Annotated in this window: 43 protein-coding genes and 1 riboswitch; of the genes, 2 read left to right on the forward strand and 41 right to left on the reverse strand. The window is 33.2% G+C overall.

Annotated elements, in window-relative coordinates; all coding sequences use genetic code 11:
- Positions 1–325 precede the first annotated feature (325 nt).
- The 26 genes from ACTCDL_RS00280 to glnA all read right to left on the reverse strand — a co-directional run bounded on the left by ACTCDL_RS00280 (position 326) and on the right by glnA (position 26,349).
- The gene (locus tag ACTCDL_RS00280; RefSeq protein ID WP_463173195.1) at positions 326–1,339 is read right to left on the reverse strand and encodes a glycosyltransferase family 4 protein; all 1,014 of its coding nucleotides are present in this window, start codon (positions 1,337–1,339) and stop codon (positions 326–328) included.
- A gap of 376 nt (positions 1,340–1,715) precedes the next feature.
- Positions 1,716–2,156 (reverse strand): deoxycytidylate deaminase, encoded by a 441-nt coding sequence (locus tag ACTCDL_RS00285; protein ID WP_463173196.1) that lies wholly within the window; start codon positions 2,154–2,156, stop codon positions 1,716–1,718.
- 249 nt (positions 2,157–2,405) lie between these two features.
- Positions 2,406–3,035, reverse strand: a complete 630-nt coding sequence (upp, locus tag ACTCDL_RS00290) for a uracil phosphoribosyltransferase (protein WP_463173197.1) — start codon at positions 3,033–3,035, stop codon at positions 2,406–2,408.
- A 12-nt stretch (positions 3,036–3,047) separates the two neighbouring features.
- Entirely contained in the window at positions 3,048–4,286 is a 1,239-nt protein-coding gene (locus ACTCDL_RS00295; RefSeq protein ID WP_463173198.1) for a serine hydroxymethyltransferase, read from the reverse strand.
- A 14-nt stretch (positions 4,287–4,300) separates the two neighbouring features.
- Positions 4,301–4,738, reverse strand: coding sequence for a ribose 5-phosphate isomerase B (rpiB, locus tag ACTCDL_RS00300; RefSeq protein WP_463173200.1), 438 nt, complete (start codon positions 4,736–4,738; stop codon positions 4,301–4,303).
- 184 nt (positions 4,739–4,922) lie between these two features.
- Entirely contained in the window at positions 4,923–5,612 is a 690-nt protein-coding gene (locus ACTCDL_RS00305) for a low molecular weight protein arginine phosphatase (RefSeq protein ID WP_463173202.1), read from the reverse strand.
- Between the two features lie 35 nt (positions 5,613–5,647).
- Positions 5,648–6,205: a manganese efflux pump MntP gene (locus ACTCDL_RS00310; protein ID WP_463173253.1), complete on the reverse strand. Its 558-nt coding sequence runs from the start codon at positions 6,203–6,205 to the stop codon at positions 5,648–5,650.
- Between the two features lie 153 nt (positions 6,206–6,358).
- Complete coding sequence (locus ACTCDL_RS00315; protein ID WP_463173203.1) at positions 6,359–7,402, reverse strand: L-threonylcarbamoyladenylate synthase; 1,044 nt, start codon at positions 7,400–7,402, stop codon at positions 6,359–6,361.
- A gap of 291 nt (positions 7,403–7,693) precedes the next feature.
- The gene (gene prmC / locus ACTCDL_RS00320) at positions 7,694–8,551 is read right to left on the reverse strand and encodes a peptide chain release factor N(5)-glutamine methyltransferase (protein WP_463173205.1); all 858 of its coding nucleotides are present in this window, start codon (positions 8,549–8,551) and stop codon (positions 7,694–7,696) included.
- A 1-nt stretch (position 8,552) separates the two neighbouring features.
- Positions 8,553–9,629 carry a peptide chain release factor 1 gene (gene prfA, locus ACTCDL_RS00325; RefSeq protein WP_463173206.1) on the reverse strand — a complete coding sequence of 359 codons (1,077 nt, stop codon included), beginning with the start codon at positions 9,627–9,629 and terminating at the stop codon, positions 8,553–8,555.
- Between the two features lie 234 nt (positions 9,630–9,863).
- Positions 9,864–10,736, reverse strand: coding sequence for a DUF1385 domain-containing protein (locus tag ACTCDL_RS00330; RefSeq protein ID WP_463173208.1), 873 nt, complete (start codon positions 10,734–10,736; stop codon positions 9,864–9,866).
- Between the two features lie 245 nt (positions 10,737–10,981).
- Complete coding sequence (rpmE, locus tag ACTCDL_RS00335; RefSeq protein WP_068719578.1) at positions 10,982–11,185, reverse strand: 50S ribosomal protein L31; 204 nt, start codon at positions 11,183–11,185, stop codon at positions 10,982–10,984.
- Between the two features lie 90 nt (positions 11,186–11,275).
- Entirely contained in the window at positions 11,276–12,121 is an 846-nt protein-coding gene (locus tag ACTCDL_RS00340; protein WP_463173209.1) for a peptidoglycan DD-metalloendopeptidase family protein, read from the reverse strand.
- A gap of 68 nt (positions 12,122–12,189) precedes the next feature.
- Positions 12,190–13,434 (reverse strand): transcription termination factor Rho, encoded by a 1,245-nt coding sequence (gene rho / locus ACTCDL_RS00345; RefSeq protein ID WP_463173210.1) that lies wholly within the window; start codon positions 13,432–13,434, stop codon positions 12,190–12,192.
- Between the two features lie 17 nt (positions 13,435–13,451).
- The gene (locus ACTCDL_RS00350) at positions 13,452–14,462 is read right to left on the reverse strand and encodes a sodium:calcium antiporter (protein WP_463173212.1); all 1,011 of its coding nucleotides are present in this window, start codon (positions 14,460–14,462) and stop codon (positions 13,452–13,454) included.
- Positions 14,463–14,553: 91 nt separating this feature from the next.
- Positions 14,554–15,540, reverse strand: a complete 987-nt coding sequence (glpX, locus tag ACTCDL_RS00355) for a class II fructose-bisphosphatase (RefSeq protein ID WP_463173214.1) — start codon at positions 15,538–15,540, stop codon at positions 14,554–14,556.
- Between the two features lie 174 nt (positions 15,541–15,714).
- The gene (fba, locus tag ACTCDL_RS00360) at positions 15,715–16,569 is read right to left on the reverse strand and encodes a class II fructose-1,6-bisphosphate aldolase (protein ID WP_463173216.1); all 855 of its coding nucleotides are present in this window, start codon (positions 16,567–16,569) and stop codon (positions 15,715–15,717) included.
- A 526-nt stretch (positions 16,570–17,095) separates the two neighbouring features.
- Positions 17,096–17,737: a hypothetical protein gene (locus ACTCDL_RS00365; RefSeq protein ID WP_463173217.1), complete on the reverse strand. Its 642-nt coding sequence runs from the start codon at positions 17,735–17,737 to the stop codon at positions 17,096–17,098.
- Between the two features lie 501 nt (positions 17,738–18,238).
- Positions 18,239–18,976 (reverse strand): hypothetical protein, encoded by a 738-nt coding sequence (locus tag ACTCDL_RS00370; protein WP_463173219.1) that lies wholly within the window; start codon positions 18,974–18,976, stop codon positions 18,239–18,241.
- Between the two features lie 591 nt (positions 18,977–19,567).
- Complete coding sequence (locus ACTCDL_RS00375; RefSeq protein ID WP_463173221.1) at positions 19,568–21,163, reverse strand: CTP synthase; 1,596 nt, start codon at positions 21,161–21,163, stop codon at positions 19,568–19,570.
- A gap of 189 nt (positions 21,164–21,352) precedes the next feature.
- Positions 21,353–21,508 (reverse strand): XapX domain-containing protein, encoded by a 156-nt coding sequence (locus tag ACTCDL_RS00380; protein ID WP_097017356.1) that lies wholly within the window; start codon positions 21,506–21,508, stop codon positions 21,353–21,355.
- Between the two features lie 137 nt (positions 21,509–21,645).
- The gene (argS, locus tag ACTCDL_RS00385; RefSeq protein WP_463173222.1) at positions 21,646–23,313 is read right to left on the reverse strand and encodes an arginine--tRNA ligase; all 1,668 of its coding nucleotides are present in this window, start codon (positions 23,311–23,313) and stop codon (positions 21,646–21,648) included.
- 1 nt (position 23,314) lies between these two features.
- Positions 23,315–23,731 (reverse strand): YwiB family protein, encoded by a 417-nt coding sequence (locus tag ACTCDL_RS00390; protein ID WP_463173223.1) that lies wholly within the window; start codon positions 23,729–23,731, stop codon positions 23,315–23,317.
- Positions 23,732–23,878: 147 nt separating this feature from the next.
- Positions 23,879–24,286: a hypothetical protein gene (locus ACTCDL_RS00395; protein WP_463173224.1), complete on the reverse strand. Its 408-nt coding sequence runs from the start codon at positions 24,284–24,286 to the stop codon at positions 23,879–23,881.
- A 61-nt stretch (positions 24,287–24,347) separates the two neighbouring features.
- Positions 24,348–24,800 (reverse strand): DUF441 domain-containing protein, encoded by a 453-nt coding sequence (locus ACTCDL_RS00400; RefSeq protein ID WP_463173225.1) that lies wholly within the window; start codon positions 24,798–24,800, stop codon positions 24,348–24,350.
- Between the two features lie 217 nt (positions 24,801–25,017).
- Positions 25,018–26,349: a type I glutamate--ammonia ligase gene (gene glnA / locus ACTCDL_RS00405; protein ID WP_463173226.1), complete on the reverse strand. Its 1,332-nt coding sequence runs from the start codon at positions 26,347–26,349 to the stop codon at positions 25,018–25,020.
- 422 nt (positions 26,350–26,771) lie between these two features.
- Between glnA and ACTCDL_RS00410 the strand changes: the two genes are divergently transcribed.
- Together ACTCDL_RS00410 and ACTCDL_RS00415 are read left to right on the forward strand one after the other, a co-directional pair.
- Positions 26,772–28,283: an amino acid permease gene (locus ACTCDL_RS00410; protein WP_463173227.1), complete on the forward strand. Its 1,512-nt coding sequence runs from the start codon at positions 26,772–26,774 to the stop codon at positions 28,281–28,283.
- Between the two features lie 185 nt (positions 28,284–28,468).
- A complete protein-coding gene (locus ACTCDL_RS00415; protein WP_463173229.1) occupies positions 28,469–30,130 on the forward strand; it encodes a methyl-accepting chemotaxis protein in 1,662 nt (553 codons plus the stop codon).
- Positions 30,131–30,156: 26 nt separating this feature from the next.
- Here ACTCDL_RS00415 and ACTCDL_RS00420 read toward each other — a convergent pair whose 3' ends face one another.
- From ACTCDL_RS00420 to tilS, 15 genes are all read right to left on the reverse strand, one after another.
- A complete protein-coding gene (locus tag ACTCDL_RS00420) occupies positions 30,157–30,645 on the reverse strand; it encodes an FxsA family protein (RefSeq protein ID WP_463173230.1) in 489 nt (162 codons plus the stop codon).
- Positions 30,646–30,775: 130 nt separating this feature from the next.
- The gene (ptsP, locus tag ACTCDL_RS00425) at positions 30,776–32,482 is read right to left on the reverse strand and encodes a phosphoenolpyruvate--protein phosphotransferase (RefSeq protein ID WP_463173232.1); all 1,707 of its coding nucleotides are present in this window, start codon (positions 32,480–32,482) and stop codon (positions 30,776–30,778) included.
- A 17-nt stretch (positions 32,483–32,499) separates the two neighbouring features.
- Positions 32,500–32,763: an HPr family phosphocarrier protein gene (locus ACTCDL_RS00430; protein ID WP_463173233.1), complete on the reverse strand. Its 264-nt coding sequence runs from the start codon at positions 32,761–32,763 to the stop codon at positions 32,500–32,502.
- 319 nt (positions 32,764–33,082) lie between these two features.
- On the reverse strand, positions 33,083–35,113 hold the full coding sequence (locus tag ACTCDL_RS00435; RefSeq protein WP_463173235.1) for a sigma 54-interacting transcriptional regulator: 2,031 nt from the start codon (positions 35,111–35,113) through the stop codon (positions 33,083–33,085).
- A gap of 33 nt (positions 35,114–35,146) precedes the next feature.
- A complete protein-coding gene (locus ACTCDL_RS00440; protein WP_463173237.1) occupies positions 35,147–35,920 on the reverse strand; it encodes an IclR family transcriptional regulator in 774 nt (257 codons plus the stop codon).
- Positions 35,921–36,033: 113 nt separating this feature from the next.
- Positions 36,034–36,765: an NAD+ synthase gene (locus ACTCDL_RS00445; RefSeq protein WP_463173238.1), complete on the reverse strand. Its 732-nt coding sequence runs from the start codon at positions 36,763–36,765 to the stop codon at positions 36,034–36,036.
- 287 nt (positions 36,766–37,052) lie between these two features.
- Positions 37,053–37,511 (reverse strand): hypothetical protein, encoded by a 459-nt coding sequence (locus ACTCDL_RS00450; RefSeq protein WP_463173239.1) that lies wholly within the window; start codon positions 37,509–37,511, stop codon positions 37,053–37,055.
- A 133-nt stretch (positions 37,512–37,644) separates the two neighbouring features.
- Positions 37,645–38,163 carry an ECF transporter S component gene (locus tag ACTCDL_RS00455; RefSeq protein ID WP_463173241.1) on the reverse strand — a complete coding sequence of 173 codons (519 nt, stop codon included), beginning with the start codon at positions 38,161–38,163 and terminating at the stop codon, positions 37,645–37,647.
- A gap of 227 nt (positions 38,164–38,390) precedes the next feature.
- Complete coding sequence (gene panD, locus ACTCDL_RS00460) at positions 38,391–38,741, reverse strand: aspartate 1-decarboxylase (RefSeq protein WP_463173243.1); 351 nt, start codon at positions 38,739–38,741, stop codon at positions 38,391–38,393.
- 52 nt (positions 38,742–38,793) lie between these two features.
- Positions 38,794–39,645 (reverse strand): pantoate--beta-alanine ligase, encoded by an 852-nt coding sequence (panC, locus tag ACTCDL_RS00465; protein WP_463173245.1) that lies wholly within the window; start codon positions 39,643–39,645, stop codon positions 38,794–38,796.
- Between the two features lie 262 nt (positions 39,646–39,907).
- A complete protein-coding gene (panB, locus tag ACTCDL_RS00470) occupies positions 39,908–40,717 on the reverse strand; it encodes a 3-methyl-2-oxobutanoate hydroxymethyltransferase (protein WP_463173246.1) in 810 nt (269 codons plus the stop codon).
- A gap of 377 nt (positions 40,718–41,094) precedes the next feature.
- The gene (locus tag ACTCDL_RS00475) at positions 41,095–42,771 is read right to left on the reverse strand and encodes a formate--tetrahydrofolate ligase (RefSeq protein ID WP_463173247.1); all 1,677 of its coding nucleotides are present in this window, start codon (positions 42,769–42,771) and stop codon (positions 41,095–41,097) included.
- A gap of 184 nt (positions 42,772–42,955) precedes the next feature.
- Positions 42,956–43,045: riboswitch (ZMP/ZTP riboswitch) on the reverse strand.
- A gap of 344 nt (positions 43,046–43,389) precedes the next feature.
- Positions 43,390–45,255 carry an ATP-dependent zinc metalloprotease FtsH gene (gene ftsH / locus ACTCDL_RS00480; RefSeq protein ID WP_463173249.1) on the reverse strand — a complete coding sequence of 622 codons (1,866 nt, stop codon included), beginning with the start codon at positions 45,253–45,255 and terminating at the stop codon, positions 43,390–43,392.
- A 154-nt stretch (positions 45,256–45,409) separates the two neighbouring features.
- Positions 45,410–45,958, reverse strand: a complete 549-nt coding sequence (gene hpt / locus ACTCDL_RS00485; protein ID WP_463173251.1) for a hypoxanthine phosphoribosyltransferase — start codon at positions 45,956–45,958, stop codon at positions 45,410–45,412.
- A 12-nt stretch (positions 45,959–45,970) separates the two neighbouring features.
- A partial coding sequence (tilS, locus tag ACTCDL_RS00490) for a tRNA lysidine(34) synthetase TilS (RefSeq protein WP_463173252.1) occupies positions 45,971–46,446 on the reverse strand: 476 nt, incomplete at its 5' end.

The following is a 46,446-nucleotide window of genomic DNA, read 5'->3' on the forward strand; positions in this document are numbered from 1 at the left end:
AGAAATAACACTATTTTCTAGCTACTTCATATTATTTTGATGTTAAATGGTAAAAAATCTAACAATTATAATAATTACTTAAATTAACCTGCATTGAAATAATAAGATAATAAAACTGACCAGTCAGTTTTATTATCTTATTATAAATAATTATGGCATAAATGTCAAGATTATTTATAATATCAATATTGATTCAGATGAAATATTTTATCTATAAAAATATCAGCAATACCTTATAAAAAATCTAGGTACTTAATAGCACCTAGATTAAAAAATAATATTTAATTAATAATTCTAAAGATGATTGATAACTAGTTAACTAAAATTATATAGATATCTTCTTTATATCAAATACTCCCAATTTAATAACTCCTAATAAAATAAATCCTATAGAACTAGATATCAAAAATATCAATTGATTTAAATCAGCCTGACTAATACCAATAGCAATCATCCCTAAAAAAATACTAACTAAATAAATTATTGTAACAGCTTGAATTTGACTTAATCCTAATTCTAATAATTTGTGGTGTAAATGACCTTTATCAGCTTTAAAGATGGGCTGTCCACTTAATTTACGGCGTAAAATAGCAAATAAAGTATCCAAGATAGGAACACCTAGAGCTAATACAGGAATTAATAGTGTTATAGCAGTTACACTCTTTAAACTCCCCACTATTGAAACTGTCCCTAGCATAAAACCTAAAAACATACTTCCTGTATCTCCCATAAATATTTCAGCAGGATTGAAATTGTACTTTAAAAATCCTAAAGTAGCTCCAATAACTGATACAGCAAGAATAACAGTTAAGACTTGCCCTTGCTGATATGCAAAGATAGCCAAAGTTGCTGTAGCAATTACTGTAACTCCTCCTGCCAACCCATCCATACCATCAATTAAATTAATAATATTCATCACACCTACAATCCAGATTAATGTCATTGGTACTCCTAATAATCCTAAATAGTAGATACCACCAAAAGGATTACTAATAAATTCAATTTTAGTTCCAAATCCAATCAATACTAATCCCACTACAATCTGACCTAATAATTTCACAATTGCAGATAACTCATACAAGTCATCTAAAATACCTAAAATAACAATTAAAGTCCCACTAACAATGATTCCTAAAAATTCAGAGCTAAATCCTGTCAAGATTAGGGCAAATAATACGCCCAAATAGATAGCAATCCCTCCCAAACTAGGAATAGGTTTAATATTAATTCTACGCTTGTTAGGCTTATCTACTGCTCCTAAACTAAAGGCTAAACACTTCACTTGAGGAACCATTAAATAGCTAATCAATAATGCTACTAGTAATGGATAAATGAACATATTATCCACCCCTCTCTAATTTATATTTATAATATAATGGCTTCATTATTAAAAAGTAACTGATATAATATAGAGATAATGCGACACTTTTAAATATCAGTGTGAGTTGGTGTGTGAGTAAACCCTAATAGAACAGCACTTCACACACTCTCACACTCATAACTCACACTAACACGAAAGTGTCCCAATAACCCCATTAACCAATATTCTACTAACATAATACGTTAATATAGTTTTAAAACAACATTAAAAGAGAGGCATAAATTAATCTATGCCCCTTATCTCTAAAACTAAGCCTAAAACTTTTGCTATTAATCAAGTCTACCCTTATTCTATGAAATTTTAGCTCAGCTTTCAATTATAAATTTATGGAAAATTAATTAATCTCTTCTATTTCAATTCCTGCTTCAGTCATCATCTCTGAAGCCAATTTATCTGGGTAAGCTCCTTTAAATACCACCCGTTTGATGCCTGCATTGATAATCATCTTAGTACATAAAATACATGGCTGATGAGTACAGTACAGTATTGCCCCATTAATCGAGCTCCCATGTAAAGCAGCCTGAATAATAGCATTCTGTTCTGCATGAAGTCCTCGACATAATTCATGGCGCTCTCCTGAAGGAACATTATTCTGCTCACGTAAGCAACCTGTCTCTTCACAATGTTTTAAGCCACTAGGTGCCCCATTATATCCTGTCGCAAGAACACGCTTATCTTTGACAATCAATGCTCCAACCTTTCTTCTTAGGCAGGTTGAACGTTTAGCTACAACTTCAGTCATCTCCATAAAATAATTATCCCATGATGGACGCATAATTTCACCTCTCTTTTATAATCGCTAATATTCTGTGTAGGGAACGGTTGCAACAGTTCCCTACTAATCATAAATTAAATATAAGGACACAGCATGCCGTGTCCTTATAAAAAATATTAATTTACAAAATAATTCTCTTCTTAAAATTAAGAGGGGCTAAAAGTTTGGTTTTACTGATTACTCGTCACTCGTTACTTTCATCCAACTTTACCCTAATTTAAATTTAATTATGAAGTTGGATGAATATAATTACTTAGTTCCAAACAATCTATCTCCTGCATCTCCTAAACCTGGCTCGATATAAGCATGGTCGTTTAATCTATCATCTAAAGCAGCAGTATATATCTCTACATCTGGGTGTACTTCCTGTAGCTTTTTAACTCCCTCTGGAGCAGCTACTAAACACATGAACTTGATACTTTCAGCACCTCTATCTTTAACAAACTGAATTGCTGCAGCTGCTGAACCACCTGTTGCTAACATTGGATCCACTACAATTAACTCTCTTGATCCAATATCAGTTGGCATCTTACAATAGTATTCAACTGGCTCTAAAGTCTCAGGATCACGATATAGCCCAATATGTCCCACCTTAGCTGCTGGGATTAAATTGAACATACCATCAACCATTCCTAACCCTGCTCTTAAGATAGGTACAACAGCTAATTTCTTTCCAGCTATCACCTTGGCAGTTGTCTCCATAACTGGAGTCTTAATTGTAACATCTTCTAGAGGCAAGTCTCTAGTTACTTCATAAGCCATTAAAGTTGCAATCTCATTAGCTAACTCTCTAAATTCTTTAGGTCCAGTCTCTTCTTTCCTTAAATGTGTCAATTTGTGTTGAATTAATGGATGATCAATAATATGTACTTTGCTCATTAAAAATTCCTCCTATTTTTGATGTAATAACGGATATTCTTCAACCAGCTCCTCAACTTCTCTTCTTACTTCGGCTTTAATCTCTTCATTATCAATATTTAATAATAATTTAGTAATCATCTTCGCTACTCTTTTCATCTCTTCTTCCTTCATACCTCTAGTTGTTAAAGATGGAGTTCCTATACGAATTCCACTTGTCACAAAAGGGCTTCTAGTTTCAAAAGGAATTGTATTCTTATTCACAGTAATACTTACTTCATCTAATGTATGCTCTGCTTCTTTTCCAGTAATATCATGCTCAGTTAAATCTACTAACATTAAATGATTATCAGTACCACCAGAGACTATTCTAAACTCCTGACTTAAGGCTTTAGCTAAGACCTGTGCATTCTTTACAACCTGTTTTTGATACTCTTTAAACTCAGCACTCAATGCCTCTTTGAAACAAACAGCCTTAGCAGCAATAATATGCATCAAAGGTCCACCCTGAATACCAGGAAAGATTGCCTTATCAATCTTCTTAGCAAACTCCTCTTTACATAAAATCATCCCACCACGAGGTCCACGTAGAGTTTTATGGGTAGTAGTAGTTACTATCTGGGCATACTCTACTGGGTTTTGGTGTAACCCTGCTGCTACTAATCCTGCAATGTGAGCCATATCAACCATTAAATAAGCTCCTAGCTCATCAGCTATCTCTCTAATTTTTTTGAAATCTATCTCCCTTGAGTAAGCACTTGCACCAGCTACAATCATCTTAGGTTTATGCTCTAATGCCAATTCCCTCAATAAATCATAATCGATTCTTTCATCATCTTGACTTACTCCATAAGGAACAAAATTATAGTAATTACCTGACATATTAACAGGACTACCATGGGTTAAATGACCACCATGGGTCAAGTCCATTCCTAAGACAGTATCTCCTGGCTCTAATAGTGCAAAATAAACAGCAGCATTGGCTTGAGAACCAGAATGTGGTTGCACATTAGCATGTTCTGCTCCAAATAACTTCTTTGCTCGCTTGATAGCCAATTTTTCAGCAATATCAACATACTCACAACCACCATAATATCTCTTATCTGGATACCCTTCAGCATACTTGTTAGTTAACACCGTACCCATAGCCTCTAAAACTGCTTCACTAACGAAGTTCTCTGAAGCAATTAACTCCAAATTCCCCTTCTGCCTACTCTCTTCTTGTTTGATTACTTCAAATAATTCAGGGTCAGTCTTCATTAAATTCTTCATTAGTTCACTCTCCTCTAATCTTCTAATTGACTAATCTTATCAATCCTTCTTTGATGTCTTCCACCTTCAAACTCAGTATCTAACCAAGTTCTAGCAATCTCTAAAGCTAACTCACTACCAACAACTCTCTCTCCCATAGTTAAGATATTAGAATTATTATGTAATCTAGTTGCCTTAGCCGAAAATACATCATGGCATAAAGCAGCTCTAATTCCTTTTACCTTGTTGGCTGCAATTGACATGCCAATTCCAGTTCCACAGATCAAAATCCCTCTATCATATTCTCCATTAGCTACACTATAAGCTACCTCTTTAGCAAAATCAGGATAATCTACAGAATCAGTACTATCTGGTCCAAAATCATGATACTCTATTCCCTTTTGATCTAATAGCTCTTTAATTTTACCCTTTAAATTTATTCCTCCGTGATCACTACCTAATGCTATCTTCATTTCTATACCTCCAATTATATAGTTTATAGTTGATAATGTATAGTTGATAGTTAAATTAACAAATATCTCATATTTACTTTTAGGCTTAATCTCAAATTTAATATTATTTTATTAACTATCAATTATCAACTTTCAACTATCAACTCTTTAAACTATTCTCTAATTGATATTATTATCCTGCTTATTAATCTAAATTTTCGACAATCTTCTTCAATTCAGCTTTTATCTCTTGGGCACAATCTCTATAAATTGAAAGGGGTTGTCCAAAGGGATCAGAAACATCTAAATTACCTACTTCATCTCTCAATCTAGCCAACTCTCTTTTTTCAGTTAAAACTCTTTGATTTAAATCATCTTCCAATTCACTAATTCTTCCGTCTATACTCTCAAGTTCATTAAGTAGCTCTTCTCTTCTATTCTCTAAATTTTCAATCTCTTCTTGATACTCAAGAATAAACTCTTCTCTTTTTCTATCTATTATCTGATGTAACTCTTCTATTTGCTTGGTCTCACTCTCAATATCTTCAATTCTAGCTGCATACTCCTTTAATGTATAAACCTTCTCTCTAAACTCAGGATAGTCATCTAAAATAATTAGTTTATGCCTTTGAGTCATTGTTAAAATCAGATCGGCTTCTTTTGCCAACTCCTTTGATAATAATGTAGTTTGATGATTACTCAGGTCTATTCCTTCCTCTTGCATAACCCTAATTGCCTGCTGGGCTGCCCCTCCACCTTCAAAGGCAGATATACCTGCTGATTTAACCTTATAATTATCATTACCAGAGCTAGTTAATAAGTCCTTAAGTAAAACTTCTGCCATACTGCTTCTACAGGTATTTCCAGTACATACTAACAAGATAGTCTTCTTCAAAAGATCACCTCCCTATTAAATAATAAATTTCACTGTTATGATAAGAGAAAATGGATTCCTAATAAAATTAACACAATCCCTCCTAAAATTTCAGCATTACCACTGGCTAAACTACCTATCTTATCACCCAAGGTTAAGCCACAGATAACCATTGCAGTAGCAACACCTCCTAAAATCAGACAGCTAAAAAATATATTTGCATCTAACATACCTAAACTAAACCCAACAGATAAAGCATCAATACTGACACTTAAAGCCAAAATAATCAAAGACCAGCCATATAAATCAAAACTACTATCCTCTCCACCATCTTTAAGATTTTCATAAATCATTATCATACCCAAAATCATCAATACTCCCGAACCAATGGTTGTAGTAATCTTATCTATAGTATTTTCAAAATAATAATTGCCAAAAAAATCATGTAAAAAGAGTCCTAATTCTACCCCTAGTAAAGGCATAATAATATGAAATATCCCTATAACCAAGCTAAGTTTTAATAATAATAATAACCTCAATCTTTTTGTACCAATGGCTACAGAAACAGAAAAAGCATCTGTCCCTAAAGCCACCCCCAAAGTAATTACCTCCATGATATTCACTATAACCCTCCCCATTAAGAAGACAATATATAAGCAAAAACATTATATATATATTCTACTTGGAAAGAAGTTATATCTAAATTTAAGTATTAGTTACTAAAACCCTATACAATGATAACCATAATAATTAATAGCTATCAGCAATCAGACTTCAATAATCTGATAAGCTGCTGACTTTCTCAATCTATTCATAATTGCTAAGCCCAAGCCTTCTAATTGAAGGCCTTCTATGAAAATCTTCTCAATTCCTTCTTCATCAAATTCTCGTAATAACTTAAAAATACTCTGACTAATCTCTATTAGATTCTCTTTACTACCCATAATTTTAATATTAGCACCTAAGTAATCATCTGCCAGTTCTTTACTTACCATTACTCCAATTTTTTTACCTTTATCTGAACTTATCAACTCTTCAATCTTTTCTTTAATCTTATCTTCTTCACCTTCGATTAATATGACCTCTGCTTGAGGAGCATAATGTCTATACTTCATTCCTGGAGAGATTGCTACTTTAGACTCATCTGCCAATTTACTCTTAACTGCAGGGTCTATATCCACTTGACCTAGTTCTTCTAACAGTTGTTCATAGGTCACTCCCCCAGGCCTTAGTAAGATAGGTACTTCTCTAGATAAATCAATCACTGTTGATTCTACTCCTAGACCAGTCTGTCCCCCATCTATAATTCCAGCTACTCTACCAGCCAAATCTTCAATAACATGTTCAACTAGAGTAGGACTAGGTTTACCAGATAAATTAGCACTCGGTGCTGCTAGAGGCAATCCTGCTTCTTTGATTAATTCTAGTGCTATAGGATGGTTTGGCATTCTAACTGCTACTGTATTTAATCCCCCTGTAGTAATCTTTGGAACCTTCTTAGACTTTGGCAGAATAAGTGTTAAGGGTCCTGGCCAAAACTTATTCATTAATTTTTGGGCAAACTGAGGTACTCTTCCACTTATTAAATTCTCTATATCTTTCTCTTGCCCAATATGTATAATTAAAGGATTATCTGATGGTCTCCCTTTAGCAGTAAAAATAGAGCTTACTGCTTTTTCATCAAGGGCATTAGCACCTAAACCATACACCGTTTCAGTAGGAAAAGCTACTAACTTTCCCTCTCTTAATAATTCTGTTGCCTCTTTAATCTCTTCTTTTGAAAAGAGATTAGTTCCTTTAATACTTCTCATTATAATATACCCTCTTTCTACTTATATATAGTATCAGTGTGAGTATGAGCGAAGTCCAGACCACCTAAAACATTTAGTTTTTAAATACTTTGAACTTACTCACACTGAACACTAATTTCTGATACTATAACAACTGAAATTTTTTTCAGTTGTTATATAGTATATAATATTTTATAAGATTTGTTAAGAGGGATTAGATTATAATTACTATTACCCAATAGCTCTGGAATTATTCTATAAACCACCTCTTATAATTTCCTTTGTTAACATAGAAAAAGTAGGCTTTAAAGCCTACTTTTTCTTAGCTAAAACTACACGCTCAATTCCAGCATAATCTTTAATTACCTCTATATTATCAAAGCTATTACCCTTTAATAAAGTAGCTATATCTTCAGCTTGATTAACTCCTACTTCAAAAGCAATAAATCCACCTATATTCAACCTGTTTACCGATTGCTTAATAATCTCTCGATAAAAATCCAATCCATCTTTGCCACCATCTAAAGCAGTTATAGGTTCATTTTTAACTTCCCGTTGTAAATCATCTATATCTGCTGTAGGAATATATGGAGGATTAGAGACTATAATATCTACTTGTTCACCAACCGGTTCTAATAAACTACCTAATCTAAAATCTATCCTATCTAAGAGTTCATGGTTATCAGCATTCTCTTTAGCTACTTCTAAAGCATCAGCAGATATATCAATAGCTATTGCTTCTATCTCTTTTTGTGCTAACTTTATCAAACTGACTATAATAGCTCCACTTCCTGTCCCTATATCAACAACCTTAATTCTATCTAAGTCAGTATCTTTAATCTTATCTAAAACAATCTCTACTAAATGCTCTGTCTCTGGTCGAGGAATTAAAGTAGCATCATTAACCTTGAAATCTAAAGACATAAACTCTTGTTTGCCAAGAATATAAGCAACAGGAGTACCTTTACTACGAGCAATTACAAACTGACGATATTTATCTACTTCAGCTTTAGTTAAAGGTTTATCAAAATTGACATAAAGATTTATTCTTTCCATATCCAATACTTCTGATAATAAGATCTCAGCATCTAAACGAGCACTAGTAATCTCATACTTTTGAAAATGTTTAACAGTTCTATCTAGTATCTCCTTAACCGTTAGAAGTTCCAATTTAGTCCACCAGCTTCAATTTTTCTATTTGGTCTGCTGTAGTTAAGGCTTCAATCACTTCATTTAAGTCACCATCTAAAATAGCATCTAACTGGTGCATTGTTAAGTTAATTCTATGATCAGTTACCCTTCCTTGAGGGAAGTTATATGTTCTAATCCTTTCACTTCTATCACCAGTACCAACTTGGCTCTTTCTTGCTTCAGCAACTTCAGCTTGTTGCTCTGCTTCTATCTTCTCCTGCAATCTTGCTCTAAGAATTCTCATAGCCTTATCTCTATTTTTATGCTGTGATTTTTCATCCTGGCAGGATACTACTAATCCAGTAGGTAAATGAGTAATTCTAACAGCAGAATCGGTTGTATTAACACTCTGACCACCTGGTCCACTAGAACGATAAGTATCAATCTTTAAATCATTTGCATTAATATCAATATCTACATCTTCTGCCTCTGGTAGCACTGCAACTGTAGAAGTAGATGTATGAATACGCCCACTAGACTCTGTATTAGGTACTCTTTGCACTCTGTGAACCCCACTTTCATATTTTAGACGACTATAAGCTCCCTTACCTTCAATCATAAATACAATCTCTTTATATCCTCCCATCTCAGAAGGACTAGAGCTCATTACTTCAGTCTTCCAACCTGCTCTTTCAGCATAGCGACTATACATTCTATATAAATCACCTGCAAAGATATTTGCCTCATCACCACCAGCACCACCACGTATCTCAACAATAACATTCTTCTCATCATTAGGGTCTTTAGGAATTAACATCAACGGTAATTTTTCTTCTAATTTTTCCATTCTTGGTTGTGCTTCATCTAACTGCATCTTAGCCAATTCAATCATCTCTTCATCATCAGCAATCTCTAAGACCTCTTCTGCTTCTTTTGCATTTGCTTCTAACTCTTTATATTCTCTATATTTCTCAACTATATCTCTCAAATCAGCATATTCCATAGATAATTTCTGGAACTTCTCTTGGTCACTAATAACTTCTGGATCACTTAATAACTTCTCTATATCTTTATAACGTTTAACAACACCTTCTAATTTATCAATCCAATTCTTCATCAATAAACCTCCTTAATACATTTCAATACAAATTCTATCTTATTATACCATAAATATTATTGAAGTGAAGTAAAACAATAGAGTGATTGTGACACTTTTAGGAATCTGGAATCAGTAGTCAGGAATCACTTATAAACACTGGTTCCAGATTCCTGATTCCCGACGCCAAAGTGTCGCAATATTCCCCTATTCTACTACTTCCTAAAACATCTTCTTCTATCACAAAAATTTAATCTAAGCTACTTCCCGTTCTTCCTCTAATACTGTCTCTAAAGATTTAATAGCAACTTCTAATTGATCTAAAGATGGTTCCCTAGTAGTTAACTTTTGTAAATATAGACCAGGTAAAGCTACTAATTTAAATAATCTATTTGCCTTCTTCTTCCCTGCTTGCTTAATTAGTTCATAAGAGAGACCAGCTACAATAGGTAATAAAGCGATATGAATTAAAATTCTATTAATCAAAGTTGGCTTTCCAAAAAACGAAAATAAAAGTACACTCATCATCATTACAATCAATAAGAAATTAGTTCCACATCTTGGATGAAGAGTAGAGAAACTCTGAGCATTCTCGGCAGTCAAAGGTAACTTAGATTCATAATTATGAATTACTTTATGCTCTGCTCCATGGTATTGGAAGACCCTCTTGATATCCTCTAACCGAGATATCGCTAATATATATATCAAAAAGAAAGAAATTTTAATAATACCTTCACTTAAATTCAATAATAAAACCGAAGTAATATTATTCTGTAAAAATGAGACCAATAATGCTGGTAATGCCACAAAAAGTCCAATTGCTAAACCAAAAGAAACACCCATGGAACTTATTAACTCCCAAAAGTTTAATTCTTCTTCCTCTTCACTAAACTGATTTGCAGAAAAGGTCAAAGCCTGCAAACCTAAAACTAATGATTGAAACAAGGCCACAACACCTCTAATAATTGGCCATTTTAAGAATTTAAACCTATCACTTAATACTTTCAGTTTTCTTCTATCTAAGACTATCTGTCCATCTTCTTTACGGACTGCTATAGCTACGTTATTCTTACCTCTCATCATAACCCCTTCAATAACAGCCTGACCACCATATTGAGTTTTAGACATCTATCTATCTCCCTCCTATACTGAGTTTTTAATTCTCTAACTATAATTCTATCATTTTATTGATTAATTTGAAAGTTAGATTAAATAAGGGACTATAATTGTAAGCTCACTGCAAAAAACTAATATTTATTAGTCAATAAGCTAAGCCGAAGTTAACATTTATATACTACTTCTTTAAGAAAAAATAATTAGATTAATTGTATTGAATATAAAAAATAGCAGAGCATATAGCCCTGCTACCTTTATTATTCGCCAATTCCATATTTCTCTTTGAATCTTGCGATTCTTCCACCTTTAGCAGATGTCTTCTGCTTACCTGTATAGAATGGATGACAGTTGGAACAAATCTCCACCTTCATGTCACCTGTTGTAGTTTTAGTTTCAAAAACTTCTCCACAAGCACATGTTATAGTTGCATCTGTATATTCTGGATGGATTTCTTTTTTCATTTTGCTCACCTCTTTCCTTTGTCATCTTAATAAGTACTCGGTCAATATTTCAACTTTTACATTATAACACAGTTAAAAAACTATTGCAACCTAATCTAAATAACTCAATGGATTTATAGCTCTATCCTTAATTCTAATTTCAAAGTGTAAATGAGGTCCCGTGCTTCGACCAGTGCTACCAGAATAAGCAATTATCTGTCCTTGATAAACCTTATCTCCTGCTCTTACTAACAATCTAGAATTATGGGCATAACGAGTAGAAATCCCATTTCCATGATCAATATAAATAGCCTTACCATAACCAGATAAATATCTACTCTGTGTTACTACACCACTTCTTGCAGCCCTGACTAAAGAACCTTTGGGAGCAGCAATGTCTATGCCTTTATGGATTCTCCCCCACCGTCTACCAAAAGGAGAAGTAATTCTTCTATATTTTGTTGGCCAAATAAAAGTACTATTTTGATTATTAATATTAGTTTTTGAATAATACTTTTTTCTAGAAGAATCACCATCACTATTATTAATTGGAATAATTAATGCTTCACCAACTTGAATCAAATTTGAGTGTGCTATGTTGTTGATTTTAACCAACTCATAACTACTGACATTATACCTTTGCGCAATACTCCAAAGGGTCTCACCAGATTTTATCTTATGAATGATAACGTTACCACGCGGAATGTTCAACTTTTGTCCAACTACAATTATATTCTTATTAGCAAGATTAGGATTAAAATTCATAAGAAGAGATAAGTCAACACTAAATTTCTTACTTATCTTCCAGAGCGTATCCCCTACCTCTACCTCATATTTAAAAAGAGCTAAATGATTGTTAACCCTATTAAAATTTGAATCTAAGTTCATTCTGGCCTCAACATCTGGCAGTGGTGCTATCAGCAATAATAAACTGATAACAACTATAATTTTCTTCATTTTTTCACCTCTAAAATTATCTCAAGTAGCTATAATTATAGAACTACTAGTTATCACAAATCTAAGATTTAAAATATTTTCTGTAAAGACTTTAACATTGCCTTATTATTCTTACTTGCTTTTAATTGTTTGATGAAAGAATCAATAATCTCAGTCGGATTATTATTCATATTTCGCCTTATCTTCCACATTGTATCAAGTTCTGCCTCTGATAACAATAGCTCTTCCTTTCTAGTACCTGAAAGATTAACATCGATTGCAGGAAATAATCTTTTCTGTGCTAGACTACGACTTAAATGGAGCTCCATATTTCCTGTACCTTTAAACTCTTCATAAATCACATCATCCATTCTACTTCCTGTCTCTACCAAAGCAGTAGCCAATATAGTCAGGCTTCCACCTTCTTCGATATTTCTTGCTGCTCCAAAGAATCTTTTTGGTTTATGAAGTGCTGTTGGGTCTAGACCCCCTGATAAAGTACGACCACTTGATGGAATAGTAACATTATAAGCTCTAGCTAATCTAGTGATACTATCTAATAAAATGATAACATTTTGTTTCTGCTCTACCAATCTTTTAGCTTTTTCTAAGACCAACTCTGATACATTAATATGGTTTTGAGGTGGCTCATCGAAGGTCGAACAGATTACTTCTGCATCAACAGATCGTCGCATATCAGTAACCTCTTCAGGACGTTCGTCTATTAATAGAATCATCAATTTAGATTCTGGAAAGTTAGCTGTTATACTATTGGCTATCTTCTTTAACAATACAGTCTTTCCTGCTTTTGGTGGAGCAACAATTAACCCCCGTTGTCCCATCCCAATTGGAGCTATTAAATCTATTAGGCGACTAGAAATTTCACTAGGATCATGCTCTAAAGTTATTCTCTTCTGTGGATATAAAGGAGTCAAATCTTCAAAATGGGGTCGTTGTTGAGCTAATTCAGGATTTTGATAATTAACAGCTTCTATTCTAAGTAAGGCAAAATAACGTTCATTCTCTTTAGGCTGGCGCACCTGCCCAGAAACAACATCTCCATTTCTTAAATCAAAACGACGTATTTGAGATGCTGATATGTAGATATCATCTGTACTAGGCACATACTTAGATGGTCTTAAAAATCCATATCCATCTGGTAGTATTTCTAGTACCCCTTCAGCAAAGATTAATCCTCCTTTCTCAGTTTCAGCCTTCAATATTTCAAAGATTAATTCTTTTTTCTTTAATCTAGTGTAACCAGTGATTTTTAAAGTTTTTGCAATTTCGTATAACTCTGTTATAGTCTTCCCTTCCAACTCAGTAATATTCATTAAGAATAACTCCCTCTCTAAAAATTAATTCCCAATTTAAAAAGTATATATACTCCAAAAAGATAAACTGTTGTTATTGCAATAGAATCCCAACCTACCGTTAAGAAAGTCTTTTTAGAACGATAGAAGAGACCAATTACTGCAATCCCACTCAATATTAACCCTAAGACAGCTGTTATAGTATGGTTTAAAGATACACCAGCTAATACAGAACCATCTTTATAGAAGATATCTGCAACTAAAATAATTACCATATTAAATATATTACTTCCAAAGACATTTCCTACTGCAATATCATAAGCATTGATTCTAATTGCTGATATAGAAGCAACTACTTCAGGTAATGAAGTTGCTGCAGCTACCAAAATGCTTCCCATAAAAGTTGCATCAAGACCACTTATTTTAGCGATTTTATCGGCTGAAGATGACAGATATATACCAGAAATTATTATAAAGACAGCTGCAATTGCAAAACCCATTATAGCCTTCTTTAAAGATGTATCACTATCTGTCAATTCTTCCTCTGCTTCACTTTCTAACTTATTCTTCTTTTCATAGCGATATATCAGACGTGCTCCAATAATATAAGTTAAAAAGATTATAATAGCACCTAAACCTACTCCAAATATTTCTACATGGAAATTACTTAAATTATTGATTAAGATAAATAAAGTAGCAAATCCTGCTAATAACATCCCTAATAAAGCAGATAAAATATGTTTAGAATGCACTCTAAGCATAAATGGACCTGCTCCATGGATTAAATCAACCAAAGCTAAAATCATTAAATTAAATGTATTACTTCCAAAAACATTTCCTATTGCAATATCAGGAGCACCTATCAAAGAGGCTGTACCACTACTAACCATCTCTGGTAGGGAAGTGGCACCTGCTACTAAAATACTCCCTACTAAGGCTTGCCCTAAGCCTGTTTTATCAGCAATAACATCACCATAATCTGATAATTTAGTTCCAGCAATTATTATAACTGTTGCTGATATCAAAAAGATAATCCACAATTCTAACAACTCTACTCCTCCTATTTGTCAATAAGTTACTGTTTTTCATTATCTAAGAAATTCACCATTAATTATATCATTTTCTCTACCAATCAGTCAATTAAAATTCCTGACCGAAAGGTAAAGGCTTTTGGTCTAAACAATGAACTGCTTCAACTAACCTCATAGTTCCTGTCTTAGATCTCATAACTAAAGAATGTGTAATAGCCTTATTCCCTTGGAATCTAACACCTTCTAACATCTCACCATCAGTAACTCCAGTAGCTGAAAAGATAATCTCATCACCAGCAGCCAAATCCTCTAATCTTAAAGCTACATTCACATCCTCGATTCCCATCTCCTTAGCTCGTTCTATCTCCTCATCATTTCTTGGAATCAATCTAGCCTGCATATCTCCACCTATACATTTCAATCCAGCAGCTGCTAATACACCCTCTGGAGCACCACCAATTCCCATCATTATGTCTACCCCAGTCTCTGGTAATGCTGTAGCTAGAGCACCCGCTACATCTCCATCTTTGATTAATTTAATTCTAGCTCCCACTCTTCTTACCTGATCTATTAATCCATCTTCTTTGCGATGACGAGGCTTGTCCAAAATTACCACAGTAATATCCTCAACTGCCTTACCTTTAGCTTTAGCCACAGACTTAACATTCTCTTCTACAGAACTATCAATATTAATAGCTCCTTTAGCTTCTGAACCTACAGCAATCTTATCCATATACATATCTGGAGCATGTAAAAGAGAGCCATGGGAAGCTACTGCTAAAACTGACAAAGCATTAGGACGACCTTCTGCAATAATTGTAGTTCCTTCTAAAGGATCTACTGCTATATCAACTTTAGGAACTTCTCCATCTCTAGTTCCAATCTTCTCACCAATATATAACATAGGAGCCTCGTCAATCTCTCCCTCTCCAATTACTACCTCTCCATCTATATCTATAGTATCAAACATTCCTCTCATTGCATCTACTGCTGCTTGGTCTGCTGAATCTTTATCACCTCTACCCATCCATCTTGCTGAAGCAATAGCTGCTGCTTCTGTCACCCTAACAAATTCAATTGCTAATTCTCTTTGCATAATATATTATCCCCCTTATTATTGATAATTTATTAATTAATTTATAAAATACCATCTAATTCAAATAATATAAAATTATATACATTAGACGTATAACTTTTATTATTTTAAACAGAAAAAAGGGGCAGAACAAATTCTGCACCTTTTTGAAAAAATAGTATATTATTTTCTAAATTAAGCTTTATTAGCACTACCAAAAGTATCAATCTTCTCTTTAGCAGCTTCAACAATTCCAGCTTTACCTGGTCCAATGATTTTACGTGGATCATATACTTTTGTGTCATTTGCAATTACTTCACGTACAATCTTTGTCCATGCTTGTTGGAATTCAGTGTTTACATTGATTTTACAAGTTCCACAGCTAATTGCTTTTTCAATATCAGCAGTTGGAATACCAGTTCCTCCATGTAATACTTGAGGAATATCAGCAAGACTTCTAATTTCTTCCATTTCATCAAAGCCTAAATCAGGCTCTCCTTGATATGGTCCATGAACAGAACCTAATGCTGGTGCTAATGCATCGATACCAGTTTTTTCAACTAGCTCTTTACATTCTTGAGGATCAGCATATTTAATTCCTCCAACGATACCGTCTTCTTCTCCACCTACAGTACCTAATTCAGCTTCAACAGATGCACCATTTGCATGTGCATAGTCAACTACCTTCTTAGTAGTAGCAATGTTCTCTTCCAATGGATGATGAGATGCATCAATCATAACAGATGTAAATCCAGCATCAATCGCTGCTTTACAGCTTTCAAAACTTGTTCCATGGTCTAAGTGAAGTGCAACTGGAATAGTAATATCCATATCTTCTAATAGAGCCTTTACCATACTTGCTACTGTGTGGAATCCACCCATGTAGCGTCCAGCACCTTCAGATACACCTAAAATAACAGGTGATTTCTTAGCTTCACAAGCCTCTAAAATAGCTTGAGTCCACTCCAAGTTATTGATATTAAACTGTCCTACTGCATACTTCTCTTCTTTTGCTTTGTTTAACATATCAGTCATTGATACTAATGCCATAATCTTATAACCTCCTTAAAATTTTCAATACTTATTATTCCATAAAGAAGAATTAAAATCCTTCTTTAGTTTCAGTTTTTTCGACATTTTTTGAAGAAGTAACCTTTATAAAGAATATTGAATCTAATAACCATTATAAACTAGTATGTATTTATAATATTTCTAATAAAAATAGTAACAACATTTAGTATATCCTCTTCTAAATAAATGTCTTATGTAAAATAACCCAATATAGTGTATACTCTTCTCTTATATTATGACTTATAATGAGTATAGAGTCAAACAATAATTAAAAATATATCAAATTGGTAGTTAGGGGTTGGATGGGTAGGTGGTTAGGCAGTTCCTAACCACCTACCCATCTGTCTACCTAATAAACAAAGTGTCGTAATATAACTATATTGTATTAGTTCTTATACTAGCAGAACAAGTTAAGCTAATAAAAATCTAAAAGATCAATTCTTTCTTCTCAATTATCTATATTTTTAAAATTAATTTCTGTTATTGCAAGCAGATGAACTATCTATTATAAATTTATTCCTTCTAAAGCACTTACCACACCTTCTAAAATTTTAATCTGCTTTATCTTTCTTAAAAAAGCTAAATCTTCTTTAGTCTCTGCACTTATTCTAGTCACACCATGACACCTATTACAAGTTAATCTTATTTCACGAGGTAACATATCTATATCAATATCTGAACTTCCACATTGACAGACTAGACCATTAGCTTCTGCAATATCATGTAGCTCATTTAAGACAGATAACATTATTTCGGGATTACTAAAATAATCTTCAAACCCCAATTTATCTATCATTAACTTTAAACATTCTTCCTCTTGCTCAGCCAATCTCTTTACATCATCATAGGGGCCTAAATATCCTAATTCAGCTCCGTTATCCAAACATTTAATCTTTTTGACTCTATTTGTCCAAAATTGCCCTTGGGTATAAGAGACCCTATGTGTAGACTCACAAACTACACAAATATATTCTAACCAATATTTTTTAGAACTACTCTTCCCAAATACTAATTTAGTATATCCACAACCACATTTTATTTCTAATCTATTTTTTCCAGAAAAATCAAATATACTGATTCGATTTAATTCTAATTCTCCGCAAAGAGGACATCTCCAGGCCAGAGTAGCATTACATTGAAGTAACATTATTGGCTCCCCCTCCTTTCCACTCCTTCCTTGATAAATATTCTCTACCAAGATAGCAAAATCCTTTTAATAGATTAAAAATATTATCCAACAATATTTTAATCTATATAGATTGAATTAAATAATTTCATTAATTAAAAATCAATAATTAACTTATTTAGCAACGAATATAGCGAATTTAAAACAAAGAAAATTCTAAACTATTAATTTATTCTTTTGGCCTTTTATTCGTGTAATTCGTGTTAATTCGTTGCAAAAAAGATTTTTTGATTCTTTAAAGAAAAACATTAGTTCAACTTATATAGTTCAACAACCAGCTTTGTGATTAACACTAGTTATAAGGACACAATTTTAATAATCTAGAATCTGGAATCAAGAGTCAAAAACCTGTAAATTATACTAATTCCAGATTTCTAATAACCGATTTCTTGCATTTCATTATTAATTATCAATCTAATTTTTCACAAAAATCGTGGAATAATCTTTAATCTTATTCATACTTTAGAGCTTTCTTGCTACTATAGTCTTTATATCTTGATCTACCTCTAATTTAATCCAGTTGTAATCCTTTAATGAATCTAACCTAGTCTCCCCTGCTGTAGTGATTATCTTTGTAGCTTTACTCAAAGTATAAGTCTTTAACGAAGGTTTTAATCTAGTACCTAAATTAATGGTAATGCTACAATTTTGATAATCTATATCTGCTAACATACCACTGACTTCATAGTGATATAAAACCAATTTATTTAGCTTATTCCCAACACCAAAAATAGCTATTCCTTTATCACCAACTCTCAATTCAGATAAGTTAGCTGCAAAATTATTTCGTAGTAATTCTATATTGGAATCCAAGGAATAAGTAATCTCTTTATCAGTATCTAAATTCTGTAAAGTAATTGAATCCTCGTTAATCTTTTTAACCTTAATATCAACTACACTATAAAAACTTGCTATAGACAATATTTCTTCAGAACTATCTAAGTTAACTTTGGCATATTGAAAAGTATCAGGAGTAATTGGTCTTAAAGCTAATAAAGATACTTCTCTATTATTTAAAGAAATATCTGCATTTAGCTTAACTTTGTACTCTTTTACACTATTATCATTACACTTTAGCAATATAGTATCTTGTTTTGCATTTACCGCTATTACCTGTCCAGTTATCTCTTTAGCCTCAACATGTTCATTTAAAATAAGAACATTTAACAATATAATTAAAATTAATATAGCTTTTTTCATAATTATCTCCTCCATATATCTTTTGTTAGTAATATTATTGACATATTATTCCACAGATATACGTGAGAAAATAAATTTATTTACCGGACAGTGACAAGTAACGAATAGTTTCTGTATAATTTAAATGTATCTTTATAGAGATAGTGCGACACTTTTAAATATCAGTGTGAGTGTGTGTGAGTATGAGTAACCCCCAATAGAAAGGCACTTCACACACACTAACACTCATAACTCACACTAATACGAAAGTATCACAATATACCTATAAAATTTTATTTTAAATTTATATATTTAGAGAACTTAACGATAGATTTGATAGTATAACAAAAAAATAGGCTATCGCCCAGTCTTCTACTCAAAGCCTTAAAAATAATTCAAAACAATTTTTAGCAACGAATCTCACTAATTTATGCAAATTTAATTCAAAACATTTTTAAGACCTAATTTAGTTTTTAAATTTTAATTCGTGCTATTCGCGTTAATTCGTTGCTACTTTTTTTAACCACTTTAAACAAGTTATCCACAACCTCTAAAAAAATTAATCTCCTTATTAAAAAAAGGCGAGAAGATTCTCGCCTCTAATAATTAAAATTATTTAACTGTAGCCTCTACAAATCCTTTAAATAACGGATGAGGTCTATTTGGTCTAGATTTAAACTCTGGATGGAATTGACTTGCTACAAACCAAGGGTGTTCTGGAACTTCTACAATCTCTACTAATCTATCATCAGGAGATACTCCAGATAATAGTAATCCTGCTTCAGTTAACTGCTTACGGAACTGATTATTAAACTCATATCTATGACGATGACGCTCATAAATTACCTCTTCTTGATATAAGTCACGACTAACAGAGTCCTTAGCTAGTTTACAAGGATATAATCCTAATCTCATTGTTCCACCCATATCCTCAATATCCTTCTGTTCTGGCATTAAATCAATTACTGGATAATCTGTATCAACAAATTCAGCACTGTGAGCCTTATCCATCCCACATACATTTCGAGCAAACTCAATTACTGCACATTGCATACCTAAACAGATTCCTAGGAAAGGAACTTCATTCTCACGAGCATAACGTATAGCCTCTATCTTTCCTTCTACACCTCTATCACCAAATCCTCCTGGAACTAAGATACCATCTACATCAGCTAAAAACTCAACTGCATTCCCCTCTTCAATATCTTCTGAGTGAACCCACTTAATCTCAATCTCTGCATTATTACTGATTCCTGCATGCTGTAAAGATTCAGAAATACTGATATAGGCATCTTGTAGTTCTACATATTTACCTACAATCGCAATAGTGGTCTTTTTATCAAAATTCTTCATTGTACTAACAATCTGCTTCCATTCTGATAAGTCTGGTTCAGAGACCTTAGAACGAAGTCCTAATTTCTTTAGAGCAATTCTAGCTAACCCTTCCTCTTCCATAATCAGAGGTAATTCATAGATACAACTAGCATCCTTAGCTTGGATAACAGCATCTTTATCAATATCACAAAACAGTGCAATCTTCTCTTTAACTTCTTTAGGTAATTCATGTTCTGTACGACAAACAATTACATCAGGCTGAATCCCTAGACTCCTTAACTCTTTAACACTATGTTGTGTTGGCTTTGTCTTAAGCTCCCCTGCTGCTGCTAAATAAGGTACTAAAGTACAATGTACATACATTACATTATCAGCACCAAAATCACTCTTACATTGGCGAATAGCCTCTAAGAAAGGTAACCCTTCGATATCTCCTACAGTACCACCAATCTCTACTAAGGCAACATCAACATCCTTATCCTCTCCTAAACGCTTGATTCTAGATTTCATTTCATCAGTAACGTGAGGAATAACTTGGACTGTTCCACCTAAATAATCTCCTCTACGTTCTTTAGCAAGTACTGTAGAATAAATCTGACCTGTTGTAACATTAGAATTCTGACTTACATCTATATCAATAAACCTTTCATAATGGCCTAAATCTAAATCAGTTTCAGCACCATCATCAGTAACAAATACCTCACCATGCTGATAAGGACTCATAGTACCTGGATCAACATTGATATAAGGGTCTAACTTCTGTACAGCTACCTTCAAACCCCTCTCTTTTAATAGCCTTCCTAATGATGCTGCAGTGATTCCCTTACCCAGTGATGATACAACTCCTCCAGTTACAAAAATATACTTTGTCATGTATTCTCCTCCTTTATATTAGTGTGAGCAATTAATTTAAAACTGAACAATAAGCACCAAAAGAGGTCACTACTTCTCACACTTACAAGCAACCCAACTTATTTGTCAGACGTCTATCTTGGCTTCTGCCATATAAAAAGACTAGAAAATTTAGAGACAGTTACCCCTAATTTTCTAGTCTTTTTTCATTCACGTAAAAGACTTAATGAGTATAAACCCTAGATATATTCCTATAATCCCTAAAACCCCTGCTAAATTTGGTGGAGCAGGAATAGGTAAGTTCAAAAATCCGAACAAAGCACCAACAATCAATCCACTTATAGTCGCCATCAACATTTGATTCATAACTATTCCTCCTTAGATATTATTCTATCCTTCTAAACACCACCAAATTCATAAATAGTAACAAGTAACCAGTGAGCAGTGGCGAGTAGAGACATATTCTCGTCACCCATTACTCTTTACTCATCACTACCTTTATGTTACATGCTTTTTGGAGCTGATACCCCTAATAAGTTTAATACATTAAGTAATACCTGTTTAGTTGCTAAAACTAGAACTATTCTCGCTTCCATCAAAGCTTTGTCTTCAATTAAAACATGGCATTTATTATAGAATTTATGAAAAGCAGCAGCCAAATCATAAGCATAACGAGCTATATGATGTGGTGCTCTACTCTCTGCACTTTTTGTTATCTCATTTGGATAATCTGCTAATTTTTTAATCAAATCAATCTCAGCCTCATCATTTAACTGACTTAAATCTAAGCCGTCTGCTTGAGGTAGCTTTATACCCTCATTATTAAGTTGCTCTAAGATACTACAGATTCTGGCATGAGCATATTGAATATAATATACAGGATTATCACTCGATTCCTTCTTAGCCAACTCTAAATCAAAGTCTAAGTGGCTATCAGTACTACGCATTACATAGAAGTACCTAGCAGCATCTTTACCAACTTCCTTAACTACATCACGCATAGTAACAAAGTTACCAGCACGCTTTGACATAGGTACCTGTTCGCCATCACGTAATAAGGTTACAAGTTGAACTAAGATAACCTGTAAAGCCTCTCTATCATAACCTAAAGCCTCAACTACTGCTTTCATCCTCTCAATATATCCGTGATGGTCTGCACCCCAAACATTGATAACCTCTTCAAATCCACGGTCATACTTATTTTTATGATAAGCGATATCAGCAGCTAAGTAGGTAGGAGCACCATCATCTTTGATTACTACTCTATCCTTATCATCACCAAATTTGCTAGAGTTAAACCACAATGCACCTTCTTTATCATAAATCAATTCAGAATCCTTAAATTCCTCTACAACTTGATCTATAGCTTCAGGATGTAAAGTACGTTCACTAAACCAATTATCAAACTCTATCCCGAAGCTAGCCAAATCACCTTCAATATTGGCTAATAATATCTTATAAGCATACTCTCCAAAGTAATCATAATCCTCTGCTTGAGCATCCTTTAAGTAGTTATCATTCTCTTCATCAATAATGGCTTGGGCAATACCCTTTATGTAATCACCTTGATAAGCATCTTCAGGAAATTCAACCTCTTCCCCTAATAACTGTTGATATCTAATTGCTACAGACTTTCCTAAAAGATTCATCTGATTTCCAGCATCATTGATATAATACTCTTTGCTAACATCAAATCCAGCAGCAGTTAATAAGTTAGCCAATACATCCCCAACAACCGCTCCTCGACTATGACCTACATGAAGAGGTCCTGTTGGATTAGCACTTACAAACTCTACTTGTACCCTTTTACCCTTACCTGTGTCAACTCTACCATAACTCTCACCTTGTTTTTCAATCTCTACTAAGACATCATACAACCATTGATTACTTAAGAAGAAATTGATAAAACCTGGTCCTGCCACTTCAACCTTCTCAATCAATTTCACATCAGCTAGGTTCTTTTTTACTATCTCAGCTATTTGACGTGGAGCCATCTTGGCTTGTCCAGCCAAAACCATAGCAATATTAGTTGCAAAATCACCATGAGCTGAGTCACGTGGTACTTCTAATTTAATATTAGGTAGCTTCTCGACATTCAGCTCTTTTGCATTATTAATTGCCTGCTCTATCTCTGTTATTAATCTTTCCTCTAACTTTTGCACCAGAGCCATGTTAATCCTCCTTATAAATTATATTTAATTGGTTCTTACTTATCATCTCTTCTTCATTATATAACTGGTAACTTAAATCAATGATTCCTTGAAAAGAACCTATATCTATATTTAATTCTTGGACCTCAATTTGAAATTTTAGAGTTCCATAAGGTGTATGATAATCAAAACTACTTAGTTTATCAGGGATAAACTCTTGTATCATTCTTACCTGCCCTTGTCTGATTAAAGTTAATTCATCTTCTTTAATCTTCAAAGTAGTTTCAACACCCTTTAAACCTTCTAAATCTTCTTTATATTTTAAGTAATGAATACCCTTTTTATTATAAAGTAAACCTTTTGTCTTAAAGGTAATCAAGTTTTCATCTACACCTTCAACCTGCAAACTATTAATACTAATCTTTACCTCTTGTGGCAAGATATCTACCTCTTTCTATAGCTACTAATTAATAATCGATAATCATCTACTCTTTATTTATAAAAATTGAATAAATAATAATCATTCACCAAAATATTATAATACAACAATAATTAATTATACCTTCTAGCCCTATTTTTTTCAAGACTATAATTTAAATCCTTTTGCATAACGTTGACCCTGCTCTTTATTTGATAATTCTCTAAAATCCTTAACAACACATCCTAAAGACTCTAATTTATTCATTAAGGCTTTGAGTGCTTTAGATCTTCCCCAAAATCTTTCTTGTACAAAAGCAACAACATCCTGCCCAGTAGTCATCTTAGCATTCTGTAAAAATAAATCCACCTCTGAATCTATCTTTCCTCCAAATATTCCTAAGTTAAGACTACCTACCATTACCAGATCATATCTACCAAAATAGACTTTGGCTGAATTCTTTGAAATCACTTCTCTATCTACTTTAATTCCCTGTTCTTCAAAACCCGACTTTAATCCATCTACTATATTAAGCAATTTTTCATCTTTAGAGTAAGCAATTAGCACCTTCTTCATCAAACCCCACTCCTTATTCTAATTTAATAGTTTATTTCATAAACTATACCTAAACTTCTTTTTATAAGAACAAAGATATTAACTTATAAATAACTGCTGTAATCCCACTAGCAATTAAAGGACCACTTGGAACACCTCTAAAAAAGGCTACACCTAAAATAACACCAGAGACCAAACTAACCGTTACAGTTGGCTGATTCTCCATCAACCATAGCCCTTCTCTAGTAAATTGCGTTACTAATACTCCCATAACTAGAGCTAAAATCGCAAGAGGATTTAATAGATTTTCTGTTATCCCTTCCAATTTTAAATCTCCTGTTGCCAAAGGGGTTAAGACCCCTAACATAATTAGAATAATCCCTACTTTAACACTATAGTTATCAATAATATTCAAAACTTGCTCTGCTTTAAGCAACCTGACAGCTAATAATACTATTCCAGAAATAATCAGAGAATTGTTCTTAGCAATCATCCCCAAAATAGTTATTACTATTAATACTACATTAATTTGCATTATTCAGACCCCTTTCGGCTCTTTAATTCCTGCATCTATTATAACAGGTATTTAATGATTATTTAAGAGTTAATTAGTATCTATTATTTATTGCCTATCAAATAAGCTTATTCATAATTATAAAAAACTAAACATTATTAAAACATAATTAGATTGAAATAAAAAAAGCAGATTGCCTAGGTAGGCAATCTGCTTTAATCTTATTTTAATCAATTGATTAAAATACATTTAAATATTGGTCTAATTCCCATTGATGTACTTGAGTTCTATATACATCCCATTCAATCATTTTTGCCTCTACAAAGTGCTCTATAACATGCTCTCCTAAAGCATCTTTCACTAAATCATCAGCTAATAATTCTTGAATAGCATCAAAAAGACTACCTGGAAGATTATCAATACCCGCTGCTTCTCTTTCAGCTGCAGTCATTTCGAAGATATCTTCAAGAACCTCTTTAGGTGGTTCAATTTCATTCTTAATTCCGTCTAATCCTGCTTTTAACATGACAGCAGTAGCTAGATATGGGTTAGCAGATGGGTCAGGGTTTCTCATCTCTACTCTAGTTCCTGCTCCACGAGCAGCTGGAATTCTAACTAAAGCACTACGATTAGAAGCAGACCAAGCTAAGTAAACTGGAGCTTCATATCCTGGTACCAATCTCTTATAAGAGTTAACAGTTGGATTAGTAATAGCTGCAATCGCCTTGGCATGCTTTAATAATCCACCTATGTAATAATAAGCCACTTGACTTAAGCCTAATTTATCATTTTCATCATAGAATGCATTCTTTCCATCTTTGAATAAAGATTGATTCATATGCATTCCAGAACCATTCTCTCCAAAAATTGGTTTTGGCATAAATGTAGCATGTAAATTATGCTCGTTTGCAATAGCTTTAACTACAAACTTAAAAGTAGCAATATTATCAGCAGTCTTTAAAGCATCTTCATATTTAAAGTCAACCTCATGTTGTCCTGGAGCAACCTCATGGTGAGAAGCTTCCATTTCAAAGCCCATTTGTTCTAAAGCCAATACGATATCACGTCTAGTGTTTTCACCTTTATCAATAGGACCTAAATCAAAGTATCCACCTTGGTCATGAGTAATAGTAGTTGCTTCCCCTTCTTCATCTCTTTCAAATAAGAAGAATTCCGGTTCTGGTCCAACATACATTTGGTAACCCATCTCTTCAGCCTCTTTTAAAGCTCTTCTTAATACATTTCTTGGTCCACCTTCGAATGGAGTTCCGTCAGGCATATATACATCACAGATTAATCTTGCTACTGCACCATCCTTTGGTCTCCATGGAAACACAGTAAATGTATCATAATCTGGTTTTAAATACATATCAGATTCATTGATTCTAGTAAAACCATCGATAGACGAACCATCGAACATAATTTTACCGTCTAATGCATCTTCTAATTGATTAACTGTAATCGCTACATTTTTAATTACTCCTAGAATATCAGTAAATTGCAATCTGATAAACTTAACTTCTAACTCCTCAGCTTTTTTCAAAATATCTTCCTTAGTAAAGTTACTCATCTCGCTACTTCCTCCTTAGATTCTGTTTTATTTTTTTCTATCTTAACAGACAAGAGAATATATGTCAAGTTGATGTCAATGTTTTTAAAAAATTTTATTATAAGTTTAAAATATACGGTTTAATCATCTAAATCAATCCATTTTTAGCTATTAAAATCAGAATAAATAATCTTCTAGTTATTAGCAAATACCACTTAGGGGAGAGCTCTATAAATATTGTCTCTAATTATTCATTTTTATATTCGAAATCTCTCCATCTTTTCTATCAATAAATAATTATTTAGAAATTTTATATTTTTGATTTATCAGCTATAATTACCAATGAAATCTATAATTATATAAATCTTTGTTACATTTTAATAATAAATACCAACTGGGATATACTATAAGATATAATCTAACTCTATACAGGAGGTATTAATATGTCTAAGGAAGGTAAATTATCGGTTTGGCATCTTACTATGCTAGCCCTTGGAACGGTAGTAGGTGGTTCTTTCTTCTTAGGGTCTGCTATAGCTATTAGAACAGCTGGGCCTGGTATCATAATCTCATATCTTTTAGTAGGAGCATTAGTTTATATTATTTTAACTGCCCTTTCTGAAATGACTGTAGCAGAACAACTGCCAGGTTCTTTTAGAACTTATGCTGAAAAAATGTTTGGTCCTCTAGTTGGATTTGTTGTAGGCTGGGTTTATTGGACTGGATTGATTTTAGCTATGTCCAGTGAAGCTACAGCTGCATCATTATTAATTAGATCTTGGCTACCAGCAATTTCCTTGCCATTAACATCTGTATTGATCATTATTGGAGTAACATCTTTAAATCTATTAGGGGCTAAAATACTAACAACTTTAGAAAGTGGTTTAGCCTTAATAAAACTATCAGCTATTATAGCATTTATACTAATAGGTATAGCACTTATCTTGGGGATAATCCCAAACAGAACAGCTATTGGTTTTGGTGCTTTAACCACTGAACCATTACTTCCTGGTGGTATATCAGGTATTGCAGGTAGTATGCTGATAGTGATGTTTACCTATGCAGGATTTGAGGTGATTGGATTAGCTGCTTCTGAAGCAGAAGATGCTCACTCTACCATCCCCCGTGCAATCAAATATACAGTATTAGGACTTGTAGGTCTATATTCTTTGGCTATTGTTACAATGCTTCCTTTAATTCCCACAGCTGGACTTACAGAAGAAGTCGGACCTTTTGTAGCAGCTTTCAATAGATTGGGAATTAATTGGATTGCAAACATCATGAATACCATCTTAATTATAGCAATCTTATCAACAATGCTGGCAGCTATATTTGGACTAGGGAGAATGGTCCGCTCTCTTGCTAAGAAAGGTTCTGCTCCTTCATGGCTAAAAGATAAAGGTGATATTCCCTTGCGTGGAATAATATTCTCTGGAGTAGGTATGCTTGCAGGCGTAGGCTTAGCTTATATATTACCCAGTGAAATTTATGTCTTTTTAGTAAGTTCAGGTGGGTTCTCTTTACTCTTTGTTTATACAATTATTATGGCTACCCATTATAAGTTTAGAAAGACCCAAGGCTGTCCCCCTTCAGGAAGCTGCCAACTTGCAGGATATCCTACTACTTCTCTAGTTGCACTATTTTTCTTAATAGCAATTATAATTAGTATGCCCTTGATTCCAGGACAAGGCTCGGGACTTGTAGCAGGATTATTACTTGTAGGATTTTATACTTTTTCTTATATAATTCTAAAACTATATTCGTCAATAAAATTAAACAAGAAGATATCTTTTACGAAAATATTGGGCCTTAAAGATATATATACAACAGATAGTACAAATAAAAGAAAGAGATTAATAAAAACTTTAAAACCAGCTACTAACTGGGAGATTTCAGAAGAGTTAGTAGTAAATAAGTCTTATCCTAATAATGATATAAATAATAAGAAGAGTTAACCATTTTCAATGCCCCTCTCTTTGTTCTTAAAAAATATTCAAAGCAATTTGAGTTCCCCTTTTATTTTTTTACATTTAATTTAAATTTTGTCTTTTAAGTAAGAGGCTTTTTTTTTAAAATGTCGAAGTTATTATTATAGAATAATAAAAAAATATATAATTAGAAAAAAGGGGGGCTAAAATATATGAAAATCTATCAAAAGTTAAATTTAAAGGCTAAAATTTTACTAACCATGGTACTAACCTTTCTTCTAACAATTAGCTTTGTGGGGGGAATAGTTTATTACCAGATTAGTCAACTGACCCAAAATGATAAAGCTTTATTTAAAAATGTGGTTTTAGAAAAAGAGAAACAAGGGAGTAAATTTGCAGTTGAAACAATTGCTCAAAGTCTAAGCAAATTTTATAATGAGAATAAGAATAAGATGTCTGAAGAAGAATTATTAAAAGAGATGAGAAAAATATCCGAATCAGTTCAATTTGGCGAAGCAGGATACTTCTATATGTATGATTATAAGGGAAAAGTTGTAGGTCATGGCGCTAACCAATCCCTAGTAGGCAAAAATTTAATCAATTTAACACGAAAAAGAACTGATGGGACAGATCAATATGTTATCCAAGATTTAATAAAAACTGCTAAACAAGGTGGAGGCTATGTTGTTTCATTATGGGAACATCCACAGACCAAAAAACTAGAAAAGAAATTCTTTTATGTCTCTCCAATCAAAGGTACAAATTATTGGATTGGCAGTGGAGACTATGAATCAGTTATTAATAAGTACTTAGAAAAGCAAAATACTAAAATAGATCAATTTAAATCAAATATTCTAAATATATTAATAATTTCATTAATCTTAGTAATAGTAGTATCTATCTTTATCTCTGCTAAATTCTCTAATTATTTATCTAAGTTTGTTAAAAAAATATTGAAAGGGTTAAATGAAATGGCTAAAGGTAATTTTAATCATAAGTTAAATATTAATAGCCACGATGAATTAGAGGAATTAAGTGTAACCTTCAATGAAAGCAATAAAAAAATTAGACATTTAATTAAAAAAGTATCAGAATTAATTGAAGAGTTATCAGCTTATAGTGAAGAACTATCATCAGCTACTAACGAAGAAACTCATATTACCTCTCAATCTGTAGATACGATTACCGATATTATCACTAAGATTGAAACAATTTCAACAAGTAGCCAAGAAATTGCATCATTATCAGAGGTTGCTACTTCTCAAACTGAAACAGGAAATGAAAATCTAAAAAATGCTATCAAACAGATTAAAGAGATTAATGACTCTATTAATCATAGTGTCGAGCTTATTCATAAATTAGATAGAAATTCAAAAGAAATTGGAGAAATCATCGATTTAATTAATAATATAGCTGAACAGACTAATTTGCTAGCATTAAATGCTGCTATCGAGGCTGCTCAAGCTGGGGAAGCTGGACAAGGATTTTCAGTTGTAGCTGATGAGATTAGAGATTTAGCTGAAAATACTAGTGAAGCTACAGAGAAGATTGCTAAATTAATTAAAGAAACCCAGTATAACTCTCAAAATAGTTTGGACTCAATCATTAATATCTCCCAAAAAGCAGAGTTAGGGAATGAACTTATTGAAAAAGCAGGCAAATCCTTCAATCAAATTCAAGAATCTATCAATCAAACATCTTCATGTATACAAGGGGCTTCTAATTCTACTGAAGAATTGACTGATAAAAGTACTAATGTTAGCAATTCTATTATTGATATTCAATCTATGTCTCAAAATATCAATAATTCCTCTCATGAATTAGCTGATATGGCACAACACTTAACTGAATTAATGGAACAATTCAAAATATAAAGAAGCTGGTATAATACCAGCTTCTTCTAATCTATCTCTTCATAATCTACATCTATTGATTCAGATAAATCTTCCCATTCATCATCTTCTTTATGTCTAACTTCAGAGTAATTACTACCCCTATCCTGATGAGTAAAAGAAGTATAACGATGATTAATGTGTACTTTAAATTTACTCTTGACTATATCTCTAATCACATTTCTAGTTATAGGTATAATCAATAAAAAACCAGTAATATCAGTTAATAGTCCTGGAGTTAAAAGCATTACTCCACCAATTAAGATTAACAACCCTTCAATTAAACTATCAGCAGGCAACTTTCCTTTATCCAGTGAACTTCTAATCTTACTTATTACTACAAATCCTTGCTCACGGGCTAAACTAACACCTATTATCCCAGTTAAAGCAACTAGACCAAGTGTAGCCAGAGGACCTATATAACCACCTAAATTAATCAATATTGATAATTCAACCATGGGAACTATAGTAAATAATAATAATAACCTCAAAAACATGATTATCACCTTCTTATTATAAGTTATTATCTACCATTATATCGTGATTAAATAAAATATACAAAATAATTATAAAAAAGCAACTGCCTGCACAGTTGCTTTTTTGAGGAGTAATTCTAAAATTGTATGTTTATATATTACTTAAAAAAGCTTCAACTTCCTCAGCAGTTGAGAAAGTCAATGCTTTTTGAGCAATCTCTTTTGCATCTTCTAAAGTCATATTTCTAATTTGGTCTTTAACCTCTGGAATAGAAACAGCACTCATACTAAACTCATCTAATCCTACTCCTAGAAGGTAAGGAGCTAATCTCTTATCTCCTGCCATCTCTCCACACATTCCTGCCCAATTACCTTCTCCATGAGCTGCTTCTACAACACGTTTAATTAAACGTAATAATGCTGGATGGAATGGTTGATATAAATGAGAGATATTTTCATTCATTCTATCGGTAGCAGTTGTATATTGAATCAAATCATTAGTACCAATACTGAAGAAATCTGTCTCTTTAGCCAATATATCAGCTATCATAGCTGCTGCTGGAATCTCAATCATCATTCCAACTTCAAGATTTTCATCAAAGTCCACATTTTCAGCTTTTAGCTCTTCTTTAACCTCTTCTAAAACCCCATTAGCTGCTCTTAATTGCTCTAATGCAGAAATCATTGGATACATAATCTTCACTTCTCCATATGCACTAGCCCTTAAAATAGCTCTTAATTGAGTTTTGAAGATATCTGTTCTATCTAAGCAGATTCTAATAGCTCTATAACCAAGGAATGGATTCATCTCTTCAGGTAAGTCTAAGTATGATAATTCCTTATCTCCACCAATGTCCAAAGTCCTGATTACAACTGGACCTTCCATCTTTTCTGCTACTTCTTTATAAGACTCAAATTGCTCTTCTTCAGTAGGAAAAGAGTCTCTGTCCATATATAAGAACTCACTACGGAATAATCCAATGCCTTCAGCCCCATTAGTCAAAGCACCTTTAACATCTTTAGGAGTTCCTATATTAGCTACTAATTCAACTCTGTGTCCATCTTTAGTCTCTCCAGCTAAATCTTTAAGTTGAGCCAATCTAGCCTTTCTTTGCTCATATTCTTCAGCTTTCTTATTATATGAAGCCAATTGCTCATCAGTAGGATTAATGATAATATCACCATCTACCCCATCAACAATAATTTGGTCTCCATTTTCTACTATATCTAAAATCTCACTAACTCCAACTACAGCAGGTAATTCTAAAGAACGTGCCATAATTGCAGTATGAGAAGTTCTACCTCCAATTTTTGTAGCAAAACCTAAAACCTTATCTTTATTAACTTGAGCTGTATCAGAAGGAGTCAAATCATCTGCAATCAATACTACCTCATCATCTAAAGTAGCTAAATTGATACTGTCTATGCCCAATAAATTCTTTAAAATTCTACTTCCTACATCACGGATATCACTCGCTCTTTCCCTCATGTAGTCATTATCCATATTTGCAAACAAAGTAGCAAATTGTTCTACAGTTTCATCTAAAGCTGCTTCTGCATTTACCTTTGCACTATCAATTTTACTTTCAACAGCCGAAATTAATTCTGGATCTGATAATACCAATAGATGGGCTTGAAATATCTCAGCTTTATCATTTCCCATCTCTCTTTCAACTTTATCTTTAATAAGCTGCAATTGTTCCTTAGATTCTTCTAAAGCATCGTGTAATCTTACTTTTTCACCTTCTACATCTTCAACAGTCTTCTTTTGATAATCAAGATTCTCTTCTTCTAAAATTAAAACCTTACCAATTGCTATTCCTGGAGAAGCTGCCGTCCCCATTAACTCTTTACTCATTACTGTCAACTCCTTTCCTATTCTCCAAAACCACTTTCTAACAATTCAACTAATGCATCAACTGCACCTTGAGCATCTTCTCCTTCTGCTTTGACAGTAACCTCAGTACTTTTACTAACACCTAAACTCATAATTCCCATGATACTTTTAGCATTAACTTCATTTCCATCTTTTTCAAGAGTAACCTCAGCACCATACTTATTAGCTAATTGAACAATCATAGATGCTGGACGTGCATGAATACCTGTTTCATTTTTAATTACAACTTTTTTCTCTACCATTTGAATACCTCCAAATAATTTATATTTTAAATTTAAAATTTTAACAAAATTATATCTGCGGTCATACACTAATTATTTAATGCAAGTTCCATTCCAAAATACCAAAAATAAATCTAATTGCCCAAAAAAAGGTTTAAAAAATAGTATATTAAAGAATAAATTATAAAAAACTATATATTTATAAATAATAAGTATAAAAAGCTCTAAATGAGTAAATAAAACCTTAAAATCATTCTAAAATCAAAATATATAATTTTTATTCATTTAATAAAATGATTTAGTTGATACTTTTTACCAACTGATCGTTCTTTTTTACCAACTACTCTTTAACCAATCCATACTTTCTGGCTTTAGCAGCTACAGTCTTATGAGTAACTCCTAAAACTTTACCAGTAGCATTAAAACTTTTGTATTTCTCTAAAGCCTGCTTAATAATCTCTCGTTCATACTCTTCTATACTAGCTATTTCTCCCTCAGAGGTTAGATTGATTAGAGATTTCTGTTGTTGATAATTATTTCTTATATAATCAGGCAAATCATCAAGGGTAATCTCCTGACTATCGGTGAAATTAATTCCCCTTTCAACAATATTCTGTAACTCCCTAACATTACCAGGCCAGGAATAGTTAGTTAATATCTCTAAAGCCTCTTGGGAAATAATATCAACTTTCTTATTCAACCTTTCAGATAGTTTGTCTAAGAAATGATTTACAAGCACAGGTATATCATCTTTTCTCTCCCTAAGTGGTGGTAAAATAATCGGTATAACATTTAAGCGATAATATAAATCTTCTCTGAATTTATTATCTTGAATCATCTCTTCTAAATTTCTATTAGTAGCTGTAATTACCCTGATATCAACAGAGACTCGCTCTATTCCTCCAACTCTTTCAAACTCTCTCTCTTGTAATACTCTTAATAATTTAACCTGTAATTCAACAGATAATTCCCCAATCTCATCTAAAAAGATAGTACCGCCATCAGCAAGTTCAAATTTCCCAATTTTTTTATTAATAGCACCAGTAAAAGCTCCTTTTTCATGTCCAAAAAGTTCACTTTCTATCAAATTAGAGGGAATAGCTGCGCAATTAACTCTAATAAAAGGCTTATCCTTTCTATTACTAGCATAGTGAATTGCTTCAGCTACCAACTCCTTGCCAGTACCACTTTCACCTCTGATTAAAACTGTCGATGTTGTTTCAGCTGCTTTAGATGCTCTAACTAGAGAATCCTTTAAGACTCCACTTCTTCCAATGATCCTTTGAAAAGAAGAGTCTAGCTCTCTTTCTCTCTTTAATTCCTGTTCTAAATATTCAGCTTTAGCCGATAGTTCCTTTAGCCGATCAGCTAGTTTCTCTATCTCTATCTTCTTCTTTGCTACTAAAACAGCCCCTTCTATCTCTCTATCTACTTGGATAGGATATATGTTAAATATAATAACCAAATCATTATCTTTCTCTGTTACAACTCCTGTTATACTCTCACCTGTCTCTAAAACCTGCTGGTAGGTCTTATCATGATTGACCTCTTCTAATTTGCGTCCAACTACAGTATCTATATTTACATCTAACATTTTGGCATAAGTTGGATTAAGGTATTCAATAGCACCTTCTCTATCAACAACACAGATTCCATCTTGCACCGATTCTAAAATTAAATGAAGCCTCTCTTTTAGTGCTCTTACCTCTTTTAATTCCCCAGATAACCTCTCTATAGTGGAGATATCCTGAAAGACGGCAATCGCTCCAATAATCTGACCATTAGAAAATATCGGATTTCTATTGGTGACAATAGTTGCACCACTAATCTCTTGCCTCTTACCTAGCTCAGCTTGACCAGATTTAATTATCTCTTTGAGTTTAGAGTTATAGATAACAGAATTTATATCTTCACCAATCACTCTATTAGCTGATAAGCCTGTAATTTTTTCAGCAGCAGGGTTGAAACTAGTGATTACACCTTCCTGATCAACGACAATTACACCATTGGCGATATTATTAAAAACTTTATCCATAGTTAAAGTAGTCTCTTGAAGAACCTGGTCAATCTCATCTCTTGTCTGTTTGTCATCTAAATCGAATTTGCCTTTTAAAAATTCCGCAAACTCTTCTATAGACTTATCAGCATTATCACCTTTACTGACTATCACTATCCTATCTCCATACTTTATATTACTAGAGATAACTGAGATTAAACTTGTTGCAGGAAGTAGATCATTTTCACTTCTACCTATAAATAATTTATCTTTATATTTATTCTGTAGTTGAATCGATTCACGAACTATTAAGGCTGCTACCCTCGCATGCAATCCCTTTTCATGTTCAAAAATCAATATTTTATTTCTCACCATCTAATTTTCCTCCATCTACAAAGTATTATACAATCAGCCTTTAATTCTTATACCTCCAATATTTTTTGAAATCTCCATAGCCTTACTTGTCACTAAGGGAATTAATTTATTATATAAAAACTTATCAGTAATTCTAATATTAGGACCAGAGACACTAATAGCAGCAATCACCTCTCCATCACCATTCTTAATAGGTGCTGCAACACACCTAACTCCTTCTTCCATCTCTTCAAAATCAATAGCGTAACCTTGTAATCGAATCTGCTTTAAATTTTCTTTCAGCTCCTTGATATCAGTAAGAGTTTCAGAAGTAAATTTAGTCAATTCCACCTCTTTTAATACTTTATTCAATTCATTCTCATCTAAATAAGCCAACAAGACCTTACCAGCACCTAAAGAATGGGCAGGCCCCTTACTCCCAATATTAGCAAACATTCTGACTAAATTAGTTGATTCAACTTGATCAATATAAACTACCTCTCCTTGATCTAAGATAACCAGGTTAGCAGTTTCATTACATTCATCCACAATATCTTTTAAATAAGGACGAACTATAGCTTTTAAATCTAAAGAATCTTCTAAAATACTAACTATCTCAAAGATACGAACCCCCAACTTATATCTGCCAGTTTCCTCTTTTGCAACAAAACCTCTATATATCAATGTATTTAATAGCCTATGTACAGTACTAATATTTAAATCTACTATTTCACTAATCTCGCTTAAATTCATTGATTGCTTCTGTTCTACCAATAATTCTAAAATCCTCAACGCTCTATCTACTGACTGAACTAACGTCTGCCCCATCTCTCAACCTCCATTTTTATAATATGAAAACATTATAACATATTTATCATAATATGAAAAGAAAATAGGAGTGAACAAGATGTTCACTCCTAAAAATTATCATATATATTCATTTAAAATGAAGGAATAGGAATACTCTTTAACTTATGAGCATTCTTAGCAGCCAAATCATCAACTATCTTCTTAACTCTAGGTTCTGCTTCACCTGTTAGGATATATTGATCTAATTCTTCATAACTAATCCCCATTTCAGACTCATCTGTCTGTCCACCCCATAACCCTGCAGATGGAGCTTTTGTAATAATCTGTTCTGGGACTCCTAAAAGTTTAGCCACCTCTCGCACCTCTAATTTAACTAAATTACCTAAAGGTGCAATATCAATACCACCATCACCAAATTTAGTAAAATAGCCAACTTTCAATTCACTTCTATTATCAGTACCTACTACCAAACTATTATTGATACTAGCATGATAATAAAGAGTAGTCATTCTTAATCTAGGTTTGATATTAGCAACAGCCATACTCTTCTCTACATCAGCCTTACCCTCAATTGATTCTAGCAACTGATCAAAAGTAGAGCTTAAATCAACTACCTTATAAGGGATATCAAATTCTTCAGCTACTGCCTTAGCATCCAAAGCATCTTGTGGATTGCTATAACAAGGCATAATTACACCCAAAGTATTATCTGGAAAAGCCTTCTTACATAAAGTAGCCGTTACTGCTGAATCAATCCCACCACTTAAACCAACTACTGCTCCACTACAGCCTGCCTCTGTTACCCTAGCTCTAATCCATTCTACCAATTGCTCGATAATTGAATTATAATCTTTTTCTAACATTTTTTCTCCTCCAAACCTCTAAATAACTATTATATTGTAACCGCATTCTTATTTAATTAATTATAACACAAATAGAATAATTTGCAAAAGTTAAACTATAATTTTATAGCTATTGGTCTACTAATAATGGTTATTTAACAGCTTTTTAGAATAATTATGTTTATATCAGTTTCATCTAAAGTTTAAGGTTAAGTTTAAACTATTATCTGCTTTATACTCTTAAATTTACTCAACCTTAAACTACATTCAATCCCTCATAAATCATATTCTATAAGTCTTAATAATCATTAAATAAAAGGGCTACTAACCCAATCAATAAATAATAATGTAGGAAGTACCTCTTCATCATCTAGATCATAAGAGAAATCAAAGGAATTATGTAATTTAATCTCAATCACCTTATCATCATGATAAAGAAAATTAATCTCATCCTCTTTTTTAAATACCTTAAAATCATCTTTATTTATCTCCAAGGCCAATTCTTGATCATTTTCAGCACCTGGAACATAGAGCTTATACTCTACCATCACCAACATTAATTTATCCTCTAAATTTACTGCTCTTAAAAAAGGTATAGGTTTAGAAATCCCATGGGGATAATCGACATTACGGATTTGAGGAACAACACAATCTAATAAAACTCCATATCCTTTGGCAGAAATTAAACTATTAAATAGATTAGTAACTTTTGCATAATCAATCTCTTTACCATAATTATTATTTTTACTGGTATAAAACTTGCTCATTCTCTTACCTCCTTTTTATTAGAATACCATAAAACGATTATTTTGATTAATAATTTTGCCCTTTAAAATAAAAAAAGAATAGGAATAATTTCCCTACTCCTTTTACTATATATTAACTTATCACCTGTTGAAATCAAGCCACCAAACGAGACTTCTCTATACCTTTAGCAATAGATACTGTTATTAATACCGCGATTATAACCTCTGGAATCCCATGAGTAACGGCGATAGTAGCAGCTGTCTCCCAATTAGGTAAATAGCCTCTTATTACTGCTAATGATAAGACACCAATTGTATTAGTTAAGGTACCTACTACAGCCGCTATACCTGTTCCTATTAAATTATTCTTAATAAAAATATAAAAATATGCAGCAAATATGCCAATCAAAACCCTTGGAACAATAGCAATTATCGGATCTGAGAATAATGCAGCACCACCACGCAAGAAACTAAAGAGTCCAAATATCAAACCAACAGAACCTCCTACTAAGGGACCTTCCATAATCGCTCCAATAATTACTGGAATATGCATAATAGTAGCTGATCCCGCTGGAGTAGGGACTGGAATAAAACCTAAGGGTGTTGAACCAAGCAACAACGATATCGCTCCTAGTATTCCAGTTATCGTTAATTGTCTTACTGTAAACTTCATTAATATTCCTCCTTAATTTTTAACAATTAATATCTAATCATTTCGTTTGTTATAAATTGATACTTATCGCGCAATGGGATATTGCGACACTTTTAAAATTAGCGTGAGTGGGTATGTGAGTGTGAGTAAACCCTAATAAAAAGAAGTTTTACACACACTCACAGTCATAGCTCACACTCGACACAAAGTGTCGTAATATCTCTCTTTTGTATCAATCCCCAATCATACTAAGAAACAATCTGATTATCTTCATCAACTAACACTACTTTAGGGCTTACTTCTCTAGTTTCACTCTCATCCATCAGGGCATAGGAGATTATAATTACAGTATCCCCTCTTTGAGCCTTTCTAGCTGCCGCCCCATTTAAACAGATAACTCCTGAACCTCTCTTACCAGCAATAACATAAGTTTCTAAGCGTTCTCCATTGTTATTATTAACAACCTGTACCCTCTCATTAGGAAGAATATCAGCTGCTTCCATCAATTCTTCATCGATAGTAATACTCCCTAGATAATTTAAATTGGCATCAGTTACTGTGGCTCGATGAATTTTTGATTTATGCATCATTCTTAACATAAGTTATACCTCCCATATAATTATTAGTTTAAACCTATTGAATTAAATAATATTAATTTTTAAGCTCTAACATTAGATTATCAATCAATCTAGTCTCTCCTATATACACAGCTAAAGCAATCAAAACTTTACCTTCAACTCTATTTATTTCCTCTAAGTTATTCTGATTTACTATTTCAACATAATCAATCTTAGCCAAAGGCTCTTGATTAATCAACTTTATCATCTCTTCTTTAATCAACTTAGCATCAACTTTCTCAGATGCAATTAATTGCTGAGCCTGTTGCAAAGACTTATATAAGACCAAAGCAGCTTCTCTTTCTGTCTGATTTAAATATTTATTTCTAGAACTCATAGCCAAACCATCAGCTTCTCTAACAATTGGCACTGTTACTACTTCTATATCAATATTTAAATCTGCTACCATCCTCTTAATAACCAAAACCTGTTGAGCATCCTTCTGACCAAAATAAGCCTTATCAGGATTAACAATGTTAAATAACTTAGTTACTATAGTACAAACCCCATCAAAATGACCAACCCTAGAAGCTCCACAGAGCCTATCAGTTAATCCATCTATTCTAACTGTAGTCACAGCACCCTTAAAATAAACTTCCTCAACCTCTGGAGCAAAGATAATGTCTACTCCTACTTCTTTAGCCAAAGTAGCATCTCCTTCTAAATTACGAGGATACTCTTCATAATCTTCTGTTGGACCAAACTGAGTCGGATTGACAAAAATACTGACAATTACAATGTCATTATCCTTTTTAGCTTCTTTCATTAAAGTTAAATGTCCCTGATGTAAGTATCCCATAGTGGGAACAAACCCAATAGTCTTTCCTGCTCTTCTCTCTTGCTTAACATAACTTCTAATTTCAGAAATAGTCTTGAAGATTTCCATATAGATCCTCCTTTGCGATTATACAACTTAACTTCTCACTCTATCTTGAATATTCTTCTTACAGATATGTAATTTTAAATGAGACTTTATGGGGATATTGCGACACTTTTAAAATTAGCGTGAGTGAGTAGGTGTGTGAGTGTGAGTAAACCCCAATAAAAAGAGACTTTACACACACTCATAGCTCACGCTCGACACGAAGTGTCGCATTATCTATCCATAAAAACACATTCAAATTTCATTTCAGACTTAAAAGCCTATGTTAATTAAAGCTCTCCTCTTGATTAGGAAAACTCCCATTCTCAACTTCTTTCTTATAATTTCTAAAAGCGATACTCATCTGCTGATTTAAGTCAGCATACTTTCTCACAAATTTAGGGGTAAAATCTAATGAAACCCCTAACATATCTTGACTGACCAATACTTGACCATCACAATCTCTTCCTGCTCCGATACCAATAGTAGGGATAGATAATTGCTCAGTAATTTCTCTTGCTAATTCTGCTGGTATACACTCTAACACTATAGCAAAAACACCAGATTGTTCTAAAACCAAGGCATCTTCTATTAATTTCTTAGCAGCTGCTTCTTCTCTACCTTGCACCTTAAATCCACCAAATCGATTGACAGCTTGCGGAGTAAGACCCAAGTGTCCCATTACCGGAATCCCCGTTTTGATAATAGACCTTACCTCTTCTGATATTTCGCTGCCACCTTCTAGTTTAACAGCCATTGCTCCGCTCTCTTTAATAATACGACCAGCATTTTGGACAGTCTGACTGACATCACCTATCTTATAAGCCATAAAAGGTAAATCAGTAACAACCATAGCCCTTTCAGTTGCTCTAGTTACGGCTTTACTATGATGAATCATATCTTCAATAGTAACTGCTAGGGTATTTTCATATCCTAAAACAACCATCCCCAAAGAATCTCCAACCAAGATAATATCAATCCCTGCTTGGTCAATCAGCTTAGCTGTTGGATAGTCATAAGCTGTCAACATTGTAATCTTATCTCCTGACTCTTTCCTCTCTTGTAAGGTTGTCACTGTCGTAAAGTCCCTTCTCATTCTATCACCCCATTTAATATCTTTTTAAGCTCACTTATCTCTAAAAATCAAGTTCTTCTCTTCTCTTTTAGTAGATAGCCTATACTCTTTTCTTATTCAAAAGTTTACCCCCAAAATAGAAGAAGCCCCCATATCCACAAGGGGGATAAGAGGGCCATTTATAAACATAACTAGATACAACTAGGTATAGTTATCCTAATCTCAACTTAACCGTCTCAGTCCTTTGGGATCCAAGCGAAATATTCAATTGTTCTTTGAGCTTAAATAATTCAACTCGTTACCATTATACTAATTAACTCTAATACTTTCAACCCAAAATATAAATTAAATACTAATATTTTTAACTCTTAACTACTTCCTCGTCACCTGTTACTGCTTTAGAATAAACCAGTAATTTTTCCATTTTCATCAATATCTATATTCTCAGCAGCAGGTCGCTTAGGCAACCCTGGCATTGTCATTACATTTCCTGTTAATGCTACTAAAAATCCCGCTCCTGCAGATACATTAATCTTTCTCACTGTTATTTCAAAACCCATCGGTCTTCCCTTTAGTGCAGGATTATCTGATAATGAAACAGGCGTCTTAGCCATACAGATTGGCATCTTATCAAAACCATCCTTAATTAATTGCTTGATATCCTTCTTAGCTTTAGCTGTAAAGTTGACTTTAGCTGCTCCATAGATTTCAGTAGCAATCTTAGTTATCTTCTCTTCAATAGAATCTTCAACATCATACAATACTTTAAAATCACTTGGCTGCTCAATTAACTCCAATACCTTCTCAGCCAACTTAATTCCACCTTCTCCACCTTTAGCCCAAACTTGGGATAAGGCTACTTCTACACCCAGCTCTTCACAACGCTCTTTAATTAAATTCAATTCGCCCTCTGTATCTGTTGGGAACTCATTGATAGCTACAACTAAAGGCACATCAAACTTCTGTACATTCTCAATATGCTTCTCTAAATTCTCTAAGCCTGCTGCCAATGCATCCAAGTTCTCCTCGTTTAATTCATCCTTACTGACACCACCATGAAGCTTTAAAGCACGAGCCGTAGCTACTACTACAACTGCATCAGGAGCTAAATCTGCAAAACGACATTTGATATTAAAGAACTTCTCTGCTCCTAAATCTGCTCCAAATCCAGCCTCTGTAACTACATAATCAGCAGTTTTAAGGGCTAACTTAGTAGCCATAACACTATTACAACCATGTGCTATATTGGCAAAAGGACCACCATGAATAAAGGCAGGAGTATTCTCTAAAGTCTGAACTAAATTAGGCTTAATTGCATCTTTTAATAAAGCCGCCATTGCACCCGCTACCTTTAAATCCTTAGCTGTAATAGCTTCTCCATCATGACTATAAGCTACAACCATCTTGCCCAATCTCTCTTTTAAATCTAAGATTCCCTCAGCTAAACATAAGATTGCCATTACTTCAGAAGCTACAGTAATCATATAACCATCTTGACGGGGTTGACCATTGGCTGTTCCACCAAGACCTACTACTACCTCTCTTAAAGCACGATCATTCATATCTACTACCCGCTTAAAATTAATCTTAGTTGGGTCTAAATTCAATTCATTTCCTTGTTTAATATGATTGTCAATCGCTGCTGATAATAGATTATGAGCTATTCCAATAGCATGAATATCACCTGTAAAGTGTAGATTTATATCCTCCATCGGTACAACCTGTGCATAACCTCCACCCGCTGCCCCGCCTTTGATTCCCATACATGGTCCTAAAGAGGGTTCACGTAATGCAATAGCAGTATTCTTTCCTATCTTATTTAAAGCCTGACCTAACCCTACAGTAGTTGTTGATTTTCCTTCTCCTGCTGGAGTTGGATTAATTGCCGTAGTCAAGATTAACTTAGCCGTCTTTTCTTGCTCCATCAATCTTTGATATGTCTCTAACTTAATCTTTGCTTTATAATCACCATATAATTCAATATCCTCTTCACTTAACCCCAGCTTGGCAGCTATCTCTTTAATATGTAACATCTTAGCCTCTTGTGCAATTTCAATATCAGACTTATAACTCATTTTATCTCCCCCTTTTAAATTATCATTACTTTTAATATTTCATTACTTTTGGCTGTTTATCCTCTATTCCTACTTTTTATAACTACTAATTTCTCTAATCTAAAACAAGTTCTAATCTTCTCTTTTTCTCAATCACTACTGCTAACTAAATATAAAAAACCACCTGAGCAAATAGTCTTTTCATACTATCTGCCCAGGCGGTCGGCTAAGCCATATATATGTCATAATCCCCTATGGTTATATCCATAATTATCCGCCAGTCTTATGACTCTCTTTTGACTTGATTATAACACATACCTTTTTTATTAGTCAAGAATAATTAAAAAACATATAATCACCTAATAGTAACGTATTTTACTCAAACTTAAGCTCAAACTATAGGTATGTGAATTCAAAATGAAACTTAATGGATATATTGGGACTGTTTTAGGAATCAGGAACCAGTTATCAGTAAAACAGACTGATTCCAGATTCCTGACACGAAAGTGTACCATTATCTCTATATAGCATTATGGCTAAATTTTATTCTAGATTCACGAACCTATAACTTAGCAATAGACTTTAAATTATAATTTCCTTAAAAAAAACCGCTAGCAATTAATTGCTAGCGGTTAAAATTTATTCTTCTTTATTATTATCTTCTTTTTCTAAATCCCAATAATCTTCTTCAAGATCATCATAGAACCCAGGCTTATATTTACTAATAATAGCTTTAATCTCTCTTCTATTTAAAGTCTCTTGCTCTTTTAACTCAGCTACCATATCTTCAACCATGTCTCTATTCTCTGTTAAGATAGTTTTAGCCATCTCATAACACTTTTCTACCAACTCTCTAGCTTCTTTATCAATCTGTGAAGCAACCTCTTCACTGTAATTGCGACTACGTGAAATATCTCTACCTAAGAATACCTGCTCATTATGTTTTTGACCTAAAGTTAAAGGTCCAAGCTTTTCACTCATTCCATAATCGGTAATCATATTTCTAATAATCTTAGTAGAACGCTCTAAGTCATTTTGAGCACCAGTACTAACATCATCAAGGAAGACCTCTTCAGCTACTCTTCCTCCTAATAGCATAGTAACCTTGTCTAATAACTCAGACTTGGTAATAAAGCTTTTATCCTCTGTTGGAAGGTTGATAGTAAATCCACCTGCCCTACCTCGAGGAATAATCGTCACTTTATGAGTTGGATCAGCATGCTCTAATAATTCTCCTAATAAAGCATGACCAGTTTCGTGATAGGATACTATATCTCTTTCCTTATCATTGATAATCTTACTCTTCTTCTGAGGACCAGCAATAACACGGTCAATAGCATCATCAAATTCTAACATACCAATTCTATCTTTATCACGGCGAGCAGCTAAAATAGCCGCTTCATTAGCTAAATTCTCCATATCAGCACCAGTAAAACCAGGCGTTCTACGAGCTAATACACCTAAATCTACATCGTCAGCTAATGGTTTATTCTTAACATGTATCTCTAAGACACCTTTTCTACCTTTATAATCTGGTCGATCAACAGTGACTTGACGGTCAAAACGACCCGGTCTTAATAATGCAGGGTCCAATACATCAGGTCTGTTAGTTGCAGCCATCAAGATAATTCCCTCATTGGCTTCAAATCCATCCATCTCAACTAATAGTTGGTTTAAGGTCTGTTCACGTTCATCATGACCTCCACCTACACCTGCTCCACGTTGGCGACCTACAGCATCTAACTCATCAATGAAGATAATACATGGTGCATTCTTTTTACCCTGTTCAAATAAATCTCTAACACGGGAAGCACCAACACCTACAAACATCTCCACAAAATCAGAACCACTGATAATAAAGAAAGGTACTCCAGCTTCACCAGCAACAGCTCTAGCCATTAAGGTCTTACCTGTTCCTGGAGGCCCTACTAATAATACCCCCTTTGGTATCGTAGCACCTAATTTACTGAACTTTTCAGGGTTTTTTAAGAATTCTACAACTTCAACTAACTCTTCCTTTACCTCTTCATAATTAGCTACATCATCAAAGGTAACCTTCTTCTTTTCATTATCATGTAACCTTGCTTTACTCTTACCAAAAGACATCATTTTATTGCCTCCACCTTGCATCTTATTCATAATAAAGATCCAAGCTGCAATTAAAATTACAGTAGGTAATAAGTAAGCAAAAACACCTGTCCACCAAGGTGGTTCTGGCTCAGGTCTGGTCTCAATATCTACTTCATTAGTCCTTAGTATCTCTTCAACTTTTTCGATAGTCCCAGGAATATTAATCTTAAAAGTTCTACCTTCTAATTTACCCTGAACTACATTCTCACCTATAATTGTAACATTTTTAATCTTACCTGATTCGACTTTATTTATAAATTGACTATAAGTAATTTCTTCACTAGGTTGATTAGGCGCAATAATATATTGAGCTATTAAAACACCAATTGCAATGATTATCAAATAAAAGCCTATACTCTTTGAAAATTTCTTCAACTATTAATCCTCCTTCCCCAAACACATAAAAATAAAATCATATAATTTCACAATTATTTATTATACCATATTAAAGAAGTTATAGCAAACTAATCAATTACATAAGTTCAATTAAGCAACCAGCTTAATCAAAGTACAAAATAATTAAAATATACTACCCTTCATATACTTCTGGTTTAGGAACAAAGATAAATGGTACATTTCTATATCTCTCTTCATAATCCAACCCATAACCTACCACAAATTTATTTGGAATTTCAAATCCATTCCAATCTATTTCGACATGCTTTTCTGTCCTACGTTCTGGTTTATCCAATAAAGTACAGACCTTAATACTCTTAGGATTACGAGTTTTTAACATATTAATTACATGCTTTAAAGTCAAACCAGTATCAATAATATCCTCTACAATTAACACATGCTTATCTCCAATACTCTCCTCTAAATCTTTGATAATTCTAACATTTCCTGTAGTAGTGGTTCCACCCTCATAACTAGTAACATCCATAAAATCAAGGATTACTGGTAGTTTAATTTTACGAGCTAAATCAGCCATAAACATTACCCCACCCCTTAAAATACAGACCATAACTATATCATCATCTTGGTTATAATAATCAGTTATCTTTTTTCCTAATTGGGCAATCCTTTCTTGTAGTTCATCTTCTTCAATTAATATTTCTTCAATAATTCCTTCTAACACTATAATTCCTCCTTAAGTTATAATCTCAATCATTAGAATCTTCTCTGTTTTATCTGTAATTTTAAATCTATCATCTACTCTAAGTCCACCTAACCAGAAAATATCGCCTTCTAAAGTCGTAAAAACTGGCACCCTATCTCTTTGATTTATTGGAATTTTCTCATCAATCAAGAAATCTTTAACCTTCTTACTACCTTTCATTCCTAAAGGATAAAACCGATCTCCATCTTCACGTTGCCTTAAATAAAATTCTTTACCTATTTTAGAAAAATCTAAACAAGCAATATTGGGATTCTTTAGAGTCTTCTTCCAGGGGAATATTTTATCAACAACATCTGTTTTAACTTCTAAATCTACTTGGGGAATTTTTTTACTTCCTAATAATAACTTATGCTTAAAATGATTAACATTATTAATGTCTTCTGTTGTAAAAATCACCTCATCATAGTTCAAAATAACTATTATTTCTCTGTCTCTTATACACATCT

The organism is Orenia sp., assembly GCF_055140805.1.

Excerpts from the sequence above, each read along its gene's own strand:
- panB (WP_463173246.1), bottom strand. The coding sequence starts at position 40,717 with ATGAGAAGGGACTTTACGACAGTGACAACCTTACAAGAGAGGAAAGAG.
- rho (WP_463173210.1), bottom strand. The coding sequence starts at position 13,434 with ATGAATATTACTGAGTTGGAAGGGAAGACTATAACAGAGTTATACGAA.
- ACTCDL_RS00370 (WP_463173219.1), bottom strand. The coding sequence starts at position 18,976 with ATGAAAAAAGCTATATTAATTTTAATTATATTGTTAAATGTTCTTATT.
- rpiB (WP_463173200.1), bottom strand. The coding sequence starts at position 4,738 with ATGAAGATAGCATTAGGTAGTGATCACGGAGGAATAAATTTAAAGGGT.
- ACTCDL_RS00420 (WP_463173230.1), bottom strand. The coding sequence starts at position 30,645 with ATGTTTTTGAGGTTATTATTATTATTTACTATAGTTCCCATGGTTGAA.
- ACTCDL_RS00475 (WP_463173247.1), bottom strand. The coding sequence starts at position 42,771 with ATGAGTTATAAGTCTGATATTGAAATTGCACAAGAGGCTAAGATGTTA.
- ACTCDL_RS00330 (WP_463173208.1), bottom strand. The coding sequence starts at position 10,736 with ATGTCTAAAACTCAATATGGTGGTCAGGCTGTTATTGAAGGGGTTATG.
- ACTCDL_RS00400 (WP_463173225.1), bottom strand. The coding sequence starts at position 24,800 with ATGCAAATTAATGTAGTATTAATAGTAATAACTATTTTGGGGATGATT.
- panD (WP_463173243.1), bottom strand. The coding sequence starts at position 38,741 with ATGTTAAGAATGATGCATAAATCAAAAATTCATCGAGCCACAGTAACT.
- ptsP (WP_463173232.1), bottom strand. The coding sequence starts at position 32,482 with ATGAGTAAAGAGTTAATGGGGACGGCAGCTTCTCCAGGAATAGCAATT.
- ACTCDL_RS00435 (WP_463173235.1), bottom strand. The coding sequence starts at position 35,113 with ATGGTGAGAAATAAAATATTGATTTTTGAACATGAAAAGGGATTGCAT.
- ACTCDL_RS00310 (WP_463173253.1), bottom strand. The coding sequence starts at position 6,205 with ATGGAGGTAATTACTTTGGGGGTGGCTTTAGGGACAGATGCTTTTTCT.
- ACTCDL_RS00445 (WP_463173238.1), bottom strand. The coding sequence starts at position 36,765 with ATGTTAGAAAAAGATTATAATTCAATTATCGAGCAATTGGTAGAATGG.
- rpmE (WP_068719578.1), bottom strand. The coding sequence starts at position 11,185 with ATGAAAAAAGAAATCCATCCAGAATATACAGATGCAACTATAACATGT.
- ACTCDL_RS00280 (WP_463173195.1), bottom strand. The coding sequence starts at position 1,339 with ATGTTCATTTATCCATTACTAGTAGCATTATTGATTAGCTATTTAATG.
- upp (WP_463173197.1), bottom strand. The coding sequence starts at position 3,035 with ATGAGCAAAGTACATATTATTGATCATCCATTAATTCAACACAAATTG.
- ACTCDL_RS00440 (WP_463173237.1), bottom strand. The coding sequence starts at position 35,920 with ATGGGGCAGACGTTAGTTCAGTCAGTAGATAGAGCGTTGAGGATTTTA.
- ACTCDL_RS00365 (WP_463173217.1), bottom strand. The coding sequence starts at position 17,737 with ATGTTACTTCAATGTAATGCTACTCTGGCCTGGAGATGTCCTCTTTGC.
- ACTCDL_RS00455 (WP_463173241.1), bottom strand. The coding sequence starts at position 38,163 with ATGAAGTTTACAGTAAGACAATTAACGATAACTGGAATACTAGGAGCG.
- glnA (WP_463173226.1), bottom strand. The coding sequence starts at position 26,349 with ATGAGTAACTTTACTAAGGAAGATATTTTGAAAAAAGCTGAGGAGTTA.
- panC (WP_463173245.1), bottom strand. The coding sequence starts at position 39,645 with ATGGAAATCTTCAAGACTATTTCTGAAATTAGAAGTTATGTTAAGCAA.
- ACTCDL_RS00395 (WP_463173224.1), bottom strand. The coding sequence starts at position 24,286 with ATGAAGAAGGTGCTAATTGCTTACTCTAAAGATGAAAAATTGCTTAAT.
- glpX (WP_463173214.1), bottom strand. The coding sequence starts at position 15,540 with ATGCAAAGAGAATTAGCAATTGAATTTGTTAGGGTGACAGAAGCAGCA.
- ACTCDL_RS00295 (WP_463173198.1), bottom strand. The coding sequence starts at position 4,286 with ATGAAGAATTTAATGAAGACTGACCCTGAATTATTTGAAGTAATCAAA.
- prfA (WP_463173206.1), bottom strand. The coding sequence starts at position 9,629 with ATGAAGAATTGGATTGATAAATTAGAAGGTGTTGTTAAACGTTATAAA.
- ACTCDL_RS00315 (WP_463173203.1), bottom strand. The coding sequence starts at position 7,402 with ATGAGAAGTATTAAAGGAACTAATCTCTTTTCAAAAGAAGAGATTAAA.
- ACTCDL_RS00415 (WP_463173229.1), top strand. The coding sequence starts at position 28,469 with ATGAAAATCTATCAAAAGTTAAATTTAAAGGCTAAAATTTTACTAACC.
- fba (WP_463173216.1), bottom strand. The coding sequence starts at position 16,569 with ATGGCATTAGTATCAATGACTGATATGTTAAACAAAGCAAAAGAAGAG.
- ACTCDL_RS00380 (WP_097017356.1), bottom strand. The coding sequence starts at position 21,508 with ATGAATCAAATGTTGATGGCGACTATAAGTGGATTGATTGTTGGTGCT.
- ACTCDL_RS00340 (WP_463173209.1), bottom strand. The coding sequence starts at position 12,121 with ATGAAGAAAATTATAGTTGTTATCAGTTTATTATTGCTGATAGCACCA.
- ACTCDL_RS00375 (WP_463173221.1), bottom strand. The coding sequence starts at position 21,163 with ATGACAAAGTATATTTTTGTAACTGGAGGAGTTGTATCATCACTGGGT.
- ACTCDL_RS00430 (WP_463173233.1), bottom strand. The coding sequence starts at position 32,763 with ATGGTAGAGAAAAAAGTTGTAATTAAAAATGAAACAGGTATTCATGCA.
- argS (WP_463173222.1), bottom strand. The coding sequence starts at position 23,313 with ATGGCTCTGGTGCAAAAGTTAGAGGAAAGATTAATAACAGAGATAGAG.
- ACTCDL_RS00450 (WP_463173239.1), bottom strand. The coding sequence starts at position 37,511 with ATGAGCAAGTTTTATACCAGTAAAAATAATAATTATGGTAAAGAGATT.
- ACTCDL_RS00410 (WP_463173227.1), top strand. The coding sequence starts at position 26,772 with ATGTCTAAGGAAGGTAAATTATCGGTTTGGCATCTTACTATGCTAGCC.
- ACTCDL_RS00285 (WP_463173196.1), bottom strand. The coding sequence starts at position 2,156 with ATGCGTCCATCATGGGATAATTATTTTATGGAGATGACTGAAGTTGTA.